The sequence below is a fragment of the Lentzea tibetensis genome, assembly GCF_007845675.1.
Classification (GTDB): Bacteria; Actinomycetota; Actinomycetes; order Mycobacteriales; family Pseudonocardiaceae; genus Lentzea; species Lentzea tibetensis.
Window position 1 is genome coordinate 1 of record NZ_VOBR01000023.1, and the last position, 55,480, is coordinate 55,480.

The window sequence follows — 55,480 nt, forward strand, 5'->3', positions numbered from 1 at the left end:
ATTTCCATAGTGTTTCGGTGGTTATAGCGTTGGGGAAACACCCGGTCCCATTCCGAACCCGGTAGTTAAGCCCTTCTGCGCCGATGGTACTGCACTGGTGACGGTGTGGGAGAGTAGGTCGCCGCCGGACAAAATTTCCCTGTGGGGGTCCAGTACGCTGGACCCCCACAGGGCTTTTTGGCGTTCTTGGGGGAACTCGTGGAAGCCGAGGTGCACGCCGACATCGGTGCGTTCGACGAGCTCACCAGATCCAGGTACGCCCAGGACCCGGTCGCGCACACCACGGCCATCACGAACCTCAACCGGGTGCGCATCCTGCAGTCCGACGATCCGTTGATCCTCGTCACGTTCCACGACGGCGACGAAGTGGTCGGTTCGCTCTTCCGGCACGCGCCGTGGCCGGCGCAACTCAGCGATCTGCCTGCCGATGCCGTCGACACCGCAGTCGACGTGCTGCGGCGCATCGATCCCGAACTGCCACGGGTGTACGGCCCGAAAGAAATCTCCGAGACCTTCGCCGCTCGATGGTCACCGGAGCCGCAGGTCGTCATGTCGAATCGGCTCTACCGCCTGAGCGAGCTCGAGCCGCCCGACGTGCCCGGAACGTTCCGGTTGGCCGACGAGTCGGACGTGCCGCTGCTCACCCGGTGGCGCACGGACTTCATGACCGAGGCGTTGCCCCACGAGTGGGTCGGACCACCCCAGGAGGAGATGGTCCGCCGGTCGATCGCGATGGGCAGCGGCAACGCGATCTGGGAGAGGGACGGCACACCGGTCGCGTGGGCCGTCACCGGACGCCCGATCGACGGCATGACCCGCATCGGTCCCGTCTACACGCCGCTCGAACACCGCAGGCACGGCTGCGGTGCCGCGGTCACGGCAGCGGTCAGCCGGTGGGCGCAGCACGAGGGTGCTGACCACGTCGTGCTGTTCGCGGACCTGCTCAACCCGGTCTCCAACTCCATCTACCAACGCATCGGCTTCCGGGCCGTCTCGGACTGGACGGAGTACTCGTGGAAGCGGTAGCGCACGACGACGTCACCGAGTTCGCGGCGGTCGTCTCCGGCTTCCTGGAGGCGACCCCGGCGCCCCACAGCGTGCATCTGTCCACTATGGACATGGTGGTGCGGGGAACGATGCAGGCCACGTTGATCTCTTTGCACGACAACGGGAACGTCGTCGGTGTCGTCACCCGGCTGCGGCCGGTGCGGCCGCTGCAGATCGCGGCGATGCCGCCTGCCGCGGCTCCCGTCGTGGCCGAGCTGCTGCGGTCCGTCGACCCGGCGCTGACCAGTGTCGTGGGGCCGAGGGACCGCGTCGAGGCGTTCCGCGCGGCGTGGCAGGAGGGCGGGTTCGAGACCGTCCCGACGTTCTTCTACCGGCTGGGCTCACTCGTCGCACCGGATCTTCCCGGTGTCGCGCGCATCGTGGAGCCGGAGTCGCTGTTGTCGTGGTGGTACGAGTTCCTGCGCGACACCACCGAGCTGTCACCGGACGCGGCGGAGGCGTTCGTCCGCATGTCGCTGACCATGCCCGCGACCCACGTGGTGTGGGAGCTCGACGGCGAGCGCGTGGCGTGGGCGGCCACCACCACGCCGGTCGGCGGGGTGTCGCGGATCGGTCCCGTCTACACGCCTCCCGAGCACCGCGGCCACGGCTACGCGGCGGCCGCGACCGCGGCGATCGCGCGGTGGGCGCTGGCCGAAGGGGCACGGGAGGTCGTGCTGATGACCGACGCCGACGATCCCGTGCCCAACAAGCTGTACCGCCGGCTCGGTTTCGAGCTGATCGGCGACTGGTCCTACTGGTCGTTCACCCAGCCCGGTAGCTGAGCAGGTCGCCTGGCTGGCACTGCAACACCTCGCACAGCCGGACCAGCGTGCTGAACCGGATCGCCTTGGCGCGGCCGTTCTTCAGCACCGACAGGTTCACGACGGTGACGCCGACGCGGTCGGCCAGCTCGGTGAGCGTCATGCCTCGCTCGGCGAGCAGCTTGTCCAGGTGCACCTCGATGGTCACACGGTTCCTTCGATCTCGGCCGCCATCTCGGCGGACTCGCGCAGCGCGGTCGAGAACACCAGCAGCACGACGCCACCGATGAACGGCCAGCCGCCGATGTGCCAGCTGCCGAACCACGAGAACGTCTCCGCGTCGACCTGCCGCGCGGTGCGGATCAGCGACTCCATCAGCGTGAACAGCGGCCAGCCGAAGATCAGGAACAGGCCCAGCACACGGGTGCGCCGCGCCGCTTCCTCGTTGTGGAAACCGGTCCGCGTCACGTGGTTGAGCAGCTGGTTCGCCAGGAACAGCGCCACCAACGCGGCGGCGAGCTCCGGCAGGTTCAGCAGTGTCTCCGTGCGGCTCGGCCCGTGCAGCAGCTGGCTGAGGGTGCTCAACAGCACCACGACCATCAGCACCGGGATGACGCCCGTCAGGCTCCTCGCCTTCATATCTCCCCCATATCGATAAACGATGTTATCGAGAAACGATACCAACGAAAATCGATATGTCCACCGGGCGGTTGCGGACGTGCGACGAGAACACCAGCGACGTGGTGGTGTCGCCGTACCGCTGCGCCTCCTCGACCAGCTGCTCCAGCTCGACCATCGAGCGGCACACGACCCGCAGCAGCCAGCAGTCGTCGCCGGTCACGTGATCCGCGCCGAGGATCTGCGGCAGCACGAGGACGTTCGTGCGGAAGCGCGGCGTGTCGAGCGACCGGACGCGCACCCGGACGATCGACTCGATCGGCAGTCCGACGCGCTGCGGGTCGACCGTCGCGCTGTACCCGGTGATGACGCCGGCGGCCTCCAGGCGGCGCACGCGTTCGGTCGTCGCCGGTGCCGAGAGCGACACGCGCTTGGCCAGCTCGGTGAACGTCATCCGGCCGTCCTCCTGGAGGAGGGCCAGGATCTTCCAGTCCAGGTCATCCAGTTCCACCGTGAAATCGTAGGTCAGAGGTCGAAACTGCCTGGACTTCTGCCTGTGGCGACGCGCTTCGCTCCAGCACGATCGATCACATGACCAACGTTCTGCGATTCCCGCCCGCCGAGCCGCCCGCGGCGGCCGCGTTCTTCGCCGCCGAGCTCGCGCACGAGGCCGACCCCGACGACGTCATCAGGGACATGAAGGAGGGCACCGCCCACGGCTACGTGCTCGTGGAGACGCGGGCACCGGAAGCGTTTGCGGCCCTGCGGATCCCCGGTGCGATCAACCTGCCGCACCGCGAGATCGACGAGGGCACGAAGCTCGATCCCGACCTCGTCTACGTCTGCTACTGCGAGAGCTTCCAGTGCAACGCCGCCACCAAGGGCGCGCTCAAACTGGCGCTGCTCGGGTACCAGGTCAAGCGCCTGTCCGGCGGGATCACGGCCTGGCAGGCCGCGGGATATCCCGTTGAGGGGAGTGGTGTGCAGGTCGCTTGTAGCTGTTAAGACGTGTGGTCATAGGCTCCGTTCGTGACCCGCATCCTGGTGCTGCAGCCGTCGACCTCGGACCCGCTCGCGCGGCTGGGTGAGTGGTTCGCCGAAGACGGTGCCGAGCTGGACGTCGTGCGGTTGTGGGAGCAGGCCGTTCCTCCGCTCGACGGCTACCAGGGCGTCGTCTGCCTCGGCGGTGAGATGGGTGCGCTCGACGACCTCGAGTACCCGTGGCTCGCGGACGCGCGCAAGGCGTTGTCCGGCGCGGTGGCGAAGCGGATCCCGGTGCTCGCCATCTGCCTCGGCGCCCAGCTGCTCGCGGCCGCCACAGGGGGACAGGTGCGGCGCGGCCCGCAGGGCTGCGAGGTCGGCGTGCTGCTGGTCGCCAAGCGCGACGCCGCCGGGCGCGACCCGCTGTTCGCCGACCTGCCGTGGACACCGGACGTGCTGCAGTTCCACGACGACGAGGTGCACGTGCTGCCGCCGAGCGCCGAGCACCTCGCGGCGTCGCCGATGTACCCGCACCAGGCGTTCCGGGTCGGCGAGAGCGCGTACGGGCTCCAGTTCCACATCGAGACCACGCCGGAGATCGTCCTGAGGTGGGCCGCGACCAACCCGGAGAGCGCCGCGCGCGCCCGGCCCGGCCACCTCGACCACGACTTCCTGGTCGAGGCGCACCGCGACATCGAGGAGGTCTGGCGGCCATTCGTGGCTAGATTCACCTCAATGGCGCGGGGTGATCTCAGTCCGGCGGGAATACAGCTTCCCCTTGTGTGACCTTACTTTCGTACCTACATAGTTACCCTAAGTTCCCGGTATCTTCAGAAACGGCCTGTTTCGATCCAGCCGGAGGATCAGTGTGGATCCCGCACTCATAGTCGTGGTCGTCATCGCGACCGCCCTCATCTTCGACTTCACCAACGGGTTCCACGACACGGCCAACGCGATGGCCACCTCCATCGCGACGGGCGCGCTGCGACCGAAGACAGCGGTCGCATTGTCGGCGGTTCTCAACCTCGTAGGCGCGTTCCTGTCGGTGGAGGTCGCCAAGACGATCTCCGGCGGGATCGTCGTCGACTCCATGATCACACCCGCGATCATCTTCGGCGGGCTGGTCGGCGCGATCATGTGGAACCTCGTGACCTGGTACGTCGGGTTGCCGTCCAGTTCCTCGCACGCGCTGTTCGGTGGACTGATCGGCGCCGCGTGGGTCGCGGCGGGGACGGACTCCATCCACTTCAGCAAGGTCCTCGACAAGGTCGTCGTCCCCGCGATCGCGGCACCGCTCGTCGCGGGCCTCGTCGCGATGGTCGCGACGTTCGTCGTCTACCGGCTCAACCGGAAGACCGACCCGCGCGTCTCGCACGTCGGGTTCAAGGTCGGCCAGGTCGCGTCGGCGTCGATGGTCTCGCTCGCGCACGGCACGAACGACGCGCAGAAGACCATGGGCATCATCACCCTCACCCTGATCACCTCCGGCTCGCTCGCACCCGGCTCGGCCCCGCCGACCTGGGTGATCGTCAGCGCGGCCGTCGCCATCGCGCTCGGTACTTACCTGGGCGGCTGGCGGATCACGCACACCATGGGCCGCGGCCTCACCACGATCGAGCCCGCGCAGGGCTTCGCGGCGCAGACCAGCACCGCGGCCGCGATCATGGCGTCGTCGCACCTCGGCTTCGCGCTCTCCACCACGCACGTCGCGTCCGGCGGCATCATGGGCTCCGGCCTCGGCCGCAACCGCAACGGCGTGAACTGGGGCACCGCGGGCAAGATGGTGCTCGGCTGGGCGTTCACGCTGCCCGCCGCGGGCATCGTCGGTGCGCTCGCGGGCAAGTGGGCGTCCACTGGGACCGCGGGCGTCGTCGGCGTCGCCGCGATCGGCATCGTCGTGTCGGCGGTCATCTGGGTGCTGTCGCGGCGTGAGCCGGTCCGCCCCGAGCACATCGTCGACGAGGTCGCCGCTCAGGCCGAGCTGCACAAGGTGGCGGCATGAGCATCAACTGGATGGCGCTGCTCACCGTCTTCGCCGCCACGCTGATCACCTCGCTCGGCGTCGTGGTGCTGTTCGTGCTGGGCATCCGCGCGCTGTCGGCCGGGTCGAAGCCGGCCGCGGTCGCGAGCTTCGGCGCGTGCAGCGCGGTCGTTCTTTACGGCCTCTACCTGATCGTCGGAGGCTGACGCGGACTAAGTTCGTTCCTGATGAGCGAACCAGTCCGCGCCGCGTCACCAGCCCGATTCGGGCTCACCGAGCCGCGCAGCGAGGAGATGCTGCACGCGACCGGGTGGTGGGCCGACCGCAGGCCCGCCGACGGCAGCGAGCACCTGCTCGCCGCGCTGTCCCGCAGTCCCGACCCCGACCTCGCGCTGCGCGGCATCGACCGCCTGCGCGAGGCGGTCGGCGACGCGTGGCCGGAGCTGTCGGCCGCGTTGCACGAGGACGTGGTGCTGCGCGGCAGGCTCCTCGCCGTGCTGGGGTCGTCGACCGCGCTGTCCGACTTCCTGGTCAAGAACAACGACCACTGGCGCGAGCTGACCGCGTCGTTCGACTTCGGCTCGCTCGGGTCCGGTGACCTGCGCACCGCGTACCGGGCGCAGCTGTGCCTGATCGCCGCGCAGGACCTGGCGCACATCGTCGAGCCCGACCTGCCGTTCGTCGCCTACGACGACGTGGCTGCGCAGCTGTCGGACCTGGCTGTCGCCGCGTTGCGCGCCGCGCTCTCGACGGCCGAGCAGCGGATCGGGGAGAAGGCAGCCGAGTGCCGGCTCGCGATCATCGCGATGGGCAAGTGCGGCGCGCGCGAGCTGAACTACGTGAGCGACGTGGACGTCGTGTTCGTCGGCGAGGGCGACCTCGGCGTGGCGACGCGGCTGGCGTCGTCGGTGATGCAGATCGCCGGTCAGGCGTGCTTCGAGGTCGACGCCGCGCTGCGTCCCGAGGGCAAGGCGGGCGCGCTGGTCCGCACGCTCGACGGGCACGCGTCGTACTACAAGAAGTGGGCGCGGACCTGGGAGTTCCAGGCACTGCTCAAGGCGAGGCCCGTCGCAGGCGACGGGAAGCTCGGCCAGGCGTACATCGACGTCGTGCGGCCGATGGTGTGGCAGGCGGCGGAACGCGAGAACTTCGTGCCGGACGTGCAGGCGATGCGCAGGCGCGTCGAGGACCACGTGCCGTCCGGGCTGGCCGAGCGCGAGCTGAAGCTCGGCAAGGGCGGCCTGCGCGACGTCGAGTTCGCGGTGCAGCTGCTCCAGCTGGTGCACGGCCGCGGCGACGAGTCGTTGCGCTTCCAGGCCACGACGGCGGCGCTGACCGCGCTGGGCCGCGGCGGGTACGTCGGCCGCACCGACGCGGCGGACTTCGGCCGCTCGTACCGGTTCCTGCGCACGCTGGAGCACCGGCTCCAGCTCCAGCGCCTGCTGCGCACCCACCTGTTCCCCGCCGACGACGACGTGTCCGCGCTGCGCTGGCTCGCACGTGCGACGGGTCTGGCCGCCGAGGGGCGCAGGTCGGAGGGCCAGGTGCTGCTCGCGGAGTTCCGCAGGCACGCCAACCAGGTGCGCAGGCTGCACGAGAAGCTCTTCTACCGGCCGCTGCTGCAGTCCGTCGCCGGCGTGCCGACCGAGGCGCTGCGCCTGACGACCGCGGAGGCCGTCGCCCGGCTCGCCGCGTTGGGCTACACGTCGCCGGACGGCGCGTTGCGGCACATTCAGGCGTTGACGCAGGGCGTGTCGCGGCGGGCGCGGATCCAGATGGCGCTGCTGCCGGTGTTGTTGGACCTGTTCGCGGTGACCCCGGACCCGGACGGCGGGCTGCTGTCGTACCGGAAGGTGTCCGAGGCGCTGGCGGAAACGCCCTGGTACCTGAGGCTGCTGCGGGACGAGGGCTCGCTCGTCGAACGGCTCGCGACGCTGCTCGGCACGTCGAAGCTCGTGCCGGACCTGCTCGTGCGGGCGCCCGAGGTGCTGCGGCTGCTCGCCGACCCCGACGCGCTGGCGGGCCGCGACCCGCTCGCCGTCGGCAACCCGCTGCGCAGCGCGGTCTCCCGGTACGCGGATCTGGAGCGCGCGGCGTCCGCGGCGCGCTCGCTGCGGCGGCACGAGCTGCTGCGCGTGGCGTCGGCCGACCTGCTCGGCCTGATGCCCGTGGAGACGGTGTGCGCGTCGTTGTCCGAGGTGTGGGCCGCGGTGCTGCAGGCGGCGCTGGACGCGGCCGTGCGGTCCTCCGGCCCGCCGCTGGCGACGATCGCGGTGATCGGCATGGGCAGGCTCGGCGGGCGCGAACAGGGCTACGGCTCGGACGCGGACGTGATGTTCGTGTGCTCACCGCTGGAAGGCGTCTCGGACTCCGACGCGGTGCGGTACGCGTCGCCGATCGTCGAGAACATCCGGCGCGTGCTCGGCTCGCCGTCGCAGGACCCGCCGTTGCAGGTCGACGCCGACCTGCGCCCGGAGGGACGGCAGGGGCCGCTGGTGCGGACGCTGGAGTCCTACCGGGCGTACTACCGGCAGTGGGGCGAGATCTGGGAGCGGCAGGCCCTGCTGCGCGCACGACCCATCGCGGGCGATGCCGCACTGGGGGAGCGGTTCGTCGAGCTGATCGACCCGCTGCGTTACCCGGCGGACGGCCTGGACGCCGCGTCCGTGCGCGAGATCCGTCGCATCAAGGCCCGCGTCGACGCCGAGCGCCTGCCGCGCGGCGCGGACCCCAGCACGCACACCAAGCTCGGCCGCGGCGGGCTCGCCGACGTCGAGTGGACCGTGCAGCTGCTCCAGCTCCAGCACGCGGGCGCGGTGCCCGAGCTGCGCACACCGTCCACAATGGCCGGAATGGACGCGGCCGTGTCCGCGGGGCTCCTGTCCGCGGACGACGCCCTCGCGTTGCTCTCGGCGTGGACCCTGGCGACTCGCGCGCGCAACGCGGTGATGCTGGTGCGCGGGAAGTCGTCCGACCAGCTGCCGACCTCGGGGCGGGAGCTGCTGGCCGTGGCGTCGGCCATGGGCCATCCGATCGAACGCGACCCCGGCGAGTTCCTCGACGAGTACCGCCGGACGGCCCGCCGTGCACGTGCGGTGGTCGAGCGGGTCTTCTACGGTGAGGAATAGGGATCCCCTCGCGGAAGTTGGTCTTGGTTGTGAAAGCGATCGCGTTGACCGAATACGGTGACCCCGAAGTCTTGTCGCTGCAGGACCTGCCCGACCCGATCGTCGGCCCCGACCACCTGCTGGTCGAGGTGCGCGCGGCGGGCGTCAACCCGGTGGACTACAAGATCCGCCAGGGCTACCTGCAGGGCGCGTTCCCGCACCACACGCCGCTGATCCCCGGCTGGGACGTCGCGGGCGTGGTGCTCTCCACGGGCACCGCCGTGCACGACTTCAAACCCGGCGACGAGGTGCTCGGCTACGTCCGCAAGGACCACGTGCAGAACGGCGCCTACGCGGAGCTGGTCTCCGTGCCGGACCGCATGGTCGCGCGCAAGCCGTCCACTGTGGACTGGGAGGTCGCCGGCGCACTGCCGCTGGCCGGTCTCACCGCGCTCCAGGCGCTGAAGGCGGCCGGTGTGTCGTCGGGTGACACGGTGCTCGTGCACGCCGCCGCCGGTGGCGTCGGTCACCTGGCCGTGCAGATCGCGTTCCAGCTCGGCGCGGCCCGCGTCATCGGCACGGCGTCCCCGCGCAACCACGACTTCCTGCGCGCACTCGGCGCGGAGCCCGTCCCGTACGGCGACGCGTTGATCGACGCGGTGTCGGAGGCCGTCGGCGGCGACGGCAAGGTGGACGCAGCGCTGGACTTCGTCGGCGGGCCCGCGTTCGACGACTCACTGCAGCTCGTCAGGGACCGCGCGCGGATCGTGTCCATTGTGGATGGAGGGCGGACGGTGGAGCACGGCGCGAAGCACGTGTTCGTCCGGGCTTCCTCCGAACAGCTGCAGTGGCTGGTCGACCTGGTGGCAGCTGGTTCGTTGAAGGTCGAGGTGCAGCGGTCGTTCCCGCTGGAACAGGCCGCGGATGCGCAGCGCCTGCTCGAAGGTGGTCACGTGCGCGGCAAGGTCGTGCTCACGGTCTGAGGTCGTGGGGCCCGGTGCTGCCGGGCCCCAGCAGGTCGGTCAGTCCTCGTCTTCGTCGGGGTCGACAGCGGGAGCGCTGGTGAAAATTTCAATGACCCACTCTTCTTCGAGCGTGTCGCTGTCCTCCGAGTCGGGTACGAGGCGGTTGTAGAGCTTGACGCCGAGTCCGAGCACGTCAGCCGCCTGAACAGCCTCGATGGCTTCTGCGGCGGAGTCGACGATGTTCGTGGTCAGCAGCTGGGGGGCCGTGTAGTCGGCAACTTCTTCAGACACGCGCGGACCCTAACGCATTGACTCTTCACCCGATCGAGTTGACACTAACTGCGCTCGCCGGGGGAGCTTTGTTTGTCGTGCGGGGGTCTAGCAGGGGAAGAGATGCATCAGCACCGGGTTACGCACCGTGGGCGAACCGCGATCACGATCGCGGCGGTGATCGTCGGGGTGCTGGCCTTACTGGGCGTGATCACCTTGGTACTCAGCGGCAACTCCAACTCCACCGCCCAGCCACCCGCGACGACCACGACCACCACGTCCCGCGGCTCGGCCGAAGGCGCACTGGGCCTGGACAAGACCACCGAGCCGTCCGCGGAGACCAAGGTCGGGACCGGCGCGTTCCGCCAGCAGCGCGGCATGCTGACCATAGAGGTCACCCGCATCGAGCAGACCGGTGGCCGCATCTCGCTGACGGTGTCCGCCACCAACGCCTCCACCGCGCGGATGACACTCCCCGTGACCGGAATCGCCGTGCTGGACAACTCGAACCGCACCTACGTGGCCGCGTCGAGCCAGTGGGACGGCCTGCTGGTGCAGGGCGGCAAGACGTCCGGAACCGTGACGCTGGACGAGAAGATCCCCGCTGACGTGACCACGCTCACACTGTCGTTCACGCAGATCTCGGGCCAGTTCGCGCCCACCGGGGCGGCGATCTCGGTGACCGGCATCCCGGTGCCCCGCTGACTTGGTTCGATCGAGGCGTGACCACCTCAGCGCCCGCGTCGAACGTGCGGGAACGCCTGGAAACCGAGCGCAACGCGTGGATGTGCACGCTGCGGCCCGACGGCTCGCCGCACGTGACTCCCGTCTGGTTCGTACACCTGCACGACACGTGGTGGATCTGCAGCGAGCGGCCGAACGCCAAGCTGCGCAACGTGTCCGCCGACCCGCGCGTCTCGCTGCACCTCGAGGACGGCGACCACCCCGTGGTGGCGGAAGGCCGGGCGATCGTGCACCGCACCGGATATCCGGTTGATGTGGTGTCCGCGTTTCGCGTCAAATACGGCTGGGACATCGACACACCGGAGAGCGTGCTGTACGAGGTGCCGGTGACGAAGTGGCTGCTTTCCGGGGAGGCGCAGTGAAGTACTTGTTCTTCTGGGGCCACCAGCCCGAACGCGACGGCAGCGCGGGCAAGGGCTGCCTGAGCCAGTGGTGGGAGGCGCCGTTCGTCGTCGACGGCCTCACCTTCGCGACCGCCGAGCACTACATGATGTGGGGCAAGGCTCAGCTGTTCGGCGACACGGCGACCGCCTCGCGCGTGCTCGAGCGACGAGTCCGGTGCAGGCCAAGGCGTTCGGCCGCGAGGTGCGCGGGTTCGACGAGAAGGCATGGACGGAGCACCGGCTGGAGATCGTCGTGGCCGGCAACACGGCGAAGTTCTCGCAGCACGAGGAGCTGGGCCGATTCCTGGTGGAGACCGGTGATCGCGTGCTGGTCGAGGCGAGCCCGCTGGACCGCGTGTGGGGAATCGGTCTCACGGCTGATGATCCGCGCGCCTCGGATCCCGCGCAGTGGCTCGGGCTCAACCTGCTCGGCGTGGCGCTGACCGAGGTTCGCTCGAAGCTCAGTCCCACCAGTTGAAGATCAGCTGACCGATGGTCTCCGGCTGCCAGTTGGCGATCTGCTTCAGCTCCACCTCGTGCAGCTCGGACAGGTCGGCGGCGGACACCGGTGTGTCGAGAACTTCCTTGCTGAGCAACTGAAACGGTGCGTCGAAGGTCCACTTGGGATCATCCACGAAGGTCTGCTCGCTCATCAGCGCGACGAGCGGCAGCAGCTCGTGGCACACGACGGCGATCGACGCACCGGTGTCGACGCGGTGGAAGTTGGGCGTCACCCCAGGTTCGGTGTAGTACGTGACTGTCGCACCCGCTCGCCGGGCCGCGTCGTGGCAGAGCGCGCGGAACACGCGTGCGTCGACTGTGCCGGGACACTCCTGGCTCGCGTGCCAGAAGCCGGTCGCACCGCGTGGCAGCTTCACGCGAGCAGGATCCCGCAATCTCGGTTGTTCCAACAGCGCAGCCGTTGCGATGATCCGCGCATGCCTGACCTCATCGCACACGACGGAACAAGGCTCGCCTACCGCGTGGCCGGGCAGGGCCGCCCGGTGGTCTGCCTGCAGGGCGGCCCGATGATGGACGCGACGTACCTGGGTGATCTGGGCGGTCTGTCCGAGCACGTGCAACTGATCCTGCCCGACTACCGCGGCACCGGCGCGTCCCAGACCCCGGCCGACATCACGTCCTGTCGCTGCGACCGCCTCGTCGACGACGTCGAGGCGCTGCGCGCACACCTGGGTCTCGACCAGCTGGACCTGCTGGCGCACTGCGCGGGCGCGAACGTCGCCGTGCAGTACGCGGCCCGCCACCCCGAACGCGTCCACAAGCTCGCGATGATCACGCCGAGCACCATGGCCATCGGCGTCACCGCCACCGGCGAGGACCGCCGCGAGATCGTCCGCCGCCGCGAAGGCGAGCCGTGGTTCGAGCACGCGTCCAACGCCTTCGAGAAGATCCAGGCCGGCGAGGCCGCCGACTGGGAGGCCATCGCGCCCTTCACCTACGGCCGTTGGGACGCCGCCGCCCAAGCGCACTACGCGGACATGGAGACGCATCGAAACTGGGAGGCCGCCGCCGCGTTCGTCGCTGAGGGAGCCTTCACCCCGGAGGCCACCCGCCCGGCGCTCGCCGAGTTCGACGCACCGGTCCTGTTGCTCGCCGGTGAGCTCGACACCGGAGCCCCGCCCCCGGTGGTGGCCGGCTACACCGCACTGTTCCCGAACCACACGTACGTCACGCAGGAAGGCGGGGGTCACTTCCCGTGGGTGGACAACCCCACGTGGTTCGCCCAGACCGTCGCGACGTTCCTGGCGTGATCGGGCTCGATCGTCCACTGTGGAGTTGAGTCAGCGGGCTCGTCTGGCGAACAGGCCCGCGATCAGCACTTCCAGCGTCTCCCGCAGGGTCGCGGTGAAATCGAGGCGCAGGGCGGCCAGCGCCGGATCGGCCTCGTAGGCGGCCAGCATCGCGGCCGCGGGCCGTGAGTGGGTCCAGACGGCGCCGGTCACCATGATGGTGGCCCCAGCGAGCCGCAGTGCGTCGTCCTCGCCGAGCTCGGGCACGTGCTCGAGGATCAGCCGGATCAGGGCGCCGACGCCTCCGATGGCGGCGCGCTTGTACTTCGCGGCGATCTCCGGGGAGACGTTGTGCTCGAGCACCGCGGCCTGCGTGCTGATCAGGTCGCACAGCATCGGGCGCGCCCGGAGCGAGGCCGCGAGCGTTGCGGCGAGCTGGTCACCGCGCTCCGGCAGGGCCGCGCTCGCGTCGATCCCGCTGGCCAGCTCGTCGCGCAGCTCCTCGAGCCACTGCCGTGTCACGACGTCCAGCAGTTCGAGCAGCACGGCCTCGCGGGACTCGAAGTAGCGCAGCACGTTCGACTTCGCGAGGCCGACGCGCCTGCTCAGCTCGTTCAGGCTGACCTGCGCCACCGGCATCTCGGTCAGCATCGCGGCGGCGGTGTCCAGGATCATCCGCCTGCGCTCCGCCCGCTGCTCCTCGCTGTGCGCCCGCTTGAACGACGTCATGGTCGCAGTCTACAGACCGCCGGTCTCTTGTCAGGAGACCGGCGGTCTGTTAGCGTCGAACTCGTAACAGACCGGCAGTCTTTAAGAGTCTGATGAGGGGTCACCATGTACGAAGTTCCTGACCAGAGCGGGAAGTTCGCTGTCGTCACCGGCGCGAACAGCGGCACCGGCAAGGAGACCGCCCGGCGGCTCGCCGGCGCCGGAGCGCGGGTCGTGCTGGGCGTCCGCACCGTCGCGAAGGGCGAGCAGGCACGCGACGAGATCCTCGCCCAGCACCCGCACGCCCAGCTCGAGGTGCGCCGGATCGACCTGGCCGACCTGGCGTCCGTGCAGGAGTTCGCCGACGGGCTCGTCGCCGACGGCAAGCCGCTCGACCTGCTGGTCAACAACGCCGGCGTGATGGCGCCGCCCACCAGGATGACCACGGCCGACGGGTTCGAGCTGCAGATGGGCAGCAACTACCTCGGCCCGTTCGCGCTGACCGTCCGCCTCCTGCCGCTGCTGCTCGCCGCCGAGGCGCCGCGGGTGGCCACGATGAGCAGCGGCACGGCCAACTTCGGCCGGATCCACTTCGACGACCTGCAGTGGGAACACCGCCGCTACAGCCCGATGTTCTCGTACGCCCAGTCCAAGCTCGCCAACCTCATGTTCACCGTGCACCTCGCCGCCGTGGCAGCCGAGCGCGGCTGGCACCTGCTGAGCACCGGCGCGCACCCCGGCTACACCCGCACGAACCTGCAGACAGCGGGCGCGAGCCTCGGCCGCGACAAGCCGGCGCGGTCCTGGCTCAACCGAATCGACTTCCTGCCGTCACAGGAGGTCGAGCAGGGTGCCGAACCGCTGCTCTATGCGGCCACCGGCCCCGATGCCGTCGCCGGTGGCTACTACGGCCCTGGCGGGCGGTTCGGCCTGGTCGGCCCCACGACGACCGCGCGCCCACCGCGCAGGGCACTCGACGCCGCCGCCAACGCCCGCCTGTGGGCCGAGTCCGAACAGCTGACCTCCGCCGCCCTTCCGACGTCCGTCGCCTGATCACGATGGCGACGAAGAACGGCCGCGCGCTCGTACTGGGCGGCGGCGGTGTGGTCGGTGTCGCCTGGGAACTCGGTGTCCTGGCGGCACTGGACGAACACGGCATCGACGTGACCGCCGCGGACCACGTGTACGGAACGTCGGCGGGCGCGGCCGTCGGCGCCCTGCTAGGCAGCGGACTGCCGGTGCGCGAACTGCTCACCCGCCAGACCACGTCGCAGGCGAACGGCGACACTCCCAGCGCGACCGCGGTGGCCAAGATGATGACCACCTGGCTGCGACTCAGCTCCGAGGTGGCCGATCCGCGGGAACGCATCCGGCAGATCGGCGCACTCGCACTGACCGCCGAGACGAAGCCGGAAGCCCAGCACCGCGCCGAGATCGCCGCACACCTGCCCTCGCAGAGCTGGCCGCGCACACCACTCACGATCACCGCGGTGGACGCGCGCACCGGCGAGTTGCGCCTCTTCGACCGCCAGTCCGGCGCCACCCTGGCCGAAGCGGTCGCCGCGAGCGTCGCGGTCCCCATGGTCTGGCCGCCGATCACCTTCGACGGCAACAGCTACATCGACGGCGGCATGCGTTCCGCCACCAACGCCGACCTGGCAGCGGGTCATGCACGCGTGCTGATCCTGGCCCCGATGCCGGACCCGGAGCTGGCTGACCAGATCGCGCTGCTCAGCCGGACGGCACAGGTCGAGACGATCGTTCCCAACGCGGCGTCCGTCGCCGCGTTCGGCACCAACCCCCTCGATCCCGCCGTCCGCGCCCGAGCCGCGCAGGCAGGCCACGACCAGGGACGAGCGGCGGCCGCGACCATCCGCGACACCTGGCTCGGCGGTTCTGCCCGATCCTGAAGGCCGTCCGGTCTTCTTGGGGCACAACGACTAGTCGACGGGGCCGCGCAGCGTCAGCACCACCCGCAGCACGTGCTCGACCGCGGCGGGGAACACCGCGCCGCGCAGCTCTCCGCGGGCGGCGAGGGTGTGGGAAGCGAACTCCAGCATGCGGTCCGCGCCCACCCGTCGGACGACGAGGGCGGCGATCTCCTCGAGGTCGAGGCCTGGGTTGTCCAGACGGGTCATGGCGAACTCGACGATGAGCTCCTCATCGGTCATGTTCCCTCCCTCCCCACGCCGTCGAGCGTAGTTCAGGCGGGGCCGGCGTGAGCTGGTGAACAGGCCGAAGGCCCGGCGGAACGAGTCCACCGGGCCTTCAGCGAGAACTGCGGATCACACGTCGTAGTACAGCGCGAACTCGTAGGGGTTCGGGCGCAGGCGCAGCGGGTCGATCTCCTGCTCGCGCTTGAACGAGATCCAGGTGTCGATCACGTCCGGTGTGAAGACGCCACCCTCGAGCAGGAACTCGTGGTCGGCCTCCAGGTTGTCCAGCACGGCGTCGAGGGTCGCGGGGACCTGCTTGACGTCGCGGGCCTCCTCGGGCGGCAGCTCGTAGAGGTCCTTGTCGATCGGGGCCGGCGGCTCGATCTTGTTCTTCACGCCGTCGAGGCCGGCCATGACCATCGCGGAGAACGCGAGGTACGGGTTGCCGGACGAGTCGGGGCAGCGGAACTCGATGCGCTTGGCCTTCGGGTTGTTGCCCGTGATCGGGATGCGGACGCACGCCGAGCGGTTGCGCTGCGAGTAGACCAGCGAGACCGGGGCCTCGTAGCCCGGCACGAGGCGGTGGTACGAGTTGACGGTCGGGTTGGTGAACGCCAGCAGCGACGGCGCGTGGTGCAGGATGCCGCCGATGTAGTGGCGCGCGGTGTCGGACAGGCCCGCGTAGCCGGACTCGTCGTGGAACAGCGGCGCGCCGTCCTTCCACAGCGACTGGTGGGTGTGCATGCCCGAGCCGTTGTCGCCGAAGAGGGGCTTCGGCATGAAGGTGACGGTCTTGCCCGCCTGCCACGCCGTGTTCTTGATGATGTACTTGAACAGCATCAGGTCGTCGGCCGCGTGCAGCAGCGTGTTGAACCTGTAGTTGATCTCGGCCTGGCCCGCGGTGCCGACCTCGTGGTGGGCGCGCTCGACGTGGAAGCCGTTGGCCTCCATGTTGAGGACCATCTTGTCGCGGAGGTCCGCGTAGTGGTCGGTCGGCGTGACGGGGAAGTAGCCGCCCTTGTACTTGACCTTGTAGCCGCGGTTGCCGCCCTCTTCGTCACGGCCGGTGTTCCACCAGCCGGAGATCGAGTCGATCTCGTGGAAGGACGCGTTCGCGGTGGTGTCGAAGCGGATCGAGTCGAAGATGTAGAACTCGGCCTCGGCACCGAAGTACGCGGTGTCGGCGATGCCCGACTCGGTGATGTACTGCTCGGCCTTGCGCGCGATGTTGCGCGGGTCGCGGCTGTACGCCTCACGCGTGAACGGGTCGTGCACGAAGAAGTTGACGATCAGCGTCTTCTCGATGCGGAACGGGTCGAGCCGCGCGGTGTAGAGGTCGGGCAGCAGCAGCATGTCCGACTCGTGGATCGACTGGAAGCCACGCACCGAGGAGCCGTCGAAGGCGAGGCCATCGTTGATCGCGTCAGCGTCGAAGGCCGCGGCGGGCAGCGTGAAGTGCTGCATCACGCCGGGCAGGTCGCTGAACCGCACGTCGACGAACTTGACGCCCTCGTCGGAGATGAACTTCAGCACCTCGTCGGAATTTTTGAACACCTTCGTCGACTCCTTGACTATGGAATACGGCTGGTCATCGCGAGCGACCGTATGTCGGCGGTGTTGCCCGTCCGTCACTCGGATGTTTCGCCAGTGTTAACGGGGGTGGTCCAGGGGGCAAGGCGACCTGCCGATCCTCACCCGTTGAGCACAGGCTTACTCTGGTGGGGTGAGCAAGTGGACCGGTTCGTGGCTGTCCGGACCCCGTTCCGTGCTGGAGCCGGGCGCGGAGTCGGACGGGACGCAGCGCTGGCGTGGTGAGCGGCACGGGTTCCCGCAGGACGGGCCGGGTTCGATCGCTTCGGTCGGCAGGCGCACTGCCGCGATCTTCGTCGACTTCATCCTGGCGGCGGGCGTCGCCGCGGTGTTCACGCGGCCCGAGCTGCCGAAGAACTGGAGCTTGCTCGCCTGGTTCGTCATCACGATCATCGCCGTCGCGGTCTTCGGGTTCACGCCCGGTCACGCGGTGTTCGGCCTGCGGGTCGCGCGCATCGACGGCGCCAAGATGGTGGGCCTGCCGCGCGCGGTCCTGCGCACGGCGCTCATCTTCCCGATCATCCCGGCCGTCGTCTGGGACGCGGACGGGCGCGGCCTGCACGACAAGGCGACCGGCACCGTCGTCGTCCGCATGCGCTGACCAGCACCCGCTCACGTCGTCAGCGCCTCGACGCCGACCGTCCACAGCGCGACCTGCGCCCGCGACTTGAGGTTCAGCTTCTCCCTGATCCGCATCAGGTGCGCCTCGACCGTGCGTTCCGCGATGCCCATCAGCTGCGCGATCTGCCGGTTCGTGTGCCCGCTGCCGACCAGGTCCGCGACCTGCTGCTCGCGTTCGTTCAACGGCGACTCACCGCGTGAGCTCGCCGCGCACGGCCACGCGCCGTCGCGCGCGTACCCGATCAGCTCGTCGCGGGTGAGCTTCCTGCCTTCCGCGACGGCCACCATCGCGTCGCGCAGCGGCAGCTGCATGCGCGCCGACCGCTCGGTGTCCTTGACCAGCCTGCCCCAGGTCGGATCCATCTCGCACCGCGCGGACGTGCGCAGGTCCTGCGCCGCGGCGAACAGCCGCAGGCCGCGTTCCGGTTCGCCCCAGCAGGTCGCGGTGATGGCCAGGCCCTCGACCAGGTAAGGCAGCTCGTAGATGTTCTCCGGCGCGACGTGCAGCGCCTCGGTGAACCGGTCGTGCGCCTCCGGCAGGTCGTCGCGCCACAGCGCGAGCGTGCCCGCGGTGTGCAGGATCGCGGACAGCTTCGGCGGCTCGGCGTACCTGCGGTGCACGGCGAGCGCGTCGCGCACCAGCTCCGCGGCGCCGTCAGGGTCGCCGCCCTGCATCATCGCCCACGCCACGTTGTGCTGGCCGCTCGCGATGTCGAGCGGGTCGTCGAGCAGCGTGAGCACCTCGACGTAGATGTCCCGCGCGGTGTCGAACGCGCCGCCTGCCAGCTGCAGGCTGGCCACGATGTTCAGCGCGCGGACCAGGTCGAGCCTGCTCTCGCACTCCCGCGCGACGGCCACCGCGCGCTCGCCGAGCTGCCTCGCCTCATCGACGTCACCGTCGGCGCAGGCCAGCCACGCGCGCTGGGCGAGCGCCATGCTCTGCTCCGCGCGCGAGCCCTCCGGTGCCTCGGCGAGCGAACGGCGTGCCTCCGCCATGTCGCCGCGCGCCCACAGGCAGAGGCCGTGCAGCACGGCCAATGTGAGGTGCTGCCGCGCGCCGACCCGGAAGTGGTCGGTGAACCTGGCCAGCCGTTCCAGGTAGCCGGCCGGGACGTAGGCGCTCTCGGTGAACTCGCGCGCGAAGCCGAGCAGCCACGTGACGAACCGGTCCTCGACGATCACGCGTTCCTCGTCGGTGAGCAGCAGCGAGGCGAACCGCTGGAACGACTCGAGCTGGTGGAAGCCGTTGTCCGTGCCGATCACCAGCGACTTCGCGACGAGCCGGGCGAGCACGCCGACCGTGCCCGGCCCGCAGACGGCCTCCGCGGCCTGCAGGTCGAAGCTCTCCGGCAACACGGACAGCGCGCGGAACACCCGCTGCTCGTCCGCGCTGAGCGAGGCGTAGCTCCACTCGACGCACGCGCGCAGGCTGCGGTGGCGGTGGGGTGAGGTGCGGTCGCCGAGCGTCAGCAGGTCGAACCGGTCGTCCAGGTGGGTGACGAAGTCGTCGGCCGGGATCGCTCCGACGAGGCGCGCGGCGAGCTCGATCGCCAGCGGTAGCCGGTCCAGCCGGGCGCAGATCTCGTCAGTGAGGTGCATCGGCACCTTGGCCGACGCGCGGTCCAGGAACAGCTGGCGCGCCTGCTTGCGGGGGAGTCCGCCCACCGCGAACACGACCTCGCTCGGCAACCGCAGCGCCTCGCGGCTGGTGACCACGACCCGGACCTCGGAGCAGGTGGACAGCACCGCGTCGGCGAGCTCGGCGCACCACTCGACGCCTGTCTCGCACGAGTCCAGCACGATCATCGCCGCACCACGGGTGCGCGCGGCCAGCTCGACGGCCAGCCTGGTCTTGCCCGCACCGCCGGGACCGACCAGCGTCACGAGCCTGCTGCGTCGGACGAGCCTGCCGAGCTGGACCAATTCGTCCTCACGGCCGACGAAAGCTGGACGTGCGATCTTGCACATGGGGTGGAATCTAACGACGCCACCCGCAGCCAGGAACTAGTGAAATCCCCAGTTGTCAGCGGCGGCGCAGTGTGCGCTGCACGTTGCGCATCTTCGCGCCCTGCGGCATCGGGCCCTTCGGCAGCGCGGCGCCGCGGCTCGCCAGTGCGGCGAGTCGGGTCTCGAGGCTGTCGACCTGGGCGGCCGAGATGTTGCGGGGCAGCTTCATGAGGTGGTTCTGCAGCTTGCGCAGCGGGATCTGGCCCTCTTCGGCGCCGACGATCACGTCGTAGATCGGCGTGTTGCCGACGACGCGCGCGACGCGCTTCTTCTCCTGCGCGAGCAGGCCCTTAACCCGGTGCGGCGCGCCTTCGGCGACGAGCACGACGCCGGGACGGCCGATGACGCGGTGCACGGCGTCGAGGTGCGTGGTGCCCGCGACCGCGGGGGTGACCCGCCAGCGGCCGCGCAGGTTCTCCAGCGCCCACGCCGCCGCACCCGCCTGGCCGTCGGCCTTGGCGAACACGTTGCGCTGCACCCGGCGGCCGAAGATGACGACCGCGAGCAGCAGGCCGATCGCGATGCCGAGCGGGACGAACACCCACACCATGTTCAGCAGCAGGCCGGCGACGACGGCGATCGCGGTCATGCCGAGCAGCGCGAGCAGCATCAGCGGAACGAGCGCCTTGTCCTCGCGGCGCTGCATCTTGAACGCCTCGAAGATCTGCTTGCGCCGTTCCTTGGATGCCGCGCGCCGGGCCTTCGCCGCTTCCTTGCGGGTCGCCTTGTCCTGCTTTCCAGCCATGCCCATCAGGATACGGCTGTGTCTTCGCCAGGCCGAACTCAGCGTCTGCGAGACTGCCGGAATGGACGCGCTGCTGGAGGGACTCGACCCGGAACAGCGCGCGGCGGTCGAAGCACCCCGCGGCCCGGTCTGCGTGCTCGCCGGTGCGGGCACAGGTAAAACGCGGACCATCACGCACCGGATCGCGTACCTCGCGCAGCGCGGGCACGTGGCCCCCGGCCAGGTGCTCGCCGTGACGTTCACCAAGCGCGCCGCCGGTGAGATGCGCACCCGGCTGCGCGCGCTCGAAGTGCACGGTGCGCAGGCCGTCACCTTCCACGCCGCCGCGTCCCGCCAGCTCCGCTACTTCTGGCCGCGGGTGATCGGCGGGTCGCGCTGGGAGCTGCTCGACCACAAGATCAGGATCGTCGGCCGCGCCGCCCAGCGGCTCGGGCTGCCGACCGAGGCGGAGGCGCTGCGCGACCTGGCGTCCGAGATCGAGTGGGCGAAGGCGTCGCTCATCACGCCCGAGGACTACCCGGCCGCTGCTGCGAAGGCGCAGCGCGACATCCCCGCCCCCGCCGAGCAGATCGTGCGCGTCTACCAGGGGTACGAGGCGCTCAAGGCCGAGGCGCAGCTGCTCGACTTCGACGACCTGCTGCTGCACACCGCCGCGGCGCTCGAGGACAACGCGGAGGTGGCGGAGGAGTTCCGCGACCGGTACCGCTGCTTCGTCGTCGACGAGTACCAGGACGTCACGCCGCTGCAGCAGCGCGTGCTCGACGCGTGGCTCGGCAACCGCGACGACCTCACCGTCGTGGGTGACGCCAACCAGACCATCTACTCCTTCGCGGGCGCGTCGCCCCGCCCGCTGCTCGACTTCCCGCGCCGCTTCCCGGAGGCGGTCGTCGTCCGGCTCGAGCGCGACTACCGGTCGACGCCGCAGGTCGTGTCGCTGGCCAACGAGGTGATCAAGTGGGCGCGCGGGCGGCCGGCCGGGTCGCGGCTGCGGCTCATCGGCCAGCGCCCGGACGGCCCCACGCCGCTGTTCACCGAGTTCGACGACGAGCCCGCCGAGGCCGACGCCGTCGCGCGGCGCATCCGCAAGCTGCTCGACGACGGCGTCGCGGCGAGTGAGATCGCGATCCTCTACCGCGTCAACGCGCAGTCCGAGGCGTACGAGCAGGCGCTCGCCGAGCAGGGCATCCCGTACCTGGTGCGCGGCGGCGAGCGGTTCTTCGAACGGGCCGAGATCCGCCAGGCGATGATCTCGCTGCGCAGCGCCGGCGAGGTGCCCGGCTCGCTGCCCGAGGTGGTCCGCTCGGTGCTCGCCCGCGTCGGACTGACCGACGATCCCCCCGCAGGCGGATCGGCGCGCGAGCGCTGGGAGTCGCTGCTCGCACTCGTCGAGCTGGCCGAGGAACTGGTGAGCGCGGTACCGGACGCGGACCTGCCCCGGTTCTGCGCCGAGCTGGACGTGCGCGCCGAGGCGCAGCACCCGCCGACCGTGGAGGGCGTGACGCTCGCGTCGCTGCACGCGGCCAAGGGGCTTGAGTGGGACGCCGTGTTCCTCGTCGGCCTGGTCGACGGGACGTTGCCGATCCAGTACGCCGACGGCGACGACGCGGCGATCGAGGAAGAACGCCGACTGTTGTACGTGGGCGTGACGCGCGCACGCGTGCACGTGTGGTTGTCGTGGGCGCTGGCCCGCGCGGCCGGTGGCCGCAAGTACCGCAGGCGTTCCCGGTTCCTCTACGGCCTCGTGCCCGAGGACCACCCGGCCGCACGCGTGGCCAGGCGTGAGCCGCTGCAGCAGAAGAAGGCGAAGCCGACGTGCCGGGTGTGCGCGGCCACGCTGCTCGAGGCGCAGGCCGTGAAGCTCGGACGGTGCACGTCATGCCCGTCCGATGTGGACGAGGAGCTCCTCGTGCGCCTGCGCGAGTGGCGCGCGGGCCGTGCGCGCGAGCTGAAAGTGCCCGCGTACGTGGTCTTCACCGACGCGACGCTGGTGGCCATCGCCGAGCAGCGCCCGCTCGACACCGCGGGACTTGTCGCGATCTCGGGCATCGGAGCCTCGAAGCTTGATAGGTTCGGCGACGACGTCCTGGGGCTGGTCCGCGCTGGTAGCGGGTACTGAACCACTCTTCCGGACAAGTTTCGTTAAATAGGTTGCACACCCCGTGCAGGGGGTCATAACCTGCAATGGCCGGGCTCGGAGAGCCCGTCTGGGGAAGAAGAACTACTAGTCGATCGAGACCTCTCGAGGAGGTGGCCCACCGTGAAGAACATCAACACTTCGCGCGCGCTCGGCTACCTCATGTCCGGGGGTCTTTGCGTGCCCGCAGGTGCTTCGGCTCAGTGGCACAAGTCTGCCCTGATCCAGGAGCGCGCCGGCCAGCTCATCCAGCGGCCGGTTCTGGTGCCCACTGCTGATGTTCCGAACAACAACACGACTGCGCTGTCCGCGCATCGCGTGAGAAGGACCTGACGACGATAAGTCAGTCAGGACCACCTGACTCACGAAGGCCGCGGACTCGCACAGAGTCCGCGGCCTTCGTGTTTTTTGCACTACCCCACACATAGGAGAGAACACCTCATGTTGACCGCAACTGTCCCGCTCACCGGCGAGACACTTCCGGACGTCGCGGAGGGGCTTGACCTGCCCTGCCGCACCCACAACCCCGACCTCTGGTTCGCGGACACCCCCGCTGACCTGGAGAAGGCGAAGTCCTTCTGCGGGACCTGCCCGCTCCTCGCGGAGTGCCTCGCCGGCGCCATCGCTCGTCACGAGCCGTGGGGCGTCTGGGGTGGCGAGATCTTCGAGCGCGGTGCAGTCATCGCGCGCAAGCGTCCGCGTGGCCGCCCGCGCAAGGACGCGGCAGCCGTCGGCACCGGTCAGGAGGCGGCCGCGTGAACGACCTGCTGATCACTCACGACATTTCGCAACGCGACTACGACCACAAGGGACTGCACACCATGTCAATCAACGAAGAGCTGGTCCGGATACGAATACATGAAGCACAGAGGTACGCCGAAGAGCAACGCCTGGCCCACCGACTGTCCGCCGTCCAGCGATGGCGCCGACTGTCGAGCTGGGCCGCCCGGCGAGCCGCGCGCTTCGACCGAGGCCTCTGAGTTTCCTTCCAGGGCGGGCCGTCATCCACGTTCGTGGGTGGCGGTCCGCCGCTTTGCGTTGCGCAGGGTGCATTGCTGGTGTTGCTGGTGGCGCGGGATGGTGCTGAATGGTGTGCGGGGCTATGCCGCGGGTCTGTTGCTTGCGCTGAGTGGTGGAGCTTTGCGGTGGTCCGCTGCTCGTCTTGGCGGGGCGGGGTGCGCGCTTCGGCGCAGATGGTGGTGAGCGCGGGTTCTTGAGTGGTGAGAGGTGCGTTGCTTTGCCGCAGTCTGTTGCTTGCGCCGAGTGGTGGGGGCGCGTGGCTTCGCTGCTGGTCCGCTCGTGTTGGGCGGGTGGAGTACGGGTTCGGTCCAGGTGGGCAGCGAGCGAGGGTTCCGCTGAGTGGTGAGGGGTGCTGCTTCGCCGCGGGTTGTCGCCTGCGCCGAGTGGAGCGAGTGCGCGGCCTTCGCCGCTGTTGCCTGCGCTGGGCGGATGGCACGCGGCTCGTCACCAGCGTGAGCCGTGCTGCCAGCCAATTCGCGTGCATTCGCGAGTGCTGCGCTGCCCAGGCAGCGCGGCCGCGCGGGTGCAACTCGCCACCGCTGCGATCAGCGTGTTGCGCGCGAGCTGCACACATCGCGGTGGCGCGAGCCACCGTTATTCGCGGCATCGCGGCATCGCGGCATCGCGGGGTCGCGGGGTCGCGGGGTCGTGGGATGCCGCCTCCGCGGTGGCGCGCGAGCGTCTCGCCGTGGGCGTTGCCGCTCACCTTCTTTCCCTTGAGCCTCCTCAGTGGTGCGAAGTGCTGGTTGCGGCGTGCCGGAACGGCATCCACGGGGTTGGTGGATGGCGGGCTGCGCCGTTCCTACGTACCGTCTTCATGTGGCGCAACACACTCATGACGGGATCGACTGGGCAGCACGCGTCGCCGCGGCGCGGCGGACTGCGGCGCTGGAGGCCGAGGCGTTGCGGGTGGTCGCGCGCAGACTTGTGCGTCCGCTGCCGGACAACCCGACCGTGTACGACGTCGGGTGCGGCGTCGGGCCGATGAGCGTTCCGCTCGCTGAAGCGCTCGCGGCGCGTGGCGGTGGGACGCTCGTGCTCGTCGACGGGACGCCCGAGGCGCTGGACGCGGCGACGTCGGCGGCGCGGGCCGTCGGCTCGGTCACGGTCAAGCCGGTGCTGGCCGACCTCGCGGGCGAGGACCCCGCCGGCTTCGCCGGATCGGCGGACCTGATTTGGGGTTCGCGGGTCGTGCATCACCTCCCTGATCAGCTCAAGGCGTTGAAACGCCTGGTCGGGGCGTTGGCGTCGGGTGGATGGCTGGCGGTCGCCGAAGGTGGGCTCGAAGCGCGCTTCCTGCCGTGGGACCTCGGCGTCGGTGAGCCCGGACTGCAGGATCGGCTGGCCGCCGCGCGTGCGGACTGGTTCTGCACGATGCGGGAGAACCTGCCGGGTGCGGTTCAGCTGCCCGTCGGGTGGAACGTCGCGCTCGGCGACGCCGGGCTCGGTGAGGTCAGTGCGTTCAGCTTCGTGATCGACCACCCCGCGCCGGCCAAGCAGGTCGTGCGGGACTGGGCAGTCGAGCGGTTGTCGTGGCTCGCCGAGGTCACCGGGGCGCGGCTGCACGCGTCCGACCGCGCCGCGTTGCGGCGGTTGCTCAACCCGCAGGACTCCGAGTTCCTCGGTGGGCGTGACGACGTCTTCATGCTGATGACCGACACGGTCCACTTGGGACGCAAGCCGTGACGTCGTGCTATCGCTGCGGCCGCTCGAAGTCCTCGGTCACCGACGCGCTGGAGCAGCTGGCGTGGACCTCTGAGCGATCGCGCGATGGCGCTGTGCAATGGCTTTGTCACGTGTGCTCGAAGGCGCACGCGCGCGACATCGAGGGGAAGCTGCCCGCCGAGTACTGGTGAGCCAAGGCGGTAAGGGCTTTCCGCGCGGTCGCGGTGCCGCGGGTCGTGCCCGCGTCCAGCTCGGCGCGCAGCCGGTCGATCCGGCACAGGCCGAAACTGACGGCTGTGCCGAGCAGGCGCAACACGCGCATGGGATCGGGCTCGCGTCTGGCCGCGTCGACCGCGGCGCGGTGCGGTTCGGCGAGACGCAGGCCGTTGTGGTGCACGGTGTCCGGCGGTCTCGACGTGCGTTCGAAGACCAGCCCCTGGCCGTTCAGACGTTGGTTGGGGCCTTGCAGCACGTGTATCAGGTCTGGTTCGGGCAGCGGAGCGCCCTGTTCGCGCAGCGCGTCCACACCCGTGATGATCGTGCCCGGCGCGAAGGCGAGCACGGCGTGCAGTCGTTCGGTGCGCGTGGGGTGGCCCCTCTTGCGGAGGATCACTCCGGGAAGTACCTGTTGCCACGAGCCCGCACGGCAACGCGAGGCGATGACGAGCGGTGAGACTCCGGCTTTGCGCAGGTCCTGCGTGCAGGTGATGGTCATGGGACTGATCGTGCAGGAAGGTCAAGGGGTGTGGGCGGCCCAGTTCGCCGGCTGTGGACAACTCGCGATCTGTGGATAAGTCGCGATCACTCGTCCTCGAAGCCCGGCTGCCACCTGGCGACGATCTTGCGTGCGGGGACGTGCGCGTCGAGCTGGCACAGGATGCCCGTCGCACCCAGCGTGACCCGGTGGATCAGCAGGTACTGCGGCGGCAGGTTCAGCGAGCGGCCGGTCTGCGAGTCCGGGCTGCGCAGGTCGCCGACGCGTTCGGCCTGGTGCTGCAGCCAGCGCCGGGTGAAGTGGAACGACTCGGTGTGCAGCGGCTCGACGAACGGCGCCAGGTAGCCGAGCACGTCCTCGGGGTGCAGCACAGTGTTCTCGCGGATGAAGTTCTCCGAGCGCAGCAGGTCCACCAGGTCGGACGAACGGCCGTCGAGCGCGAGCCTGGTCATCCGGCCGAGCGTCTTCGGCAGGCCGTCGGGCAGGCGGGCGACCGCGCCGAAGTCGATGACGCGCAGACGGCCGTCGTCGCCGAGCATGAAGTTGCCGGGGTGCGGGTCCGCGTGCAGCAGGCCCGAGCGCGAGGGTGCGGAGAAGTGGAACTCCGAGAGCAGCGCGCCCGCGAGGTCGCGCTCCTCGGTGGTGCCGCTGCGGATGATCGACGACAGCGGCGTGCCGGTGATCCAGTCCGTGACCATGACCTTCGGCGACGACGCGACGACCTTGGGCACGAGCACGTGCTCGTCGCCCGCGAACGCCTTGGCGAACGTGCGCTGGTTGTCCGCCTCGTCGCGGTAGTCGAGCTCTTCCAGGTAGCGGTCGCGCAGCTCCTCCAGCAGCGGGCGCACCTCGGTGCCGGGCATGATCGCCTGGAGCAGCCGGGAGAATCGCAGCAGCTGCTTGAGGTCGGCCTTCAGCGCCTCGTCCGCGCCGGGGTACTGGACCTTGACCGCGACCTCGCGCCCGTCGTGCCAGATCGCGTGGTGAACCTGCCCGATGCTCGCAGACGCCGCGGGCTCGTCGTCGAACTCGATGAAGCGCTTCGGCCAGCTCGCCCCCAGCTGCTCGGCGAGCACGCGGTGCGTCGTGCGGGCGGGCATCGGGGGAGCGGCGTGCTGCAGCTTGGTCAGCGCCTCGCGGTACGGGGCGGCGAGCTCGTCCGGCACGGCGGCCTCGAAGACGCTGAGCGCCTGGCCGAACTTCATCGCGCCGCCCTTGAGCTGGCCGAGCACCGCGAACACCTGCTCGGCGGTCTTGGCCGTCACCTCGGCGTTGACCTCTTCCGAGCTGGCGCCGGTCAGCCGCTTCCCCCACCCGCCGACCACGCGCCCCGCGACACCGAGCGGAAGGCTGGCCAGCTTGGCGGTGCGCTGCACGGCCTTGCGCGGAATCTCGGTCACCAAGCCATGTTATGTGCGGCGCACGCGCAGTCAGGGTGCGGATGCCAGCTTCGCTGAGAGGTCGTGCCGACCGCGGGACGCAGTTCGATCGTCCCGTTCCAGGTCGGCGGGGTCAGGCCGCCGCCCCGCACGAAGTCCGCTATCAGCAACGCCTGTGTGACGGCCATCGCACCCGTGGCGGTCGCGAGCACCCGATCCGCCGGCGCCGGCTTCGCGATCAGCTGGGCGGCGACCGCGGGCCACCGGTCGTCGGTGTCGGTGCGGTGCAGGTCGACGCAGGTGGTGCAGGCCGTGCGGCCGGGGAGCACGAGCGGTCCGATGACGCCGACACCCTCTCGCGCGCGGACCGCCAGGTGCGGCGCTCGTGCCGACATCAGGTCGGTGACCAGCTCGGGAGCCGGGAAGTCGGTGACGATCGTCAGGTCCGGGTCCTTCGCGTCGTCGACCAGCGACCGGATGACGTCCGCGAGCTCGCCGTCACCGCTGACCGCGATGCGCCGCTCGGGCTGTCCGCGGTCGATCAGCCCGACGTCGTCGAGGCTCCTCAGCAGCTCGGTGAACTCGGCCGGGTCCTCGCCGCGTTTTTCGACTCTTTCACCCAGTTCAGTGACGGTGTGGCGGCCGTCGAGCCCGAGCAGCTCGTCGACGAACGCCTCGGGCAGCTCACCGACGACGAGCGCGTGCTCGGGGTGGATGCCGATCTGCACCTCACCCGGTCCGCGCCTCAGCACGGCCAGGTCGGGACGGGTTCTGGGGCGCTTCGGAAGATCGCTCATAGGAGGTGGGACTGGCAGGGGGCTGGGCCCCCTGCCAGCGGGTATGTCAGACCTTGGCCTTGCCGAGGATCCGCGTCATCTTCGTCCCGCAGACAGGGCAGGTGCCCTTGGCCATTCGCCGGCCGTTGGTCTCCTCGACCTTGCCGTCGAAGTCGCGCTTCTCGCGACACTTCACGCAGTAGCCGTTGTAGCTCTCGGCCACAGCCCCTCCCTTGCAGTTGTGAGTGCGGACACACTCGGGGACCTTGCCGCGACGGTACCTCCGGAAGGGTGCGATTTGCCGCATGTATACCGGCGCGTGTCTAGCCGCCGATCGGTGTAACTTCACCCGCCGGGTGCGCGCGTGCCGCCGGTTGGGCGCCGCGAATTGTCGGTGCTGGGCTCTACCGTTGCTCCCATGGCCGAACCGCGGGTGGAGGTGCGACGGAGTCCCAGACGCCGTCGCATGGTCAGTGCGTACCGGGAGGGCGACACGGTCGTCGTGCTGCTGCCGGCGCGGATGACCAAGGGGGAAGAGAAGCACTGGGTGGCTGAGATGCTCAGCCGCCTGCAGCGCAGCGAGACGCGCCGTCGCTCGCCTGCGCGCACGTCGGACGAGGCGCTGCTGGCCCGGTGTGCCGAGCTGTCGGCCCGGTACCTGGACGACGCGTTCTCGCCCACATCGGTGCGCTGGGTGCCGCCCATGCGCACGCGGTGGGCGTCGTGCACGCCGACTGAGGGGACCATCCGGGTGTCCGAGCGGCTGCGGGAGGTGCCGTCCTGGGTGCTCGACTACGTGCTGGTGCACGAGCTGGCGCACCTGCGGGTGCCTGGGCACGGGAAGGACTTCTGGGCGCTCGTGCATCGGTATCCGAAGTCTGAGCGGGCCATCGGGTATCTGGAGGGGTTGTCCGCTGCGGCTGGGTTGGGGATTTCTGAGGACTGAGCCTTGGGCGGGCCGGGGGCGGGGGGCAAGGCGGGGGAAGAATGTTCAGGGGAGGGCTTGGCCGCCGGATTCGTGGTGGGGCCGCGCCCGTTTGGCAGTGCGGGGCTCGCTAGTGCGGCGGGCGCTCCATTACGCATCTGCCGGTTTCGCTGGTGCTCGCTTCGCACCTGCCGGTTTTGGCGGTGCTCGCTTGGCTTCTGCCGGTTTGATGGGTGCTCGCTTGGCTTCCGCCGGCTGAGCTGGTGCCTGCTTGGCTTCCGGCCGGTTGAGCTGGTGCCTGCTTGGCTCCTGCCAGTTCCGTCGGTGGCCGCCTCGGGCATGCCGGGTGACCTGTGACCGCCTTCCCGGCTTGCCGCGCTCGCTACGCAGAACACCCCGCCCTCCGGGGTGGAGGGCGGGGTGTCTGAGAGCCGTTGACCAGCGCGTCAGTCCTCGGACGGCTTGTCCGGGTTCTCCTCGCGCAGCGTGCGCTCGAGCTCGGCGATCGGGTCCTCGAGCGCCTTGCGGGTGTTGCCGAGGCGCTCGGCGAACTCCAGCGGGTCGTCCAGGTCCTCGGCGGTGGGGACGAGCTCGGCGTGGTCCCACACGCTGTCGCGCACCTCGGTGCCGTGCTGGTCGCCGACGAGCTTCCACAGCGCGGAAGCGGCGCGCAGGCGGCGGGGGCGCAGCTCGAGGCCGACGAGGGTGGCGAAGGTCTGCTCGGCCGGGCCGCCCGACGCGCGGCGGCGGCGGAGGGTTTCGCGCAGTGCGCCCGCGCCGGGCAGGCGGTCGCCGACGGCTGCGTCCACGACGACGTCGACCCAGCCCTCCACCAGTGCCAGGAGGGTCTCCAGGCGGGCCAGCGCGGCCTTCTGCTCGGGGGTCGTCTGGGGCTCCAGCACGCCCGAGGACATGGCCTCCTCGATCGACGCCGGGTTGGCCGGGTCGATCTGGCCAGCCAGCTGCTCGAGAGCCGAGGTGTCGACCTTGATGCCGTGCGCGAACTCCTCGACGGTGTCGAGCAGGCGCTGGCGCAGCCACGGGACGTGCGTGAACAGGCGTTGGTGGGCAGCTTCGCGGGCGGCGAGGAAGACCATGACCTCGCTGGCCGGGCGCTCCAGGCCCTCGGTGAACTTCTCGATGTTCGCCGGGAGCAGCGCGGCGGTGCCCTCCGGGCCGAGCGGGAGGCCCACGTCGGTCGAGGTCAGGACCTCGGCGCCGAGCTGGGCCAGTGCGTTGCCGAGCTGCGAGCCGAACGCCATGCCGCCCATCTGGCCGAGCATGGACAGCAGCGGGCCCGCGGCCTGCTTGGCCTCGGCGGGCATCGCGTCGACCCACGCGCCGGACATGCGCTGGGCCACCGGGTCGCACAGGCGCTGCCAGGTCGGGATCGTGCGCTCCACCCAGTCGCGGGCCGACCAGGACTGGGTCGTGCGGGTGCCCGCGGGCAGCGACGTCACCGGGTCCAGCCACATCTCGGCCAGGTGCACGGCCTCGGTGACGGCGGTGCTCTGGTCCGGGGTGAAGCCGATCGTCGTCTGCTTCGCCGACAGCTGCTGGAACGCGATCTGCTTCGCCAGGTCGTAGTTGACCGGACCTGTGGATGAGCCCGCGTTGCTCAGCATCGCGCCCAGCTGGCTCAGCATGTTGCCGAGCTGGCTGAAGTCGAACGGATTCTGCTGTCCGCTCTTGTCGTCGGGATCGTGCGGGCTGAACCCGAACGGCACGTCACTCATGCCTCTACCGTACGCGGATCCACATGGTCGTACGCTGTTCAGCCGTGAGTGAAACCGTCACGACCGATCCGGTACCGGCTACCCCTCCACCGAGGGAACGCGGACTGACCCGGCGCACGTGGACGTTGATCATCAGCTTCCTCGCGGTGGCGGTGCTCGGCCTGCTCGGCGGCTTCGCGCGGGTGCCGTACGTCGCGCTCGGGCCTGGGCCCGTCTACGACACGCTGGGGCAGGCCAAGGGTGCCGACGTGGTCAGCGTCGAGGGCCAGAACACCTTCCCCACCAAGGGCACGCTGACGATGACGACGGTGTCGCTCACCGACGACGTCTCGTTGTTCGGCGCGCTCGGGCTGTGGCTCAGCGGGCGGTACGCGCTCGCGCCGCGGGAGGAGTTCTTCAAACCCGGCGAGTCCGAGGAACAGGTCCAGCAGCAGAACCAGAAGGCGTTCAGCGACTCGCAGACCAGCGCCGAGGTCGCCGCGCTGCACTACCTGGGCTACCCCGGCAAGGTCATCGCGAACGAGATCACCAAGGGCAGCCCCGCGGAGAACGTCATCCCGCTCGGCGCCCGGATCCTCAGCGTCAACGGCAAGCAGGTGGCCAGCGCGGACGACGTGCGCGGCGCGCTGGAGAACACCAAGCCGGGTGACCGCATCGACGTCGCGTTCGAGCACGAGGGCACCAGCAAGTCGACGCAGATCACGCTCGGCACGCGCGACGACGGCCGCGCCTCCGGCTTCATCGGCATCCTGCCGGTCGACCGCGCGGACACGCCTTTCAAGATCAAGATCAGCCTGAGCGACGTCGGTGGACCGTCGGCCGGTCTGATGTTCGCGCTGGCCATCGTCGACAAGCTCACGCCAGGTGAGCTCAACGGCGGCCAGAACATCGCGGGCACCGGCGAGATCCAGGGCGACGGCACGGTCAAGCCGATCGGCGGCATCGCGTTCAAGATGGTCGCCGCGCGCGAGTCCGGCGCCACGACGTTCCTCGTGCCCGCCGCGAACTGCCTCGACGCCAAGCAGCAGACGCCGGAGGGCATGAAGCTGGTCAAGGTCGAGAAGCTGCAGGACGCGGTCTCGTCGCTCGAGGCGCTCGCCGCGGGCAAGCCGACCCCGAGCTGCTGAACGCCATGAGGGGAGCTTTCCCAGCGGTCAGCGCTGGGAAAGCTCCCCCCATGGCACAGGTCAGGGCTGGAGGGTCGCCAGCAGCGCGTCGGTCAGGTTCGGGGCCAGCTCGGGGTGCTCGACGAGCTCCTCGGGGATCTCCGGCGTGCCGCGCAGGCGGAGCACGCAGGACACCGTCCCGTCTCGCAGCACGGCGGCGACCAGCCTGGCCTCGCGGCGCTGCGGGTGCTCGGCCGCGAACCTGAGGGCCGCCTCGTCGTCCATCGAACCGCTCTGCAGCTCCTGCTCGGCGTCCGGCGGCAGCACGACGATCTCCTGCGCGAGCGCGCAGCCGTGCACGACAGGCGGCCACTCGATGCCCGCCAGCGCCTCGCCGATGTCGTCGGACGGCAGCGACTCCTGCGCGATCGGCGTCAGTGGTGAGCCCGGATCCAGCTGGTCGGCCAGTTCTGGCTGCTGCGTGATCAGGTCCGCTGTCGACACCAGCGCGAACAGCTGGGGGACCTGGTCCCAGCCTCCGGCTGCGACGAACTCCTCGACCTCGCGGGCAACGGTGGGCAGGACGACTGCCGGCGTTTCACTCGGTGACACGCGCGCCATAGTAATTCGCCGGACCCGACGGGGAACCAAGGCCGCCGTCCGTAGAGTTGGACTAAACGTACGTAAGGCAAGACCGCGATCCAGGAGCGTGCCCCGTGGCCACACGGCCCCCGGTTGGACTGCCGAAACTGTCCCGACGCAGCCGAATCCTGCTCATCGTCGGTGTGGTGCTGCTGTTCGGCTTGATCACCGGCTCACGGCTGCTCGACACCTACGTGAACTGGCTCTGGTTCGGTGAGGTCGACTTCCGCGGCGTCTACACGACCGAACTGCTGACCAAGCTGGCGCTGTTCCTCGCCGTCGGGGTGTTCGTCGGCGGACTGGTCGCGTTCAACCTGTACGTCGCGTACCGGTCGCGCCCGGTGTTCGTGCCCGTCGCCGGACCGGACGACCCAGTGGCGCGATACCGCACGGTCGTCATGCGGCGGATGCGCGTCTTCGGGCTCGGCATCCCGCTGTTCGTGGGGCTCATCGCGGGCGCGTCGGCACAGGCCGACTGGCAGATCGTGCAGCTGTTCCTCAACGCGACGCCGTTCGGGGTCACGGACCCGCAGTTCGGCCACGACATCGGCTTCTACGCCTTCAAGCTGCCGTTTTTCGAGTGGCTGCTGTCCTGGCTGTTCATCGCCACGGCGGTCTCGTTCATCGGCGCGGTCGTCGCCCACTACCTCTTCGGCGGCATCCGGCTCGCCGGCCGCGGCGGGCAGCTGTCCAGCCCGGCCCGGCTGCACCTGGCGCTCGTCGCGGGCTCGTTCGTGCTGCTGAAGGCCGTCGCGTACTTCTTCGACCGCTACGGGCTGCTGTTCGCCAAGCACGACAAGTTCGACGGCGCCAGCTACACCGACATGGCCGCGGTGCTGCCCGCGAAGCTCATCCTGCTGTGCATCGCGGTGTTCTGCGCCGCGGCGTTCTTCGCGGGTGCCTTCATGCGCAACGTCCAGCTGCCCGCGATCGCGACCGTGCTGCTGGTCCTGTCCAGCGTCCTCGTCGGCGCCGCGTGGCCCGCCGTGCTCGAGCAGTTCTCGGTCAAGCCCAACGCGATCGAGAAGGAAGCCACGTCGATCACGCGGAACATCGACGCGACGAAACAAGCGTTCGGTCTCACCGAGGAGAAGGTGCAGACCAAGCAGTACGAGGGCAAGCAGAACATCTCGCTGGACGAGCTCAAGAAGGACCAGGCGACGCTCGGCAACATCCGCCTGCTCGACCCGGCCGTGCTGGGCAAGACGTTCACGCAGTACCAGCAGCTGCGGCCGTTCTACGGCTTCCCGACCAAGCTCGACGTCGACCGGTACACAGTGGACAACCAGCTGCGCGACTACATCGTCGCGGTCCGCGAGCTGAACCTCGGCGGCCTGCCAGAGGGCCAGCGCGACTGGATCAACCGGCACCTGATCTACACGCACGGCAACGGCTTCGTCTACGCCGAGGCGAACAAGGTCAACGCCATCGCGAACGGCAACGACAGCAGCGGCGGCTACCCGGACTTCAAGACCAGTGAGATCGGTCCGGACGGCAAGGCCCGCAACTCCGACAGCGGCATCAAGGTCGACGAGCCGCGGACGTACTACGGCGAGCTCTTCGGCGCCGACGACTACGCGATCGTCGGCGGCAGGCCGGCGGGCGCGCCCGGTGAGTACGACACGGACGCCGCGCAGTACACCTACGGGGGCAAGGGCGGCGTCCCGGTCGGCAGCCTGCTGAACAAGCTGGTCTTCGCCACCGCGTACGGCGAGCGGAACATCCTGTTCAACTCGGCGATCGGTGACGACGCGAAGATCCTCTTCAAGCGGCAGCCGCGGGACCGCGTGCAGGCCGTCGCGCCGTGGCTGACGATCGACGGCGACCCGTACCCGGCCGTCGTGAACGGGCGCATCACCTGGATCGTTGACGGTTACACCACTTTGGAGAACTACCCGTACGCGCAGAAGACCGCGCTGGGCAACGCGACCAACGACTCGCTGACCGCCGACGGCGTCGTCGTGCAGCAGGTCAACCGGGAGATCAACTACATCCGGAACTCGGTCAAGGCCACTGTGGACGCGTACGACGGTTCGGTGAACCTGTACGCGATCGACGAGAAGGACCCGGTGCTCAAGGCGTGGCAGGGCGTGTTCCCCGGCACGGTCAAGCCGAACAGCGACATCTCGCCGCAGCTGCGCGAGCACTTTCGGTACCCGGAGGACCTGTTCAAGGTGCAGCGCCAGACGCTGTCGCAGTACCACGTCACGTCGCCGCGCGACTTCTTCTCCGGCGTGTCGTTCTGGGACGTCCCGAGTGACCCGACGATCGACAACGTGATCACGCCGCAGGCCCAGGAGCAGCAGGGCAAGCAGCGCAGGGACCGCCAGCCGCCGTTCTACGTGCTCGCCGGCGACCCGAACGAGCCGAACAAGGTGAGCTTCCAGCTGACCAGCTCGCTGGTGCGGCAGAACCGGGAGTTCATGGCGTCCTACGTCTCGGTCAGCTCCGACCCGGACACCTACGGGAAGATAAGCGTCCTGCAACTCCAGCAGGACGCGAAGGGCCCGCAGCAGATCCAGACGCAGTTCCTGACGTCCGACACGGTGTCCAAGGACCTGAACCTGCTGAACCAGCAGAAGTCGAACGTCGTGTACGGCAACCTGCTGACCCTCCCGGTCGGTGGCGCGCTGCTGTACGTGGAACCGGTCTACATCGAGCGGGCGTCGCAGCAGACGTCGTTCCCGCAGCTGTCCAAGGTGCTGGTCAGCTTCGGCGACAAGGTCGGCTACGCGTCGACGCTCAGCGCGGCACTGGAACAGGTGCTCACGGGATCGGGCGCGACCGTGCCGCCTGCGGACGGGAACGGGCAGCCGCCGTCGACCACGACGCCGACGACCCCGACGACGCCGAACGCCAACATGAGCCCGGAGCTGCAGGCCGCCATCAAGGACATGCAGACCGCGCTGAACGACATCCGCAACGCGCAGAAGAGCGGTGACTTCACCGCGATCGGCCAGGCGTACACGCGCCTCGACGACGCGATGAAGAGGTTCGACCGGGCCAACGCGGCCGGTTCGGCACCGTCCACGCCGCCGCCTTCTTCGGTCGTTCCATCACCTACTCCGTCGGGCTGACCACGCGATTTGCAGTTCGGTGCTCCACCCCGTAAGGTTCTATTTACCGACGCGGGGTGGAGCAGCTCGGTAGCTCGCTGGGCTCATAACCCAGAGGTCGCAGGTTCAAATCCTGTCCCCGCTACGAGACAGAAGGCCGGAACTCTCGGGTTCCGGCCTTCTTGCTTTCCTGGCCGATGTTGTTTTCTTGCCTGATGCCTCTGACCTGCGAAAACATGGTTAGAGGGGGGTGGTGAAAACAGGGTGACGCGGGGGTGTATAGTTCTTCTTGTAAGGCAGTAGCGGCGCGGGGTGGAGCAGCTCGGTAGCTCGCTGGGCTCATAACCCAGAGGTCGCAGGTTCAAATCCTGTCCCCGCTACAAGGCAGAAGGCCCAGGAACTCAAAGTTCCTGGGCCTTCTTGCTATTCAGCACGTGATTCAGGTCATGTTCTCCGCCCAGTACTCGGCGCACAACATGCTGCTGCAGATGCGTCCGGCGCCGTTGACGGTGCGGTGCTTGCGGATCTGCTTGCCGCACACCATGCACTCGTCCTTGCCGGCCTGCTCCGGAATCGTGCCGCTCGCCCACGCCCGAGCCTGCTGCACGACCTTGTGGTCCATCCACTTGATGCCCATGACCCCGACCTCCTGCTCGCGAACTGCCCGACGGTGATCATTTTCTCAGTGGACGGTGCGGACGCCAGAGCAGAGGCCCGACATCACCGGGTTGTGCTATCGGTCCTCAGGCGTTCGACAGGAAGTCGGCTCCGGGCCGTGAGAAGGGTGCCGCCGATCGGGTGAGGAACCCCGGTTTTCGTTTGTGCGGAAGGGTTTTTCCATCTGGGTTGGACACGGACGGTCAAGCGGCCGAAAGCGTGGTGCGGATCGAGACGCGGTGACTGAATGAGACTTTTCATTGCTCCGCATGGCCCAACATCGCTAGCCCGTGATCAGCCACAGTGGACTCAACGGCTGACCATTGTGGACAGCTCCGCTTTCACGTGGGAACGTTGTTCTTGTGTCAGACCTGAATGCGACCGCAGCCGCCCTACTCGGGCTGCTGCACGACGGACCCAAGACCGGTGGCCAGTTGGTTGCGGAGGCCGGGGAGCGCTTCGGTGCGTTCTTCAGCGTCACCCGCAGCCAGGTGTACCGCGAGCTGCCCGCGCTGGCCGAAGCCGGCCTGCTGCGACTCGGCAAGCAAGGGCCGCGCTCCAGCCAGCAGTACGTGCTCACCGCGGCGGGCAAGAAGGCCTTCAAGACGTGGCTGCTGTCCGAGCCCGGCCCCGACCACCTGCGCAGCCCGCTGATCCTGCGGCTCGTGCACGCGGGGTCGTTGACGGCCAAGCAGCGCACCGGCCTCATCGACACCGCGCGCGGCGTGTACGGCCAGGAGCAGGAGAGCGCCAAGGTTGCCGCCAAGACAGCGGAGGACCCCTACGCGAAGGCGGTGGCCGAGTTCGGCCTGGCCCACGCGAAGGCCGTCCTCAAGCTGCTGGATGCGATTCCGACCGCTTAGCGCCTGGAACAACGGCCTGTGTCAGCACCGGTCGCACCGCGCGACCGGTGCTGGCGTAATCTTCTGCCGTGAACCCGGACGTCGAAGCTGACATCAAGGACCTCTCCGCCACGCTCTCGAGCATCGAGGCGGTGATGGACCTCGATGCCCTGCGCGCTCAGGTCGCCGACCTGGAAGAGCAGGCCGCTCGCCCCGATCTCTGGGACGACCAGGAGAAGGCGCAGAAGGTCACCAGCGCGCTCTCGCACAAGCAGGGCGAACTGCGCCGCATCACCGGTCTGCGCGACCGCCTCGACGACCTCGGTGTGCTCTACGAGCTCGCCGAGGAGGCCGAGGACGAGGCCAGCGCGGCCGAGGCCGACACCGAGCGCGCCAAGCTGCGCGACGAGATCGCGAGCCTCGAGGTGCGCACGCTGCTGTCCGGTGAGTACGACGAGCGCAACGCGCTGGTCACCATCCGCGCCGAGGCCGGTGGCGTCGACGCCGCGGACTTCGCCGAGATGCTGCTCCGCATGTACTCGCGCTGGGCGGAACGCCACGGCTACAACGTCGACGTGTTCGACACCTCCTACGCCGAAGAGGCCGGCATCAAGTCCGCCACCTTCCGCGTCACCGCGCCCTACGCCTACGGCACGCTGAGCGTCGAGCAGGGCACGCACCGCCTCGTGCGCATCTCGCCGTTCGACAACCAGGGCCGCCGCCAGACGTCGTTCGCCGGCGTCGAGGTCGTGCCCGTCGTCGAGCAGACCGACCACGTCGAGATCGACGAGAAGGACCTGCGCGTCGACGTGTACCGCTCGTCCGGTCCCGGCGGCCAGGGCGTCAACACGACCGACTCCGCGGTGCGCCTGACGCACATCCCGACGGGCATCGTCGTGTCCTGCCAGAACGAGCGCTCCCAGCTCCAGAACAAGGCCACCGCGATGGCCGTCCTGCAGGCGAAGCTCCTCGAGCGCCAGCGGCAGGAGGAGCAGGCCAAGATGGACGCGCTCAAGGACTCCGGTTCCAGCTGGGGCAACCAGATGCGTTCGTACGTGCTGCACCCGTACCAGATGGTCAAGGACCTGCGCACGGAACACGAGGTCGGCAACCCGTCCGCGGTGCTCGACGGCGAGATCGACGACTTCCTCGAGGCCGGTATCAGGTGGCGCAAGCAGTCGCAGAGCTGACCGGGTCGCCGTCGCCGAGCCCCGCGTCGTCGACTTCGTGGACGGCTCCAGGTACTCCGGGCCGCTGACCTTCGTGGACGCTCCTGATCTGGTGTCCGTTCTCACCGGGAACCGGAAGTTCAGCACCTTCACGAAGGCGGAGCTGGACGGCTCGTTCGACGCCTCTGCCTGGCCCGACGTGCTGGCCAGCGACATCAGGTCGTGGTGCCCCGGAACCCTCGGCGCGGCCCTCTTCAACTACTGGGACTGACCCCGAAGTTAACCGGAACGGAGGCTTTACGAGGGGCGCAGGTAGACTCGCCCCTCGTGATTCGCCTCGAACACGTTTCCAAGGTCTACAAGACCTCCACGCGTCCCGCGCTCGACGACGTTTCCGTCGAGATGGACAAGGGTGAGTTCGTGTTCCTCATCGGACCATCCGGGTCCGGCAAGTCGACCTTCCTGCGGCTTCTGCTGCGCGAGGAAGTGCCGACGAGGGGACGCGTCTACGTGTCCAACTTCGACGTGGCCAAGATGTCGCGGCGCAGGGTCCCCCGACTGCGTCAGTCCATCGGCTGCGTGTTCCAGGACTTCCGCCTGCTCCCGTCGAAGACGGTGGCGGAGAACGTGGCGTTCGCGCTCGAGGTCATCGGCAAGCCCAAGAACACCATCGTCAAGGTGGTGCCCGAGGTGCTGCAGCTGGTCGGCCTCGACGGCAAGGCGGACCGCTTCCCGACCGAGCTGTCCGGTGGTGAGCAGCAGCGCGTCGCGATCGCCCGAGCGTTCGTGAACCGGCCGCTGGTGCTGATCGCCGACGAGCCGACCGGAAACCTGGACCCCGACACGAGCCAGGACATCATGTTGCTGCTGGAGCGGATCAACCGCACCGGCACGACGGTCATCATGGCCACCCACGACCACTCCATCGTCGACTCGATGCGCCGCCGCGTCGTCGAGCTGAGCTTCGGCAAGGTCGTTCGTGATGACGCGCGGGGTGTTTACGGCGTAGGCCGCTAGACACCCACCCCCGACCCCGACCCAAGGAACACCGCCCCCGATGCGTACCAGCTTCGTGTTCAGCGAGGTCGTCACCGGCCTGCGCCGGAACGTCACGATGACGATCGCGATGATCCTCACGACCGCGATCTCGCTCGGCTTGCTCGGCGGTGGTCTGCTCGTCGTCCGCATGGTCGACAAGATGCAGGCCAACTACGCGGGCAAGCTCGAGGTTGCCGTCATGCTGACGAACGACGTCAGCACGAACGACAAGGACTGCGCCAGCGACCCCTGCAAGGGCCTGCGCAGCGAGCTCGACCAGACCTCCGGCGTCGAGTCCGTCGTCTTCGAGAACCGCGACAAGGGCTTCGAGCGCTTCAAGAAGATCTTCGAAGCCCAGCCCGAGCTGCTGAAGCTGGCGCGTCCGGAAGCCATCCCTGCGACCTTCCGCGTGAAGCTGGAGGACCCCGAGCGCACGGACATCATCAAGACCGCATTCTCGGGCAAGCCCGGCGTGAAGAGCGTCGACGACCAGGGCAAGTTCCTGGAGCGGTTCTTCGAGGGCCTCAACGGCCTGCGCGACATCGTGCTGATCCTGGCGCTGGTGCAGGCGTTCGCCGCGCTGCTGCTGATCTCGAACACCATCCAGGTGTCCGCGTTCACGAGGCGCACGGAAGTCGGCATCATGCGGCTCGTCGGCGCGACCCGGTGGTACACGCAGCTGCCGTTCCTCATCGAGGCGGTGGTCGCAGGCATCATCGGCTCGATCGCCGCGGTCGCCGGTCTCGTGCTGGCCAAGGCGTTCTTCATCGACCGGATCACGAGGAACCTGACGGAGTCGGGCATCATCCCGCCCATCGGGTACCTGGACATCCTGCTGGTGTCGCCGTGGCTGTTCCTCGTCGCGATCATGATCTCGGCGACGACCGGCTACGTCACTCTCCGTCTGTACGTCCGGCTTTAACCGTTCGCCTGAACACGTAGAGTTGGCGTCATGGTCAAGGAACGCGGGCAGAAGGTGATCGCGTCGAACCGCAAGGCTCGGCACGACTACACCATTCTGGACACCTACGAGGCGGGCATTCAGCTCGTCGGCACCGAGGTGAAGAGCCTGCGCATGGGCCGGGCGTCCCTTGTGGACGCCTTCGCCCAGGTCGACGACGGCGAGATCTGGCTGCACGCGCTGCACATCCCGGAGTACGTCGCGGGGACCTGGACCAACCACGAGGTCCGGCGCAAGCGGAAGCTGCTGCTGCACAAGAGCGAGATCGAGCGGTTGATCGGCAAGACCAAGGAGTCCGGTCTGTCGCTCATTCCGCTGCAGATGTACTTCAAGGACGGTTACGTCAAGGTCGAGCTGGCGCTCGCGAAGGGCAAGAAGTCGTACGACAAGCGCCAGGACCTCGCCAAGCGCGACGCCAACCGCGAGATCGCGAAGGCGCACGGCCGTGCCTTGAAGGGCCGCTACTGAGCACCGGCCTGGTGGACGTCCACGTCCACTTCATGCCCCAGAACGTCCTCGACAAGGTGTGGGCGTACTTCGACCACGCCTCCGAGCACTACGGCGTCGACTGGGGCATCCACTACCGGCTCGACGAGAACGCCCGGCTCGCGACACTGCGCGAGCTGGGCGTCGTCGCGTTCGCGCCGCTCGTCTACCCGCACAAGGCGGGCATGGCGACCTGGCTGAACGACTGGGCGATCGACTTCGGCACCCGGACGCTCGGCGCCGTGCCGACCGCGACGTTCTTCGCCGAACCCGGCGCCGACTCCTACGTGAAGGACGCGCTGGAGCGCGGTGCCCGCTGCTTCAAGGCCCACGTGCAGGTCGGCGGCTACGACCCGCGCGACCCCCTGCTCGACCCGGTGTGGGGGATGCTCGCCGAAGCCGGGGTGCCGGTCGTCGTGCACTGCGGGAACGGGCCCATCCCCGGAGCGCACACGGGACTCGACGTGTTCGCCGCCGTGCTGGCCCGGCATCCGCGGCTCGCCGCGGTGATCGCGCACGCGGGGATGCCCGACTACCTCGGCGCGCTGGACCTGGTCGCGCGGTATCCGAGGGTGTGCGCGGACACCACGATGGTGGGTGTCCCGTTCTCCGAGGCCCAGGCGCCGCTGCCCGCGGACTGGGGCGCTCGGCTCGCCGACGTCGGCGACCGGATCGTGCTCGGCAGCGACTTCCCCAACATCCCGTACCCCTACGAGGTCCAGCTCGAGGCCATCTCGTCGTGGGGGCTCAGCACCGAGGCCGAGCGGGCGATCCTGCACGACAACGGCCTGCGGCTGCTCAGCCCAGGTTGAGATAGGCGAGCACGGCCCGCACCCGGCGGTGCTCCGTGTTCGTCGGCTCCAGGCCGAGCTTCGCGAAGATGTTGCCGACGTGCTTCTCCACCGCGCCGTCGGACACGACCAGAGCGGCCGCGATCGCCGCGTTCGACAGGCCCTGCGCCATCAGGCTCAGCACCTCGCGTTCGCGCGGGGTGAGCGAGTCGACCGGGCTCTTCTTGCTGCGCACCATGAGCTGCGTGATCACCTCGTGGTCGATGCTCGTGCCGCCGTCGGCGACCCGGCGCACCGCCTCGACGAACTCCGACACGTCCGCCACCCGCTCCTTCAGCAGGTAGCCGACCCCGCTCGCACCGCCAGCCAGCAGCTCGACCGCGTAGCGCTCCTCGACGTACTGCGACAGCACGAGCACCGGCAGGTTGGGCGTCCGCTTGCGCGCCTCGATGGCGGCGCGCAAGCCCTCGTCGGTGAACGTCGGCGGCATCCGCACGTCCACGACGCACAGGTCGGGGGAGTGCTCGGCCACCGCGTCCAGCAGGTCGTCACCGTTCTCGACGGCCGCGACCGTCTCGATGCCCTCGTCGGCCAGCAGGCGCTGCACGCCCTCCCGCAGGAGGACGGAGTCCTCGGCGATCACCACGCGCACGGCAGCTCCGCTCGGATCACGGTCGGCCCGCCAGCCGGGCTCACGACCACAACAACACCGTCGATCGTGGCGGCCCGGTCCGCCAGGCCGGCGAGCCCGCCGCCCGGACGCAGCTCCGCGCCGCCCTGACCGTTGTCCGTCACCTCGACCAGCACGCCTGCCTCGGTCCGGTTGACCTTGACCTGCGCCTTCGTGCCGTTCGAGTGCTTCGTGACGTTCGTCAGCGCCTCGGCGACCGTGAAGTACGCCGCGCTCTCCACCGATGTCGGCGGCCGCGGCTCCACGTCCACCTGGAGCTGGACCTCGATCGGGCAACGTGCTGCCAGCGCGCTCAGCGCCGCGTCCAACCCCCGGTCACCCAGCACCGACGGGTAGATGCCCCGCGCCAGGTCGCGCAGCTCCTTGATGGCCAGCTTGGCGTCGGCGTGCGCCTCCTCCAGCAACTGCGCGGCACCCGCCGGGTCGCTGTCCATCTTCGACTTCGCCCTGCCCAGGCCCATCGCGACGGCCACCAGCCGCTGCTGCGCGCCGTCGTGCAGGTCGCGCTCGATGCGCCGCCGCTCGGCCTCCGCCGCCTCGACACCCCGCGCCCGGCTCGACTGGAGCCGCTCCGTCTCGACGCTCAGCAGCTCGGCGCGCGTCGGACCCAGCATGGACTTGGCGAACCCGCCGTGCGCCTGGCCCAGTGCCCGCGTGGCCAGCAGCGCGAGCGGCAGCAGTGCCAGCCCGCCCGCCGCCAGCGGCAGCGCGGTGTCCCAGGAGTCGACGGTCCAGAAGCCGGTGAACTCGATGTCGAACATCGAGTACTCGATCCAGAACGGCACGGCGAGCAACGACCCGACCACCGACCACATGGCGACGACCAGCGAGAACTCGATGGCGCCGACCGGGAGCATCAACAGGAAGTAGGCGAAGCTGCGCCACACCACCGGGTCCGTCACCCGCTGCTTCAGCCGGTTCTGCATCGAGCCGTCCACCGGCTTGAACACCGGATCCGGGATGTCCACGCGCAACGCCCCGCGCACCCACGTGCGCTCCAGCGCGGCGGCACCCCTGGTCAGCTCGAGCATGCCGTAGAGCAGCACCAGTCCCACGCCGATCGCCGAGAGGCCGATCCCCGTGAAGAACAACGTCGTCAGGACGACGAACCAGAAGATGCCAGTCGCCAGGTTCAGCAGCAGGTACAGCCCGGCAGCGAGGGCGTTCGGTTTCCTCATACGTCCAAGCATCGCGTTGTCGCTGGTCAGAGACCATGCGGTCAACCAGCGTGCTGATGGTGGGGACAGCCCTACCAGTCCTGGAATGAACTGGTTGGACCGCGTCGTTATGCTATGCGTACCACTACAAGGGGGTGAACGGTTTCGACTGTGGACGTTGATTCAGGGGAAGCGTGCCGGTGCAGGCGAGAGACCACCGCAAGCGTCATCGCAAACCAATAAGCGCCACGTCTAACGACCAGCGCACCGCTTACGCTCTTGCTGCCTGACAGCGAGTAGCGGCGGTTGTCGGCCTAGGAGCGCCTTCGGCCTAGTTCCCGGCATCAGCTAGAAGGCTTACCAGCAGTCTCGGTCGCGGGGACTGTTCGGGAAACTCACAGCGACTGGGCCTGTCACATCAGCTCGTTCGCATGACTGATGGGGTCAAGTAGAGGCAGAGCGGACTGCGCACGGAGAAGCCCTGATGAGCCGCCAGAGGACCCGGGTTCGATTCCCGGCACCTCCACTCTTGGGGGGCGAGTGCTCGTGGAGAGCACTCGCCCCTTTCGTTCCGGGTGTCTTCTGGGGGCCGAGCCCCCAGACCCCCAGCCGGGGGCTCCGCCCCCGGACCCCCGGTTCGGGCTTCGCTTCGCTTGCCCGCCCCGGACCGTTGGCCTTCGCTTCGCTTGGCCGCCCTGCGCGGTGGGTGCGGTGGTGCGGTGGGTGCTCGGCCTTTTGCTTTGCTCAGTTAGTCCTGCTCGCTTGGCCCATCGGCTGATGGGGTGGTCGTGGCCGCTAGGTACGTTGGTTTGGCGTTAAGTTGGCCGGATGAGCAGCGAGCTGGGTGTTCGGGCGCGGGTGTTGCGACGGAAGCCTATTGAGCAACTGGTGCACCCTGGGGGTGGACTGCAGAAGACGCTCGGGGTCGGGCACCTCACGATGATCAGCATCGGAGCCACGCTCGGTACCGGCATCTTCGTGGTGCTCGGTGAGGCCGTTCCGGCCGCCGGACCCGCCATCGTGTTGTCGTTCGTGCTGGCCGGGTTCACCGCCCTGTTCTCCGCGTTGTCCTATGCGGAGCTCGCCGGGCTCATCCCCGCCTCCGGGTCGTCCTACTCCTACACCTACGCCACGCTCGGCGAGCTGATCGCCTGGGTCTGCGGCTGGTGCCTCGTGCTCGAGTACGGCGTGTCCGTCGCCGCCGTCGCGGTCGGGTGGGGGCAGTACGTCAACGAGCTGCTGGACCTCGTCGCCGGCGTGCGCATTCCCGACGTGCTGAGCCAGCCGCCCGGCGCGGGCGGAGTGGTCAACATCCCGGCCGTGCTGATCGTCGTGCTGGCGATGCTCGTGCTGCTCGGTGGCGCCAAGGGCTCCGCCCGGACGAACACCGTGCTCGTGCTGATCAAGGTCGGTGCGCTGATCATGTTCTGCGCCGTCGCGTTCACCGCGTTCAAGGCGGGCAACCTGAAGCCGTTCTACCCGCTCGGCCTGGCGGGCATGAGCGCGGGCGCGGCCACCCTGTTCTTCTCCTACATCGGGTTCGACGCGGCCTCCACCGCCGGTGAGGAAGCCAAGAACCCGCAGCGCGACCTGCCTCGGGCGATCATCCTGTCGCTGGTCGTCATCACCGCGCTGTACTGCGCCGTCGCACTGGCGGCCGTCGGCGCGATGCCGTGGCAGCAGTTCGAGGGCTCGGAGGCCGCGCTCAGCCGGGTGCTCACGGACAACGTCAGCGGCGCGATCTGGCCGATCCTGCTGTCGATCGGCGCCGTCGTCGCCACGACGAGCGTGGTGCTGACCGTGTTGTACGGACAGACGCGCATCCTCTACTCGATGTCGCGGGACGGGCTCGTGCCCTCGTTGTTCGCCAAGCTCAACAAGAACGGCGTGCCGTACCTCAACACGATCATCATCGGCTCGTTCATCGGCGTGCTGGCCGCGCTGGTGCCGCTGGGCGCGCTCGCTGACGCGACGAGCATCGGCACGTTGTTCGCGTTCCTGCTCGTCAACCTCGCGGTGATCATCCTGCGGCGGACGCGGCCGGACGCGCCCCGCGGGTTCCGGGTGCCGTTCTCGCCGGTCACGCCGATGCTGGGCGTGGCATTCTGCGTGTACATGATGTTCAGCCTCGGCTTCGCCACCTGGGTCGCGTTCCTGGCGTGGATGGTCGTCGGGCTCGCCATCTACTTCAGCTACGGGATCAGGAAGGCGAAGGTGTGACCCTGGAGTTCACCGAGGTCCGCGACGTCGAGGGGATCGCGCGCATCGCGCAGTACTTCTCCGAGGTCTGGAACACGATGGTCGACGTCCTGTCGACGGAGACGTTGCACTGCATCCGGCACGCGGGCGGCGCCGTCATCGGCGCGTTCGACGGCGACCGGCTCGCCGGTGCCACGGTCGCGGTGTTCGGGCCGCCCGCGGACGCGTCCGTGTACTCCATGATCGCCGCCGCGGACCCCGGCGTCGGGTTGCCGCTCAAGCTCGCGCAGCGGGACTGGGCGCTCGGGCACGGTGCGACGACCATGCGCTGGACCTACGACCCGCTGGTGTCCCGCAACGCGCGGTTCAACCTGGTCAAGCTGGGCGCGGTCGTCATCGAGTACACGGTGGACTTCTACGGGCCGATGCGCGACGGGGTCAACGACGGCGACGAGAGCGACCGGCTCACCGTCAGCTGGGACCTGACCGCGTCGCCGCGTCCCGAGCCGCCGGGCGGGCCTGAGGGGGAGATCCTGCGCACCGCGCCCGACGGCGGTCCGCTGGAGATCAGCGACGGGCAGCGGATCTGGTGCCGCGTACCGTCCGATGTGGTCGCTCTGCGGCGCGAGGACCCGGAGGCGGCCGCCGCGTGGCGCAAGGCCGTGCGCGGCGTCTTCACCGACGCGTTCGCCGACGGCCGCGTCGCCACCTCGATGTCCCGTGACAGCTGGTACCTGTTGGAGCGCAAGTGAAGATCGAGCGAATCGAGCTGCTGCACGTCGCGATCCCGCTGGTGTCGCCGTTCCGCACCTCCTTCGGCACGATGACGACCAAGGACACGTTCCTGCTGCGCGTCGTCACGGACGTCGCGGAGGGCTGGGCCGAGTTCGCGGCCGACCCGGAACCGCTGTACTGCTCGGAGTTCGTGGCCGCGGCGGAGATCGTGCTCGCCGACCACCTCGTGCCGCGGGTGACGCCGGACGTCACGGCCGCCAAGGTCGCCCCGCTGACCGAGGCGATCAAGGGGCACAAGCTCGCCAAGGCCACGCTGGAGACGGCGATCCTGGACGCCGAACTGCGCGCGTACGGGATGTCCATGGGCGGTTTCCTCGGCTCCGTCGCGGACCGGGTGCCGTCCGGGGTGTCGGTCGGCATCAAGGACTCGATCAAGGCGCTGCTCGCGGACGTCGAGGGCTACCTCGCCGAGGGCTACGGCCGGATCAAGCTCAAGATCGAGCCGGGCTGGGACGTCGAGCCCGTGCGCGAGGTGCGGCAGCGGTTCGGCGACATCGTGCTCCAGGTCGACGCCAACACCGCGTACGCGCTGGCCGACGCCGAGCACCTGCGGCGGTTGGACGAGTTCGACCTGCTGCTCATGGAACAGCCGCTCGACGAGGACGACATCCGCGGCCACGCGCTGCTCGCGCAACGCGTGCGCACGCCGATCTGCCTCGACGAGTCGATCACGTCGGCCAAGGACGCGGCCACCGCGATCGCGCTCGACGCGTGCCGGGTCGTGAACATCAAGCCCGCGCGCGTCGGTGGTTACCTGGAGGCGCGGCGCATCCACGACGTCTGCGTCGCGCACGGGATTCCCGTGTGGTGCGGCGGAATGCTCGAGACCGGTGTCGGTCGCGGGCCGAACCTGGCGCTGGCCGCGTTGCCGGGGTTCGTGCTGCCCGGTGACGTGTCGGCGTCGCGGCGGTACTTCGCCGAGGACATCACCGAACCGTTCGAGCTCGTCGACGGGCACATGACCGTGCCGACCGGGCCGGGTATCGGTGTCGACCCGATCCCGGAGACGTTGCGGCGCTTCACGACTGCGACCAGAACGCTCTACAGCGCCTGAAGTTCGCGCGCCATGTTGGCCCGCGCGGTGGACTCCCAGAGTTCGCGGGCGGGCTTCGTGACGTAGAGCGGGTCGCGCGACAGCAAGGTGGACAACACCTTCGCGCGCCCGGCGCGCCACGCCTCGTCGTCGTACATCGCGTACTCGGCGCGCACGGCCACCCGGTACTCGTCGTACTCCTGTTGCGGTGCACCGAGAATCGCGAGGTCGGCGTCGAGCAGCGCGCGGGCCAGTTCGTCGTCGGACGAGTGCGTGATGGTCGCCAGCACGAGCGAGGAGACGCGGTCGACGTGCTCCGGAGCGAGGTCGGTGAGATGGCTGCGCGCCCACGCGGCGCTCGCGCGTTCGTCGTCGCCGGGCTTCGAGTCGTAGACGACGTCGTGCGCGCAGGCGGCAAGAGTGAGCAACGCTCGCTCTTGCGCTGAGAGACCAAGAGCTTCGGCGAGCACGGCCGCGTCGCGCACGACGGCCAGCACGTGCTTCGTGTTGTGGTAGCGGCGATGCGGCTCGGCGTAGCGCTCCTCGAGATCGCCGGGGTCCGGCGTGCCGCCGAGCGTGCGGACGGCGTCCGACCAGGCCTGTCTCACGGCAGCTCGGCCTCGACGACGTCGGCCGCGGCGACGGATCCGCCCGCGCTCTGCGTCATCGCCTGCATGTCCTTGACCCGCGCGGTGATCGCCGGGTCCGTCATCACCTGCTGCACCAGCGACCGCAGGCTCTCCGGCGTGAGCACGTCCGCGTCGAGCAGCACGCCGAGTCCGAGCTCCTCGACGCGGATGCCGTTGAGACGCTGGTCGGCCATGCGCGGCGCGACGATCATCGGCACGCCGTGGATCAGCGCCTCCATGACGCCGCCCATGCCACCGTTGGTGAGGAACGCGCTGGCGTGCGCCAGCACGGAGAGCTGCGGGACGTGCCGGTGCACCTCGACGTTCGGCGGGAGGTTGCCGGGGTCGCGGCCGACGAGCACCAGCCGCCACGGCATGCCCGCCACGGCCGCGACGCACTCGCGTTCGAAGGCGCCGAGCGCGGCGAGCAGCACGGGCCGGTCGTCACCGGGCGGTTCCCAGCTGCCCTGGAACGGAGTGCGATCGGTCAGGCACGGTCCGACGAACGCGAACCGCTCGTCGAACGTGTCGCCCTCGTACTGGAACTCGCGCGGGAACAGCGCGATCCGGCGGCGCGTCAGCGTCATGAACTCGGGCAGCGGGCCGCCGAGCAGCGCGTGCACGTCGGTGAAGAACTTCATCACCTCCGGCTTTCCCCAGTCCAGCGCGACACCGGCCTCGCCGAGCGACCACTGCTGGTTGCTGGAGAGCACGGTGGCGAGCTGGATGTCGGGGATGCCCATGCGCCTGGCGATGAGCGCGCCGGACCACGTGCCGATGTCCCACAGCACGACGTCCGGTGGATCTTCGGCGAACACCTTCTCCAGCAGGGGAAGCGTCGCCACCGTCTCGACGTGGACGAGCCGCGCCGCGTCGTACAGCGACGCGGGCCACTCGGCCGGGAACGTCGTCTCGTACGGCACGGTGACGGCGCCCGTGCTTCTGATGGCCGACGTGAACTGCTCGGTCACCGGGCAGCTCACCCGGTGACCGCGGCGCACGAGCTCGGACAGCAACCCGAGCACGGGGTACACGTGCCCCGGCTCGGGCATGGAGAAAACAGCGATGTGCGCCATAGTCCAACTAACGTTGTTCGGTCCCTAATGGTTCAGGTCCTCGGCGACGATCCGCGCGAGGTTGCGCTCGGCGAGCGCGGTGATCGTCACGAACGGGTTCGCGCCGACCGATCCGGGGATCAGCGACCCGTCGGTGACGTACAGGTCCTGGTGGCCCCGGAGGCGTCCGAATCCATCAGTTGCCCGCCCCAACACGCAACCGCCGAGCGGGTGGTAGGTGAAGTCGTCCGCGAAAGCCTTGTTGTTGCCGAACAGATCATGCCGGTACGTGGTGAGGTTAGCGCGGTTGATCTCGTCGAAGAGTCCTTTCGCGGCGTTGACGGCCGGCTGGCTCTGAGAGCGCGTCCAGTCCAGCGTCAACTTGTCCGCGGCGCGGTCGAAGCGGAACGTGCCGCGCTCCGGGTTCTTCGTGATCGCCAGGTACAGCGCGACGAACGTCTCGAGCCCGGCGGGCATGGGCGCGATCTCCGCGAACACGGGACGCTGCTGGTTCGCCCAGTCGTTGATCGCGAGCGTCGGGATCGTCGACTGCTTGAAGCCGGTCGCGACGGTGCGCGCGGTCATGATGTTGCCGTTGGGGCCCCAGCCCTTGCCGACCTCGCCGCTCACGTTCGGCAGGTCGCCGTTCTCGCGGGCGCGCAGCAGCAGCTCGGTCGTGCCGAGGCTGCCCGCGCCGAGGAACAGCTTGCGGCAGCCCATTTCCTTCTGCCGCAGGACGTTGCCGGTCGTGTCGAGCTCCTCGACGGTCAGCAGGTAGCCGCCGCCGGTGCGCGGCCGGATGCGCTTGACCCGGCTCAGCGTCCTGATGCTGACGTTGCCGGTGCCGAGCGCGTCGGCGAGGTAGGTCTTGTCGAGGCTGGCCTTGCCGTGGTTGTTGCCGTAGATGACCTCGCCGGCGAGCGCGGACTTCGTTGCGCCGGCACGTTCTTCGCGTTCCATGTAGCCGAAGTCGTAGACGTTCGGCACGAAGGTCGTCTGGAAGCCGGCCTTGGTGGCGTGCTGCCGGGAGACGCGCGCGAAGTGGTAGTACTCGCTGGTCTCGAAGTAGCTGGTGGGGATGTTGTTGACGCGCAGCGTGCGGTTGGCGAGCGGGAAGAACCGGCTGTACATCTCGTTCGCGTCGACCTGCGGCAGGATCTCCTGGAAGTAGGCCCGCTGCGGCGTGACCGCCATGCCCCCGTTGACGAGCGAGCCGCCGCCGACGCCGCGTCCGACGTAGACGGACATCTCGGCGAAGTTCACCCGGTCCAGCACGCCGGTGTACTTCTCGATGTCCTTGTTGACGATGTCCAGCCAGAGCATCGTGGCCAGCGGCGCCTCGGTGCGCGTCTTCAGCCACATGGACCGCCGGTCCGGCTTCAGCATGGTGCAGAAGACCTTGCCGTCCGGGCCGGGCTGGTTCCACAGCTGGCCCATCTCCAGCATGACGGTCTTGACGCCCGCCTCGCCGAGCCGCAGCGCGGCCACCGACGCGCCGTAGCCGGTGCCGATGACGATCGCGGGAACCTCGTCCTGCGCGATGGCGCGGCCGGGCAGCGCCGTCATGCCGGCCGCGAGAGCCGACATGCCGAGGAAGCGCCGACGGGTTACGCGAAAGGAGTTCATGTTCACCGATCGTAGGGAACCTCGGGCCACTTGTGCTTTGGGTATTTCCCTCGAAATTCCGCTCTCACTTGCCCGTAGCCATTTTGCCAGAAGCTTGCCAGGTCACTGGTGACCGCGGCCGGACGGCCCGCGGGGGAGAGGAGGTGGAGCTGGATCGGCTGGTTGTTGATCCTGGGTGTGTCCTTCCACCCGAAGGCGTCCTGGATCTTGATCCTGAGGACCGGCCCGTCGGGTGTGTAGTCGACCTTTCTGCTGCGCCCACCAGGGGTTTCCACGTGATCCGGCGCCAGCTCGTCGAGTCTCGCCGCCTCCGGCCACGGCAGCAGCTGGCGGAGGATCCTGGTTGCGTCGATCTTGTTCAGGTCCGCTTTCCGGCGCGCGTTGGAAAGGTCGACGCTTTGTCTCATTTGGTCGTCGGTGATTTCCGGCCAGCCCGCTGTGTGATGCAGGAAGTCGAGTCTCGCTCGCAACCGCCTGGCTTCGTCGGTCCAATTGAGAAGCGCGATGCCTTCGGTCTCGAGGCCTTGTCTGAGTGCCTGCTGGATTGCGTTCTGGTCGGTGAGCGGGCGTTCTTTCAGGACGATCGCGCCCAGTTTCTCCTGCTCGTTGGCCACGACGTCGTTGTCCCAGCGGATGTCTCGCGCCGTGTGCAGGAGGGTGGGGGCCGCGGTCCTCGCCAGCTGCTCGTCCGCCCTCGCCGCCAGCCGGACCTTGCCGTGGGTGCGGCCCGGTTCCCGGTCGGCGATCGCGATGGCCAGCCACTCGGCGTCGCCGAAGCCCGGTGCCTCCACGGCGGTGCCGCCGGCCATCAGGTAGATGGAGCTGCCCTGGTTGCGGCGCTTGGCGATGCGTTCCGGGTGGGCCAGTGCCACTACCAGCGCTGGGTCGTGCTGGGGCCAGGAATTGTCGGTGTCGCGTGGGATAATTGTTGCAAGGGGACCCCCTGGCGGGGACCCCTGCTTCGCGCTTGCCCGCACTGTCTCAACTGGATCGGTCGACGGCGTTCCCTGCTGCCGCACCAGCTTCTCCAGCCTGCGCGCCTCACGCCGCCACCGGCCGTCCGCCCGCAGCGCGGTCACCAGATCACTGCTCGTCGCGGAAGCGTCGTCGTCGAGCAGCGCCACCACCTCGGCGGCGGTGCGCGCGCCGACCAGATCCGCCCCGTCCAGCAGCGCTCGCGCGAGCCGCGGGTGCAGTCCGAGTCCGGCCATCCGCCGTCCGCGCTCGGTGGCACCGCCGTCGTCCAGAGCGCCGAGCGCGTGCAGCACGGTGCGGCCGGCGTCGAGCGCGCCCGCGGGCGGCGCGTCCCACCACGCGAGCCCCGAACCGTCCGGCGTGCCCCAGCAGGCGAGCTCCAGCGCGAGCCTCGTCAGGTCGGCCGTCCTGATCTCCGGCTCCGGGTAGCGCGGCAGCGTCGCGTGCTCGTGCTCCGGCCAGCACCGGTAGACCCGGCCCGGCGCCTCACGCCCGGCCCGGCCCGCCCGCTGGTCCGCGACGGCCGCCGACACGCGGACCGTCACGAGCCCGGCCAGTCCGCGGCGGTGGTCGACCCGAGGGACGCGCGCGAGCCCGGCGTCGACGACCGCCCGCACGCCCGGCACGGTCAGGCTCGACTCGGCGATCGCGGTCGCGAGCACGACCCGTTGCCGGTCACCGGGGCGCAGCGCGTCGTCCTGCGCCGACGAACCCAGCCTGCCGTGCAGCACCGCGGTCTCGACGTTCAGCATCGACGCCACCCTGCGGATCTCCGCCGCACCCGGCAGGAAGACCAGCACGTCACCATCCACTTCGGACAGTGCTCGGTTGGTCGCGCGGACGACGGTCGCCTCGATGCGCTCACCGCGTGCCGACGGGACGTACGAGGTCACCGTCGGGTAGGTGCGCGCCGAGACCTGCAGCACCGGAGCGTCGCCGAGCAGCTCGGAAAGTCGTTGCGCGGCAACGGTCGCGGACGTCGCCAGGATCTTCAGGTCCGGTCGCAGGCCCGCCCGCGCGTCGAGCAGGAGCGCCAGCAGCAGGTCCGCGTCGAGGTGGCGTTCGTGGCACTCGTCCAGCAGCACGGTGTCCACTCTCGCGAGCTCCGGGTCGTTCTGCAGGCGCCGCACGAGCAGCCCGGACGTGACGACCTCGATCCGCGTCCGCCGCGACACCTTGCGGTCGCCGCGCACCGAGTACCCGACGGTCTCACCGACCTGCTCGCCGAGCAGCGACGCCATCCGCGCGGCCGCGGCACGTGCGGCGATGCGTCGCGGTTCCGCGACGACGACACGTCCCGGCAGCGCGAGCGGCACCAGCGTCGTCTTGCCCGTGCCCGGCGGCGCGACGAGCACCGCGCAGCCGCGGGCGGCGAGCGTGCCGACGACGTCGTCGAGTACGGCACGAACCGGCAGATCGGGCAGCTCCACAGTCGGTGAGTGTGTCAGGGTTGGACCATGGTCTTGATGGGAGTGGTTGCCGCGGCGGCCGTCGCCCGCACCAGCCGCGTGCTCGCGCAGTGGCGTCGCGTGCCGGAGCTGTCCCGCTCGGCGTCACCCGCGTCGGTGGTCGCCGTCGTGCCCGCGCGCAACGAGGCGGCGACGCTCCCCGAGCTGCTGCCCGCGTTGAAGGGACAGGTCGAGCGGGTGATCGTCGTCGACGACGCGTCGACCGACGGCACCGGTGACGTCGCGCGGTCGTTCGGCGTCGAGGTCGTGCACGGCGACGGTCCGCCGAAGGGCTGGGCGGGCAAGGTGCACGCGATGCACCTCGGCGTGCTGGCCTCGGACGACGAGGAATGGCTGCTGTTCATGGACGCCGACTGCGTGCCGGCTCCGGACCTCGTGCCGCGGCTCGTCGCGACCGCGGAGGAGGTCGGCGCCGACCTGGTCTCGGTGGCGGGTCTCGCCGACCGCCCGCGCCCGTCGTGGTGGTTGCTGCTGCCCGCGTTCAACACGCTGGTCTTCGAAGGGTCTCCTCCGGACGGCCGCGGCATGACGGCGCTCGCCATCGGGCACTGCATCGTGGTGCGGCGCAAGGCTTTCGAGCGCGCGGGCGGCTGGGAGGCGCTGGCCGGGACGCACGCGGACGACGTCGGCATCGCCACGGCCGTGCGCGACTCCGGCGGTGTGCCGCGCCTCGTGGATGCCACCGCGTTGCTGACCACGTCCGGGTTGGACGGTTTCGGCCAGACGTGGCGGTCGCTGCGCAAGAGCATCGTGCCGGGCGTGCAGGAGATCACCGGCAGCCGCGCGCGTGCCGTCGCGTTCCTGCTGTTCGGCGGGGTCGTGCACCTGCTGTTCGGGCTCGCGCCCGTGGTGGCCGTGCTGCGCAGGCGTTCGCTGCTCGGCGCGGTGGCGTGGGCGGCGCAGGCGTCGTCGCACCACGAGTACGTGCGGCGCTGCGGCCAGCCGCGTTCGTCCGCCGTGCTGGCGCCGTTCTCGTGGGCGTTGGTCGGCGCGTTCCTGCTGGACTGCGCGTGGCGCGTGCTGCGCGGCGGGACCGTGTGGAAGGACCGGCGCGTTGGTTGACCCGCTGCGCGACCCCGACGACCCGGAGCTGCTCGACCCGTACCGGGCGCGGGCGCTGGCTTCGCTGATCGAGACGACGCGGCTCGCCTCGGGCGCCGTCCGCTACGGCAAGATCGGCCGGGTCGGGTCCGCGCAGGTCGTCGTGAACAGGGACAACCCCCTGCCGTCCGGCAACTTCGCGTGCGGGCTGGACGGGTCGTCCGTCGAGGTCGCGGGCACCCTGCTGCGGCTCGAGCAGACGTTCGCCGACGTCGGACGCGCCGAGGCCGTCGTGTACGCGTCGCCGACGACCGTCGACGAGATCGAGGGCATCGCCGACGACTCCGGCTGGTACGCCGTCGAGGAACTGGTCGCCGTGGTGCACCGCGGTTCGGTCGCGGAGACGTCGGTGCGACGCGCGGTCGACGCCGACCTGCCGGGGATCACCGAGCTGCTGTCGGACGAGCTCATCGGCGCGCGGGAACGGCTGATCAAGTACCTCGGGCACCGGCTCGACGACCCGCGCTGCGTGCTGCTGGTCGTCGACGACGGTGCGCGGCTGGCGGGGTTCGTCGGCGGGTTCGCCGAGCACGGGGTCGGGCTGGTCGAGCAGGTGATCGTGCGGCCCGCGCGGCGGCGGCGTGGCGTTGGGCGGTCTTTGGTGCACGGTGCGGTGGCTGCCTTGCGTTCGGCGGGTGCCCTGTTGGTGGCTTCGCAGGTTGACGAGGGTGGGTCGGGGGAGCGGTTCGCTGAGGCGTGCGGGTTCGTCGCCGCCTATCCGGTGACCGCTTATGTGCGGCGGGTCGACGAACTGCTCGACTGAACGGGCCGTTGACCGGGCTCGGGCGCCCGGAACTGTCGGTGTCTCGTGGGATGGTTGTTTTAGGGGTTCCCCCGGCGGGGATTCCTGCGAAGCGCGCGGCGGCTGGGCTGCAGGCGCGGCCGTGTCAGCCGTCCGGATGGGTACGCGCGAAGTGCCGGATCGGCATGCGAAGTGTTCGGGCTGGCGCGCGACGTGTCTGGGTCTGCGCGCCAAGTCAGCTGGGTCAACGCCGGGTCAGCCGGGCCACCGTGCCAAGTCGCCCAGGTCGAGCAGATTGAGCTTCTGGACCTGTGGACAAACTCGACTGGCCTGTGGACAACTCGATGCGACGGCACCGGGAATGTCAGTGCCCCGTGGCAGAGTTGAAAACAGGGGACCCCCGACTGCGGGGACGCCTGCGTAAGCGTGTCGGCGGCCTGTGATGAGGCCGTCCAGCGGAGATATTTAGTTG

General features: G+C 69.4%; 57 protein-coding genes, 2 tRNA genes, 1 rRNA gene, 1 other RNA gene and 1 pseudogene. 39 read left to right on the forward strand and 23 right to left on the reverse strand.

The features are described from left to right. Positions 1-13: 13 nt before the first annotated feature. The 3 genes from rrf to FKR81_RS29960 all read left to right on the forward strand — a co-directional run bounded on the left by rrf (position 14) and on the right by FKR81_RS29960 (position 1,832). Positions 14-130: ribosomal RNA gene (gene rrf / locus FKR81_RS29950) — 5S ribosomal RNA — on the forward strand. Between the two features lie 56 nt (positions 131-186). Beyond that, positions 187-1,026, forward strand: coding sequence for a GNAT family N-acetyltransferase (locus FKR81_RS29955; protein WP_146356926.1), 840 nt, complete (start codon positions 187-189; stop codon positions 1,024-1,026). After that, complete coding sequence (locus FKR81_RS29960; RefSeq protein WP_146356928.1) at positions 1,014-1,832, forward strand: GNAT family N-acetyltransferase; 819 nt, start codon at positions 1,014-1,016, stop codon at positions 1,830-1,832. Before FKR81_RS29955 ends, FKR81_RS29960 begins: the two co-directional genes overlap by 13 nt. Here the strand turns inward: FKR81_RS29960 and FKR81_RS29965 are convergent. Genes FKR81_RS29965 through FKR81_RS29975 form a run of 3 tightly spaced genes read right to left on the reverse strand, consistent with a single transcriptional unit; the run spans position 1,813 to position 2,940 of the window. Next, positions 1,813-2,019 carry a helix-turn-helix domain-containing protein gene (locus FKR81_RS29965; RefSeq protein WP_146356930.1) on the reverse strand — a complete coding sequence of 69 codons (207 nt, stop codon included), beginning with the start codon at positions 2,017-2,019 and terminating at the stop codon, positions 1,813-1,815. The genes FKR81_RS29960 and FKR81_RS29965 overlap by 20 nt on opposite strands. After that, entirely contained in the window at positions 2,016-2,450 is a 435-nt protein-coding gene (locus FKR81_RS29970; protein ID WP_146356932.1) for a DUF2975 domain-containing protein, read from the reverse strand. The genes FKR81_RS29965 and FKR81_RS29970 overlap by 4 nt, the downstream gene beginning before the upstream one ends. Positions 2,451-2,475: 25 nt before the next feature. Further along, complete coding sequence (locus FKR81_RS29975) at positions 2,476-2,940, reverse strand: Lrp/AsnC family transcriptional regulator (RefSeq protein WP_146356934.1); 465 nt, start codon at positions 2,938-2,940, stop codon at positions 2,476-2,478. A gap of 80 nt (positions 2,941-3,020) precedes the next feature. Here FKR81_RS29975 and FKR81_RS29980 point away from each other — a divergent pair, with 80 nt between their 5' ends. The 6 genes from FKR81_RS29980 (at position 3,021) to FKR81_RS30005 (ending at position 9,481) form a co-directional block, all read left to right on the forward strand. Further along, on the forward strand, positions 3,021-3,434 hold the full coding sequence (locus FKR81_RS29980; RefSeq protein WP_146356936.1) for a rhodanese-like domain-containing protein: 414 nt from the start codon (positions 3,021-3,023) through the stop codon (positions 3,432-3,434). 24 nt (positions 3,435-3,458) lie between these two features. Further along, positions 3,459-4,196: a type 1 glutamine amidotransferase gene (locus FKR81_RS29985; RefSeq protein ID WP_146356938.1), complete on the forward strand. Its 738-nt coding sequence runs from the start codon at positions 3,459-3,461 to the stop codon at positions 4,194-4,196. A gap of 82 nt (positions 4,197-4,278) precedes the next feature. Then, positions 4,279-5,412, forward strand: coding sequence for an inorganic phosphate transporter (locus FKR81_RS29990; RefSeq protein ID WP_146356940.1), 1,134 nt, complete (start codon positions 4,279-4,281; stop codon positions 5,410-5,412). Further along, the gene (locus tag FKR81_RS29995) at positions 5,409-5,597 is read left to right on the forward strand and encodes a hypothetical protein (RefSeq protein WP_146356942.1); all 189 of its coding nucleotides are present in this window, start codon (positions 5,409-5,411) and stop codon (positions 5,595-5,597) included. Before FKR81_RS29990 ends, FKR81_RS29995 begins: the two co-directional genes overlap by 4 nt. A 21-nt stretch (positions 5,598-5,618) precedes the next feature. Continuing rightward, positions 5,619-8,519, forward strand: coding sequence for a bifunctional [glutamine synthetase] adenylyltransferase/[glutamine synthetase]-adenylyl-L-tyrosine phosphorylase (locus FKR81_RS30000; protein WP_146356944.1), 2,901 nt, complete (start codon positions 5,619-5,621; stop codon positions 8,517-8,519). A 71-nt stretch (positions 8,520-8,590) separates the two neighbouring features. Further along, a complete protein-coding gene (locus tag FKR81_RS30005) occupies positions 8,591-9,481 on the forward strand; it encodes an NADP-dependent oxidoreductase (RefSeq protein ID WP_328593167.1) in 891 nt (296 codons plus the stop codon). Positions 9,482-9,520: 39 nt separating this feature from the next. Here FKR81_RS30005 and FKR81_RS30010 read toward each other — a convergent pair whose 3' ends face one another. Then, positions 9,521-9,754 (reverse strand): hypothetical protein, encoded by a 234-nt coding sequence (locus tag FKR81_RS30010; protein ID WP_146356946.1) that lies wholly within the window; start codon positions 9,752-9,754, stop codon positions 9,521-9,523. Positions 9,755-9,910: 156 nt separating this feature from the next. Between FKR81_RS30010 and FKR81_RS45725 the strand changes: the two genes are divergently transcribed. From FKR81_RS45725 to FKR81_RS30025, 3 genes and pseudogenes are all read left to right on the forward strand, one after another. Next, positions 9,911-10,438 (forward strand): hypothetical protein, encoded by a 528-nt coding sequence (locus tag FKR81_RS45725; RefSeq protein WP_146356948.1) that lies wholly within the window; start codon positions 9,911-9,913, stop codon positions 10,436-10,438. Between the two features lie 17 nt (positions 10,439-10,455). After that, a complete protein-coding gene (locus FKR81_RS30020) occupies positions 10,456-10,839 on the forward strand; it encodes a pyridoxamine 5'-phosphate oxidase family protein (RefSeq protein WP_235921848.1) in 384 nt (127 codons plus the stop codon). Continuing rightward, positions 10,836-11,338, forward strand: a pseudogene (locus tag FKR81_RS30025) (NADAR family protein). Before FKR81_RS30020 ends, FKR81_RS30025 begins: the two are co-directional and overlap by 4 nt. On the opposite strand, the gene FKR81_RS30030 reads toward FKR81_RS30025, so the two are convergent. Continuing rightward, the gene (locus FKR81_RS30030; RefSeq protein WP_146356950.1) at positions 11,322-11,738 is read right to left on the reverse strand and encodes a hypothetical protein; all 417 of its coding nucleotides are present in this window, start codon (positions 11,736-11,738) and stop codon (positions 11,322-11,324) included. The pseudogene FKR81_RS30025 and the gene FKR81_RS30030 sit on opposite strands and share 17 nt — an antisense overlap. Positions 11,739-11,798: 60 nt before the next feature. Between FKR81_RS30030 and FKR81_RS30035 the strand changes: the two genes are divergently transcribed. Further along, positions 11,799-12,632, forward strand: coding sequence for an alpha/beta fold hydrolase (locus FKR81_RS30035; protein WP_146356952.1), 834 nt, complete (start codon positions 11,799-11,801; stop codon positions 12,630-12,632). 30 nt (positions 12,633-12,662) lie between these two features. Here FKR81_RS30035 and FKR81_RS30040 read toward each other — a convergent pair whose 3' ends face one another. After that, a complete protein-coding gene (locus tag FKR81_RS30040) occupies positions 12,663-13,340 on the reverse strand; it encodes a TetR/AcrR family transcriptional regulator (RefSeq protein ID WP_146356954.1) in 678 nt (225 codons plus the stop codon). 105 nt (positions 13,341-13,445) lie between these two features. On the opposite strand from FKR81_RS30040, the gene FKR81_RS30045 reads away from it, so the two are divergent. Beyond that, the gene (locus tag FKR81_RS30045; RefSeq protein WP_146356956.1) at positions 13,446-14,372 is read left to right on the forward strand and encodes an SDR family oxidoreductase; all 927 of its coding nucleotides are present in this window, start codon (positions 13,446-13,448) and stop codon (positions 14,370-14,372) included. 5 nt (positions 14,373-14,377) lie between these two features. Further along, positions 14,378-15,229, forward strand: coding sequence for a patatin-like phospholipase family protein (locus tag FKR81_RS30050; protein WP_146356958.1), 852 nt, complete (start codon positions 14,378-14,380; stop codon positions 15,227-15,229). Between the two features lie 30 nt (positions 15,230-15,259). On the opposite strand, the gene FKR81_RS30055 is transcribed toward FKR81_RS30050, so the two are convergent. Both FKR81_RS30055 and glnA read right to left on the reverse strand, forming a co-directional pair. Continuing rightward, the gene (locus FKR81_RS30055; protein ID WP_146356960.1) at positions 15,260-15,490 is read right to left on the reverse strand and encodes a hypothetical protein; all 231 of its coding nucleotides are present in this window, start codon (positions 15,488-15,490) and stop codon (positions 15,260-15,262) included. A gap of 114 nt (positions 15,491-15,604) precedes the next feature. Next, positions 15,605-17,029: a type I glutamate--ammonia ligase gene (gene glnA / locus FKR81_RS30060; RefSeq protein WP_146356962.1), complete on the reverse strand. Its 1,425-nt coding sequence runs from the start codon at positions 17,027-17,029 to the stop codon at positions 15,605-15,607. A 169-nt stretch (positions 17,030-17,198) separates the two neighbouring features. Here glnA and FKR81_RS30065 point away from each other — a divergent pair, with 169 nt between their 5' ends. Beyond that, positions 17,199-17,666 carry an RDD family protein gene (locus tag FKR81_RS30065; protein WP_146356964.1) on the forward strand — a complete coding sequence of 156 codons (468 nt, stop codon included), beginning with the start codon at positions 17,199-17,201 and terminating at the stop codon, positions 17,664-17,666. 11 nt (positions 17,667-17,677) lie between these two features. Here FKR81_RS30065 and FKR81_RS30070 read toward each other — a convergent pair whose 3' ends face one another. Together FKR81_RS30070 and FKR81_RS30075 are read right to left on the reverse strand one after the other, a co-directional pair. Then, the gene (locus FKR81_RS30070; RefSeq protein ID WP_146356966.1) at positions 17,678-19,654 is read right to left on the reverse strand and encodes a helix-turn-helix transcriptional regulator; all 1,977 of its coding nucleotides are present in this window, start codon (positions 19,652-19,654) and stop codon (positions 17,678-17,680) included. Between the two features lie 55 nt (positions 19,655-19,709). After that, positions 19,710-20,438 (reverse strand): DUF4191 domain-containing protein, encoded by a 729-nt coding sequence (locus FKR81_RS30075; protein WP_146356968.1) that lies wholly within the window; start codon positions 20,436-20,438, stop codon positions 19,710-19,712. Positions 20,439-20,499: 61 nt separating this feature from the next. Here FKR81_RS30075 and FKR81_RS30080 point away from each other — a divergent pair, with 61 nt between their 5' ends. From FKR81_RS30080 to FKR81_RS30100, 5 genes are all read left to right on the forward strand, one after another. Next, positions 20,500-22,554, forward strand: coding sequence for an ATP-dependent DNA helicase UvrD2 (locus FKR81_RS30080; protein ID WP_146356970.1), 2,055 nt, complete (start codon positions 20,500-20,502; stop codon positions 22,552-22,554). Between the two features lie 141 nt (positions 22,555-22,695). Beyond that, positions 22,696-22,905 (forward strand): hypothetical protein, encoded by a 210-nt coding sequence (locus tag FKR81_RS30085; RefSeq protein ID WP_146356972.1) that lies wholly within the window; start codon positions 22,696-22,698, stop codon positions 22,903-22,905. Positions 22,906-23,013: 108 nt separating this feature from the next. Continuing rightward, positions 23,014-23,331, forward strand: coding sequence for a WhiB family transcriptional regulator (locus FKR81_RS30090; protein WP_146356974.1), 318 nt, complete (start codon positions 23,014-23,016; stop codon positions 23,329-23,331). Beyond that, the gene (locus tag FKR81_RS30095) at positions 23,328-23,552 is read left to right on the forward strand and encodes a hypothetical protein (RefSeq protein WP_146356976.1); all 225 of its coding nucleotides are present in this window, start codon (positions 23,328-23,330) and stop codon (positions 23,550-23,552) included. Before FKR81_RS30090 ends, FKR81_RS30095 begins: the two co-directional genes overlap by 4 nt. A gap of 859 nt (positions 23,553-24,411) precedes the next feature. Continuing rightward, positions 24,412-25,278, forward strand: coding sequence for a class I SAM-dependent methyltransferase (locus FKR81_RS30100; protein WP_235921849.1), 867 nt, complete (start codon positions 24,412-24,414; stop codon positions 25,276-25,278). A 106-nt stretch (positions 25,279-25,384) separates the two neighbouring features. On the opposite strand, the gene FKR81_RS30105 is transcribed toward FKR81_RS30100, so the two are convergent. The 4 genes from FKR81_RS30105 to FKR81_RS43805 form a co-directional block, all read right to left on the reverse strand. Then, entirely contained in the window at positions 25,385-25,972 is a 588-nt protein-coding gene (locus FKR81_RS30105; protein ID WP_186763244.1) for a hypothetical protein, read from the reverse strand. 86 nt (positions 25,973-26,058) lie between these two features. Beyond that, positions 26,059-27,372: an ABC1 kinase family protein gene (locus FKR81_RS30110; protein ID WP_146356980.1), complete on the reverse strand. Its 1,314-nt coding sequence runs from the start codon at positions 27,370-27,372 to the stop codon at positions 26,059-26,061. Beyond that, positions 27,369-28,148, reverse strand: a complete 780-nt coding sequence (locus FKR81_RS30115; RefSeq protein ID WP_146356982.1) for a hypothetical protein — start codon at positions 28,146-28,148, stop codon at positions 27,369-27,371. The genes FKR81_RS30110 and FKR81_RS30115 overlap by 4 nt, the downstream gene beginning before the upstream one ends. 46 nt (positions 28,149-28,194) lie before the next feature. Next, on the reverse strand, positions 28,195-28,350 hold the full coding sequence (locus FKR81_RS43805; protein ID WP_186763245.1) for a DUF5679 domain-containing protein: 156 nt from the start codon (positions 28,348-28,350) through the stop codon (positions 28,195-28,197). 195 nt (positions 28,351-28,545) lie between these two features. Here FKR81_RS43805 and FKR81_RS30120 point away from each other — a divergent pair, with 195 nt between their 5' ends. Then, positions 28,546-29,073 carry a M48 metallopeptidase family protein gene (locus tag FKR81_RS30120; RefSeq protein ID WP_146356985.1) on the forward strand — a complete coding sequence of 176 codons (528 nt, stop codon included), beginning with the start codon at positions 28,546-28,548 and terminating at the stop codon, positions 29,071-29,073. A 425-nt stretch (positions 29,074-29,498) separates the two neighbouring features. Here the strand turns inward: FKR81_RS30120 and FKR81_RS30125 are convergent, their stop codons facing one another. After that, the gene (locus FKR81_RS30125; RefSeq protein ID WP_146356987.1) at positions 29,499-30,788 is read right to left on the reverse strand and encodes a zinc-dependent metalloprotease; all 1,290 of its coding nucleotides are present in this window, start codon (positions 30,786-30,788) and stop codon (positions 29,499-29,501) included. A 44-nt stretch (positions 30,789-30,832) separates the two neighbouring features. Here FKR81_RS30125 and FKR81_RS30130 point away from each other — a divergent pair, with 44 nt between their 5' ends. After that, complete coding sequence (locus FKR81_RS30130; protein ID WP_235921850.1) at positions 30,833-31,915, forward strand: YlbL family protein; 1,083 nt, start codon at positions 30,833-30,835, stop codon at positions 31,913-31,915. Positions 31,916-31,975: 60 nt separating this feature from the next. On the opposite strand, the gene FKR81_RS30135 is transcribed toward FKR81_RS30130, so the two are convergent. Then, positions 31,976-32,515: a PPA1309 family protein gene (locus tag FKR81_RS30135; protein WP_146356991.1), complete on the reverse strand. Its 540-nt coding sequence runs from the start codon at positions 32,513-32,515 to the stop codon at positions 31,976-31,978. A gap of 95 nt (positions 32,516-32,610) precedes the next feature. On the opposite strand from FKR81_RS30135, the gene FKR81_RS30140 reads away from it, so the two are divergent. From FKR81_RS30140 to FKR81_RS30150, 3 genes are all read left to right on the forward strand, one after another. Then, on the forward strand, positions 32,611-35,613 hold the full coding sequence (locus FKR81_RS30140) for a UPF0182 family protein (RefSeq protein WP_146356993.1): 3,003 nt from the start codon (positions 32,611-32,613) through the stop codon (positions 35,611-35,613). Between the two features lie 50 nt (positions 35,614-35,663). Beyond that, positions 35,664-35,737, forward strand: a tRNA-Met gene (locus FKR81_RS30145). 161 nt (positions 35,738-35,898) lie between these two features. Further along, positions 35,899-35,972 (forward strand) — tRNA-Met (locus tag FKR81_RS30150). A 59-nt stretch (positions 35,973-36,031) separates the two neighbouring features. On the opposite strand, the gene FKR81_RS30155 is transcribed toward FKR81_RS30150, so the two are convergent. Further along, the gene (locus FKR81_RS30155; RefSeq protein WP_146356995.1) at positions 36,032-36,229 is read right to left on the reverse strand and encodes a hypothetical protein; all 198 of its coding nucleotides are present in this window, start codon (positions 36,227-36,229) and stop codon (positions 36,032-36,034) included. A 382-nt stretch (positions 36,230-36,611) separates the two neighbouring features. Between FKR81_RS30155 and FKR81_RS30160 the strand changes: the two genes are divergently transcribed. From FKR81_RS30160 to FKR81_RS30190, 7 genes are all read left to right on the forward strand, one after another. Beyond that, positions 36,612-37,112: a PadR family transcriptional regulator gene (locus FKR81_RS30160; RefSeq protein WP_146356997.1), complete on the forward strand. Its 501-nt coding sequence runs from the start codon at positions 36,612-36,614 to the stop codon at positions 37,110-37,112. Positions 37,113-37,180: 68 nt separating this feature from the next. Then, positions 37,181-38,281, forward strand: coding sequence for a peptide chain release factor 2 (prfB, locus tag FKR81_RS30165; RefSeq protein WP_146356999.1), 1,101 nt, complete (start codon positions 37,181-37,183; stop codon positions 38,279-38,281). 37 nt (positions 38,282-38,318) lie between these two features. Next, entirely contained in the window at positions 38,319-38,531 is a 213-nt protein-coding gene (locus FKR81_RS30170) for a hypothetical protein (RefSeq protein ID WP_146357000.1), read from the forward strand. Between the two features lie 56 nt (positions 38,532-38,587). Further along, positions 38,588-39,277, forward strand: coding sequence for a cell division ATP-binding protein FtsE (gene ftsE / locus FKR81_RS30175; RefSeq protein ID WP_146357002.1), 690 nt, complete (start codon positions 38,588-38,590; stop codon positions 39,275-39,277). A 40-nt stretch (positions 39,278-39,317) separates the two neighbouring features. Continuing rightward, positions 39,318-40,220: a permease-like cell division protein FtsX gene (ftsX, locus tag FKR81_RS30180; RefSeq protein ID WP_146357003.1), complete on the forward strand. Its 903-nt coding sequence runs from the start codon at positions 39,318-39,320 to the stop codon at positions 40,218-40,220. Positions 40,221-40,250: 30 nt separating this feature from the next. Then, positions 40,251-40,727 carry an SsrA-binding protein SmpB gene (gene smpB, locus FKR81_RS30185; protein WP_146357005.1) on the forward strand — a complete coding sequence of 159 codons (477 nt, stop codon included), beginning with the start codon at positions 40,251-40,253 and terminating at the stop codon, positions 40,725-40,727. Next, positions 40,724-41,557 carry an amidohydrolase family protein gene (locus tag FKR81_RS30190; RefSeq protein ID WP_235921857.1) on the forward strand — a complete coding sequence of 278 codons (834 nt, stop codon included), beginning with the start codon at positions 40,724-40,726 and terminating at the stop codon, positions 41,555-41,557. Before smpB ends, FKR81_RS30190 begins: the two co-directional genes overlap by 4 nt. Here the strand turns inward: FKR81_RS30190 and FKR81_RS30195 are convergent. Continuing rightward, a complete protein-coding gene (locus tag FKR81_RS30195) occupies positions 41,544-42,188 on the reverse strand; it encodes a response regulator transcription factor (protein ID WP_186763246.1) in 645 nt (214 codons plus the stop codon). The two genes, FKR81_RS30190 and FKR81_RS30195, sit on opposite strands and share 14 nt — an antisense overlap. Further along, positions 42,176-43,405, reverse strand: coding sequence for a sensor histidine kinase (locus FKR81_RS30200; RefSeq protein WP_146357007.1), 1,230 nt, complete (start codon positions 43,403-43,405; stop codon positions 42,176-42,178). The genes FKR81_RS30195 and FKR81_RS30200 overlap by 13 nt, the downstream gene beginning before the upstream one ends. Before the next feature lie 130 nt (positions 43,406-43,535). Between FKR81_RS30200 and ssrA the strand changes: the two genes are divergently transcribed. From ssrA to menC, 4 genes are all read left to right on the forward strand, one after another. After that, positions 43,536-43,913, forward strand: a transfer-messenger RNA (tmRNA) gene (gene ssrA, locus FKR81_RS30205). Between the two features lie 311 nt (positions 43,914-44,224). Then, complete coding sequence (locus FKR81_RS30210; RefSeq protein ID WP_146357192.1) at positions 44,225-45,604, forward strand: amino acid permease; 1,380 nt, start codon at positions 44,225-44,227, stop codon at positions 45,602-45,604. Further along, the gene (locus FKR81_RS30215; protein WP_222598448.1) at positions 45,601-46,335 is read left to right on the forward strand and encodes a hypothetical protein; all 735 of its coding nucleotides are present in this window, start codon (positions 45,601-45,603) and stop codon (positions 46,333-46,335) included. The genes FKR81_RS30210 and FKR81_RS30215 overlap by 4 nt, the downstream gene beginning before the upstream one ends. Continuing rightward, entirely contained in the window at positions 46,332-47,432 is a 1,101-nt protein-coding gene (menC, locus tag FKR81_RS30220; RefSeq protein WP_146357009.1) for an o-succinylbenzoate synthase, read from the forward strand. Before FKR81_RS30215 ends, menC begins: the two co-directional genes overlap by 4 nt. Here the strand turns inward: menC and FKR81_RS30225 are convergent. From FKR81_RS30225 to hrpB, 4 genes are read right to left on the reverse strand one after another with little or no spacing between them, the layout of a single operon-like run. Beyond that, positions 47,420-48,019 carry an HD domain-containing protein gene (locus FKR81_RS30225; RefSeq protein WP_146357011.1) on the reverse strand — a complete coding sequence of 200 codons (600 nt, stop codon included), beginning with the start codon at positions 48,017-48,019 and terminating at the stop codon, positions 47,420-47,422. The genes menC and FKR81_RS30225 overlap by 13 nt on opposite strands. Continuing rightward, a complete protein-coding gene (locus tag FKR81_RS30230; protein ID WP_146357013.1) occupies positions 48,016-49,116 on the reverse strand; it encodes a macrolide family glycosyltransferase in 1,101 nt (366 codons plus the stop codon). The genes FKR81_RS30225 and FKR81_RS30230 overlap by 4 nt, the downstream gene beginning before the upstream one ends. Before the next feature lie 24 nt (positions 49,117-49,140). After that, entirely contained in the window at positions 49,141-50,721 is a 1,581-nt protein-coding gene (locus FKR81_RS30235) for a GMC oxidoreductase (protein WP_146357015.1), read from the reverse strand. A 2-nt stretch (positions 50,722-50,723) separates the two neighbouring features. Next, on the reverse strand, positions 50,724-53,126 hold the full coding sequence (gene hrpB / locus FKR81_RS30240; protein WP_146357017.1) for an ATP-dependent helicase HrpB: 2,403 nt from the start codon (positions 53,124-53,126) through the stop codon (positions 50,724-50,726). 36 nt (positions 53,127-53,162) lie between these two features. Here hrpB and FKR81_RS30245 point away from each other — a divergent pair, with 36 nt between their 5' ends. Together FKR81_RS30245 and FKR81_RS30250 are read left to right on the forward strand one after the other, a co-directional pair. After that, the gene (locus tag FKR81_RS30245; protein WP_146357019.1) at positions 53,163-54,227 is read left to right on the forward strand and encodes a glycosyltransferase; all 1,065 of its coding nucleotides are present in this window, start codon (positions 53,163-53,165) and stop codon (positions 54,225-54,227) included. Then, positions 54,220-55,029, forward strand: a complete 810-nt coding sequence (locus FKR81_RS30250; protein WP_146357021.1) for a GNAT family N-acetyltransferase — start codon at positions 54,220-54,222, stop codon at positions 55,027-55,029. The genes FKR81_RS30245 and FKR81_RS30250 overlap by 8 nt, the downstream gene beginning before the upstream one ends. The last annotated feature ends 451 nt before the right edge of the window (positions 55,030-55,480 follow it).

What these genes read in the sequence shown, in the direction of transcription:
- FKR81_RS29970 (WP_146356932.1), bottom strand. Translation starts at nt 2,450, where the DNA reads ATGAAGGCGAGGAGCCTGACGGGCGTCATCCCGGTGCTGATGGTCGTG.
- FKR81_RS29980 (WP_146356936.1), top strand. Translation starts at nt 3,021, where the DNA reads ATGACCAACGTTCTGCGATTCCCGCCCGCCGAGCCGCCCGCGGCGGCC.
- FKR81_RS29995 (WP_146356942.1), top strand. Translation starts at nt 5,409, where the DNA reads ATGAGCATCAACTGGATGGCGCTGCTCACCGTCTTCGCCGCCACGCTG.
- FKR81_RS30000 (WP_146356944.1), top strand. Translation starts at nt 5,619, where the DNA reads ATGAGCGAACCAGTCCGCGCCGCGTCACCAGCCCGATTCGGGCTCACC.
- FKR81_RS30035 (WP_146356952.1), top strand. Translation starts at nt 11,799, where the DNA reads ATGCCTGACCTCATCGCACACGACGGAACAAGGCTCGCCTACCGCGTG.
- FKR81_RS30040 (WP_146356954.1), bottom strand. Translation starts at nt 13,340, where the DNA reads ATGACGTCGTTCAAGCGGGCGCACAGCGAGGAGCAGCGGGCGGAGCGC.
- FKR81_RS30045 (WP_146356956.1), top strand. Translation starts at nt 13,446, where the DNA reads ATGTACGAAGTTCCTGACCAGAGCGGGAAGTTCGCTGTCGTCACCGGC.
- FKR81_RS30050 (WP_146356958.1), top strand. Translation starts at nt 14,378, where the DNA reads ATGGCGACGAAGAACGGCCGCGCGCTCGTACTGGGCGGCGGCGGTGTG.
- FKR81_RS30055 (WP_146356960.1), bottom strand. Translation starts at nt 15,490, where the DNA reads ATGACCGATGAGGAGCTCATCGTCGAGTTCGCCATGACCCGTCTGGAC.
- FKR81_RS30070 (WP_146356966.1), bottom strand. Translation starts at nt 19,654, where the DNA reads ATGTGCAAGATCGCACGTCCAGCTTTCGTCGGCCGTGAGGACGAATTG.
- FKR81_RS30075 (WP_146356968.1), bottom strand. Translation starts at nt 20,438, where the DNA reads ATGGCTGGAAAGCAGGACAAGGCGACCCGCAAGGAAGCGGCGAAGGCC.
- FKR81_RS30080 (WP_146356970.1), top strand. Translation starts at nt 20,500, where the DNA reads ATGGACGCGCTGCTGGAGGGACTCGACCCGGAACAGCGCGCGGCGGTC.
- FKR81_RS30090 (WP_146356974.1), top strand. Translation starts at nt 23,014, where the DNA reads ATGTTGACCGCAACTGTCCCGCTCACCGGCGAGACACTTCCGGACGTC.
- FKR81_RS30105 (WP_186763244.1), bottom strand. Translation starts at nt 25,972, where the DNA reads ATGACCATCACCTGCACGCAGGACCTGCGCAAAGCCGGAGTCTCACCG.
- FKR81_RS30115 (WP_146356982.1), bottom strand. Translation starts at nt 28,148, where the DNA reads ATGAGCGATCTTCCGAAGCGCCCCAGAACCCGTCCCGACCTGGCCGTG.
- FKR81_RS30120 (WP_146356985.1), top strand. Translation starts at nt 28,546, where the DNA reads ATGGCCGAACCGCGGGTGGAGGTGCGACGGAGTCCCAGACGCCGTCGC.
- FKR81_RS30125 (WP_146356987.1), bottom strand. Translation starts at nt 30,788, where the DNA reads ATGAGTGACGTGCCGTTCGGGTTCAGCCCGCACGATCCCGACGACAAG.
- FKR81_RS30135 (WP_146356991.1), bottom strand. Translation starts at nt 32,515, where the DNA reads ATGGCGCGCGTGTCACCGAGTGAAACGCCGGCAGTCGTCCTGCCCACC.
- FKR81_RS30155 (WP_146356995.1), bottom strand. Translation starts at nt 36,229, where the DNA reads ATGGGCATCAAGTGGATGGACCACAAGGTCGTGCAGCAGGCTCGGGCG.
- ftsX (WP_146357003.1), top strand. Translation starts at nt 39,318, where the DNA reads ATGCGTACCAGCTTCGTGTTCAGCGAGGTCGTCACCGGCCTGCGCCGG.
- smpB (WP_146357005.1), top strand. Translation starts at nt 40,251, where the DNA reads ATGGTCAAGGAACGCGGGCAGAAGGTGATCGCGTCGAACCGCAAGGCT.
- FKR81_RS30200 (WP_146357007.1), bottom strand. Translation starts at nt 43,405, where the DNA reads ATGAGGAAACCGAACGCCCTCGCTGCCGGGCTGTACCTGCTGCTGAAC.
- FKR81_RS30230 (WP_146357013.1), bottom strand. Translation starts at nt 49,116, where the DNA reads ATGGCGCACATCGCTGTTTTCTCCATGCCCGAGCCGGGGCACGTGTAC.
- FKR81_RS30235 (WP_146357015.1), bottom strand. Translation starts at nt 50,721, where the DNA reads ATGAACTCCTTTCGCGTAACCCGTCGGCGCTTCCTCGGCATGTCGGCT.
- FKR81_RS30245 (WP_146357019.1), top strand. Translation starts at nt 53,163, where the DNA reads ATGGGAGTGGTTGCCGCGGCGGCCGTCGCCCGCACCAGCCGCGTGCTC.